This is a genomic window from Variovorax sp. OAS795, from assembly GCF_040546685.1.
Classification (GTDB): domain Bacteria; phylum Pseudomonadota; class Gammaproteobacteria; order Burkholderiales; family Burkholderiaceae_C; genus Variovorax.
In genome coordinates this window covers 5,143,980-5,198,885 of the sequence record NZ_JBEPOH010000001.1, presented here as the reverse complement: position 1 = coordinate 5,198,885, position 54,906 = coordinate 5,143,980, and the positions used below count along the sequence as shown (strand labels likewise).

Genomic DNA, 54,906 nt, shown 5'->3' with positions numbered 1-54,906 from the left:
CTGGTCATCACCTCGGGCGACAAGCGCGTCGACGAAAAAAAGGTCGATGCGCTGGTCGGCAAGACCGGCCGCGCCGACGCCGAATTCGTCAAGGCGCGCACCGGCTTCACCATCGGCGGCGTGTCGCCGGTGGCGCATGCCACGCCGCCGGTGGTGCTGATCGACCGCGAGCTGTTCCGCTTCGAAGAGATCTGGGCCGCCGCGGGCCATCCGCATGCGGTGTTCCAGCTGCGTCCGCAAGACCTCGAGAAGCTCACCGGCGCGCCCGTGGCGGACGTGGTGTGAATTTCGACGACGCGCAAACGCTGGCCGAACGGGCCGCTGCCGTGCAGCGCGCGGCCGGTGACGCCGTGCCTTCGCCCTGCACCTCGGTCTGCCGCATGGACCGGCTGAGCGGCTTCTGCGAAGGATGCCTGCGCACCATCCCCGAGATCGCGGGCTGGAGCAAGATGGAAGACGAGGCGCGGCGCGGCGTGTGGCACGCGATAGAGTTGCGCGCACGCGCCGGCATCTGGCGCATCCCCGAGGAATCAGGAGACACGCACGCATGAAGCACATCGACTTCTACCTGGACTTCATCTCGCCTTACGCGCACCTGGCCTTCGAGCACATTCCCGAGGCGCTCGAAGGCCTGAGCTACAGCGTGGCCTACAAACCCGTGCTGCTCGGCGCGATCCTCAAGCACCACGGCCAGCTCGGCCCGGCCGAGATCCCGGCCAAGCGCAGCTGGACCTACCGGCATGTGCTGTGGCTCGGCCATGCCAACGGCATCGAGATCGAGATGCCGGCCTCCCACCCCTACAACCCGCTTCCGCACCTGCGGCTGGCGCTCGCGACCTCGGACGACGGCAGCATCAGCCGCCACGTGGCCGAGGCGATCTTCCGCCATGTGTGGCGCGGCGGCCAGGAAGCGGGCGATGCCACGCGCCTGGCTGCGCTCGCCACGCAGCTGGCGCCCAGGCGCGACATGAACGGGGACGAGAACAAGGCGCTGCTCAAGCGCAATACCGACGAGGCGCTGCAGCTCGGCGTCTTCGGAACCCCGGCCTGCGTGGTCGACGGCCGTCTGTTCTGGGGCTTCGACGGCCTGGCGATGCTGCGCGGCTATCTCGGCGGCGATGCGTGGTTCGAGGGGCCGCAATGGGCCGGCGCGGACCAGCGGCCGTCCATGCTGCGAAGCAGCAAAAACGGATGAACCCGCCGATTTCTTACAAGCTGAAACGAGTCCCGCGGGTTTCACCTTAATTCGTAAGCGTCGGTTCAGTTTCGCGAAAGGCTCGGGTCAGTCGCGGCTCCAAGAATGCGTCACGGTCCCGAATGCCGGGGCCGAACGAACGCATACACAGGAGACGACGCATATGGCAGCAACACTGGATTCGAGGGGGATGCCGCACCCGGCCCCCCGGCCCATGTCCGCGGAGGAAAAGAAGGTCATCTTCGCTTCCTCCCTTGGCACGGTGTTCGAGTGGTACGACTTCTACCTCTACGGATCGCTCGCCGCGATCATCGCGAAACAGTTCTTCAGCGGCCTCGATGCGGGCGCCGCTTTCATCTTCGCGCTCTTGGCATTTGCCGCCGGCTTCCTGGTGCGGCCGTTCGGCGCCATCGTGTTCGGCCGGCTCGGCGACATGATCGGGCGCAAGTACACCTTCCTGGTCACGATCCTGATCATGGGCCTGTCGACCTTCATCGTCGGCCTGTTGCCGAGCTACGCCACCATCGGCGTCGCGGCGCCGGTGATCCTGATCGCATTGCGCATGCTGCAGGGCCTCGCGCTCGGCGGCGAGTACGGCGGTGCCGCCACCTACGTGGCCGAGCATTCGCCGCACGGCAAGCGCGGCGCCTACACCTCGTGGATCCAGACCACTGCCACGCTCGGGCTGTTCCTGAGCCTGCTGGTGATCCTGGGCGTGCGCACCTGGCTCGGCGAACAGGCGTTCGGCGAGTGGGGCTGGCGCGTGCCGTTCCTTGTTTCCATCGCGCTTCTCGGCATCTCGGTGTGGATCCGCCTGTCGCTGAGCGAATCGCCCGCATTCCAGAAGATGAAGGCCGAGGGCAAGACCTCGAAGGCGCCGCTGTCCGAGTCGTTCGGCGAGTGGAAGAACCTGAAGATCGTGATCCTGGCGCTGGTCGGCCTCACGGCAGGCCAGGCCGTGGTCTGGTATTCGGGCCAGTTCTACGCGCTGTTCTTCCTGACGCAACAGCTCAAGGTCGATGCGACCACCGCCAACCTGATGATCGCCGCGGCGCTCCTGCTCGGCACGCCGTTCTTCGTGGTCTTCGGCACGCTGTCCGACAAGATCGGCCGCAAGCCGATCATCATGGCCGGCTGCCTGCTGGCCGTGGTCACCTACTTCCCGGTCTTCAAGATGCTGACCGAGGCCGCCAACCCCGACCTGGCCAAGGCGCAGGCCACGGCCGGCGTCACGGTGACGGCGGACCCGGCCACCTGCTCGTTCCAGGGCAACCCCGTGGCCCGCGAGATCGACTTCCGCAGCTCGTGCGACATCGCCAAGCGCTACCTCGTGCAGAACTCGGTGAGCTATGAGAACGTGGCCGGCGCGCCCGGTTCGAAGGCCGTCGTGAAGATCGGCACCAAGGCAATCGAGGCACCGGTCGGCAATGTCGTGAACCTCAAGTTCGACGAAAACTCCGCCAAGGAAATCGCCGCCTTCAAGAAGGGCGTGGCCGAAGACCTGAAGGTTGCAGGCTATCCGCCCAAGGCCGACCCGGCGAAGATCAACAAGGTGCTGACGATTCTCCTGCTGTTCTGGCTGGTGCTGCTGGTGACCATGGTCTACGGCCCGATCGCGGCCATGCTGGTCGAGCTCTTCCCGACGCGCATCCGCTACACGTCGATGAGCCTGCCGTACCACATCGGCAACGGCTGGTTCGGCGGCCTGCTGCCGACCACCGCCTTCGCCATCGTGGCCTCGACCGGCAACATGTACAACGGCCTCTGGTACCCGATCATCATCGCCGGCATCACGCTGGTGGTGGGTACGCTGTTCATCCGCGAGACCAAGGACGTCGACATCTACGCGAACGACTGATCGAAGGCCTGGAGGAGGCGGCGGGAGCCGCTCCTCCGTTCAACAAAGGGGCTTCATGCCGTCCGGCATGAGGCCCTTTTCTTGAACTCTCGCATCCTCACATCTTCAGGAGACATACCCCATGTGGAAACTCGTTGTCGGCTTCATCGTCTTCGCCGCCGTTGCTCTTTTCGTCATCTCCAAGGGCGGAGACAAGATCGACATGTCGGGCGAGAAGCACGGCGTCGACGCGGCGCACGAGCCAGCGCCGGCCGCCGCGCCCAAGTAAGCGGGCCAAGCGCAGCGCAGCGCGGCAGCGCTAGCGCTTGAAGCGGCCGTCGCTGATGATCGCCAGGTCGGCGAAATCGATGCCCGAATGGTCCTGCGGCGAATAGCTCACCTCCAGGCCGCCGAGATCGTAGGCGCGCATGCTGTCCAGCGCCGCAAGCACCTTGGCGCGCGTGGGCCGGGGTCCGGCGCGGCGCAGCGCCTCCACCAGCACCTTGGCCGCGGCAAAGCCCTCGAGGGCGGCCGGTGAGAGTTCAGCCTGGCCCTTGGCCTGTGCCAGCGCCAGCGCCTCCTTCACCATCGGGTAGCTGATGGAGCGCTCGTTCGGGAACACCTGCGTCACGATCACGCCCTTGCTCGCTTCACCCAGCTGCTTGATGAAGCCCGACGAGGCATTGTTCGACAAGGTGACGACCTGTGCGAACGAACCCGAGGCACGCAGCGCCTTGATGCCCTCGACCACCGCCGTGCCCGAGCCGATCCACAGCACCGCCTGGGCATTGGCCTCCTTGATGGTCGGCACGATGGCCTTGTAGTCGGGCTTTTCGCGGTCGGCGGGCACGGTGACCACGGGTTTGGCCTGTGCCTTGGCGAAGCCGGTCATGGCTCCTTCGAGCGCGTCCTGGCCGAAGGAGTCGGTCACGTACACCACCGCGATGCGCGCGATCCCGGTGGTCAGCAGGTGCTGGACCGCCTTCTCGGCTTCGCGCTGGTAGGTGGCGCGCACGTTGAACACATGCTTTTGCACCGGCTTGTGCAGCGCCATGGCGCCGGTCGAGGGGCCGACCAGGGCCACGTCGTACTTGTCCAGCCAGGGAATGATGGCTTGCGAGTGCGGCGTGCCGCGGCTCATGAAGAGCGCCGCCACCTTCTTGTCTTCGATCAGCACGCGGGCGTTCTCGCTCGCGCGCTTGACGTCGAAGCCGTCGTCCATGCGCAGCACTTCGATCTTTTCGCCGTGGATGCCGCCTTGCGCGTTCACGGCGTCGATCACCAGCTGGGAGCCGGCGATGGTTTCATTGACGCCCGCGGCCACCGAGCCGGTGATGCCGGCCGTCTGGCCGATGAGGATCTGGGCCGGCGCGGCCGTGGCGGCGAGCGACAGCAGGGCGGCGCAAAGCACGTGCAGCTTTTTCATGAATGACTTCCGGAGATCAGGGATTGGATGTATGCAAAGGTGCTATTTGTTACATAAAGTGTCTGGAGCCGAATCCGTACAAACCCCTGCGATGCCGCAGACCATGTGAAGCACTGCACGATTGCGTCACCAAGCTCTCCCTAGAATGTTTGCCCCACCCCCCAAGGCACTCATGACACAGGGCTCCATCCGGATTCGCGGCGCGCGCCAGCACAACCTCCAGAACCTCGACCTCGACATCCGCACCGGCGAGATGACGGTGGTCACCGGGCCCAGCGGCTCGGGCAAATCGAGCCTCGTGTTCGACACCCTGTACGCCGAAGGCCAGCGGCGCTACGTGGAGACCTTCTCCGCCTATGCGCGCCAGTTCCTGGACCGCATGGACAAGCCCGCCGTGGACAAGGTGGAGGGCGTGCCGCCCGCCATCGCCATCGACCAGACCAACCCGGTGCGCTCCTCGCGCTCCACGGTCGGCACCATGACCGAGCTGAACGACCACCTGAAGCTGCTCTACGCACGCGCGGCCCAGCTGTTCGATCGCGAGACCGCGCTGCTGGTGCGCCACGATTCGCCCGACAGCATCTATGCGCAGATTGCCGAGCGGGCGGCTGCAGCGGGCGATCCGCGGCTGGTGGTGACCTTTCCTGTCGAACTGCCGGCGGGAACCTCGGCGGAAGAAGTCACGCAGTGGCTGTCGGCCAGCGGCTTCACGCGGGTGCAGTCGGAGCGCGAAGTCGCCACGCCCACGGGGCCGCGCAAGGTGCTCGACGTGGTGGCCGACCGTTTCCGCATCTCGAGCGCCGAGCGTTCGCGCGTGGTCGAAGCCATCGAGGTCGCCTTGAAGCGGGGCAGTGGTCGCGTCACCGTGCACGCCACTGGCGCCGAGGAAAACGCGTCGACCGACGTGTGGAAGTTCTCCACCGGCCTGCACTGCCCCGAGAGCGACATCCGCTACATCGACCCGATCCCGTCGATGTTCTCGTTCAACTCGGCCGTCGGCGCCTGCGACACCTGCCGCGGCTTCGGCCGCGTGATCGGCGTCGACCTGGGGCTGGTGATTCCGAACGACAAGCTCACCTTGCGCGCCGGCGCGATCAAGACCATCCAGACGCCGGCGTGGAAGGAGGCGCAGGACGACCTCATGCGCCACGCCGAAGCGGCAGGCATCCCGCGCGACACGCCGTGGAACAAGCTCACCGACGAGCAGAAGCACTGGGTGATCGAGGGCACGCCCAACTACAAGGAGGGCAACTGGAACAAGCAGTGGTACGGGGTGCGCCGCTTCTTCGGCTACCTGGAGAGCAAGGCCTACAAGATGCACATCCGCGTGCTGCTGTCCAAGTACCGCAGCTACACGCCTTGCCCGGTCTGCAGCGGTGCGCGCCTGAAGCTCGACAGCCTGCTCTGGCGCATCGGCAGCAAGGAAGACGCCGACGCGGTGCTCGATCCCGCCAAGCGCTTCATGCCGACCGGTGTGAAGTGGACGCGCGCGCAGCTCGAAGCGCTGCCCGGGCTCTGCCTGCACGACCTGATGCTGCTGCCGATCGAGCGGCTGCGCAGGTTCTTTGACCGTATGACTCCCTCCCCCTCTGGGGGAGGGCAGGGGTGGGGGCAAGCGGCCTCCGTAAAAGCTGTGGCGGTGGCGGAGGCCGCGAGCCCCCATCCCCACCTTCCCCCAGAGGGGGAAGGAGCAAGAAGCGGGGAAGCGCAGGCTCTCAAGCTCCTCTTCGAAGAAATCACCACCCGCCTGCGCTATCTGCACGACGTCGGCATCGGCTACCTCACGCTCGACCGCCAGAGCCGCACGCTTTCGGGCGGCGAGGTGCAGCGCATCAACCTCACGACGGCGCTCGGCACCTCGCTGGTCAACACGCTGTTCGTGCTCGACGAGCCCAGCATTGGGCTGCACCCGCGCGACATGAACCGCATCACCGAGGCCATGCTGCGGCTGCGCGATGCGGGCAACACGCTGGTGGTGGTCGAGCACGATCCGGCCGTGATGCTCGCGGCCGACCGGGTGATCGACATGGGCCCCGGTCCCGGAATCCGCGGCGGCCAGATCGTCTTCGATGGCACCACCGACCAGCTGCGCGATGCCGACACGCTGACCGGCCAATACCTCGGCGGCCGAAAGAAGATCGGCATGGGTTTCAAGCGGCTCGTGAGCGAGAACACGCACCGGCTCATCCTGGAGGGCGTGCGCGAGCACAACCTGCGCAACATCACGGTCGACTTTCCGCTCGCGCGCCTGGTGTGCGTGACCGGCGTGAGCGGCTCGGGCAAGTCGACGCTGATCCAGGACGTGCTGGCGCCCGCGCTCATGCGCCACTTCGGCAAGGCCACCGAGACGCCGGGCGCACACGACCGCATGCTGGGTGCCGATCACCTCGGCGACGTGGTCTTCGTCGACCAGTCGCCCATCGGCAAGACCGCGCGTTCCAACCCCGCGAGCTATGTGGGGGCATGGGACGCGATCCGCGAGATCTTCGCCACCGCGGCGCTGTCGCGCCAGCGCGGCTACACCGCGAGCAAGTTCAGCTTCAACTCGGGCGACGGACGCTGCCCGACCTGCGGCGGCTCGGGCTTCGAGCACGTGGAGATGCAGTTCCTCTCGGATGTGTACCTGCGCTGCCCCGATTGCGACGGCAAGCGCTACCGGCCCGAAATCCTCGAAGTGAGGGTCGAGCGCAAGGGCAAGGGCTACAACGTGGCCGACGTGCTCGACCTCACCGTGGCCGAGGCGGCTGCGGTGTTCGAGGCCGACCGCGATGTGCTGCGCGTGCTGCAGCCCATTTCCGACGTGGGGCTCGACTACGTGAAGCTCGGCCAGCCGGTACCCACCCTGAGCGGCGGCGAGGCCCAGCGCCTCAAGCTCGCGGGCTTCCTGGCAGAAGCCGCCAAGAGCGCGACGGCAAGCAGGCAGTCGGTGGCGCGCAAGGGCACGCTGTTCCTGTTCGACGAGCCGACCACCGGGCTGCACTTCGACGACATCGCACGCCTGATGCGCGCGCTGCGCAAGCTGCTCGAAGCGGGCCATTCGCTGATCGTGATCGAGCACAACCTCGACGTGATCCGCGCCAGCGACTGGTGCATCGACCTCGGACCCGAAGGCGGCGAGGGCGGCGGCATGGTGGTGGCCGAAGGCACGCCCGAGCAGCTGCGCGAGAACCGCGCCTCGCTCACCGGCGCGGCGCTGGCCGACTACGAGCTGGCCATCGGGCCCGAGGCCTACAAGGTGGCCGAGCGCGCGGCGCGGCGCTACATTGCCAACGCCAAGACCGCGCCTGGCGGCAACGCGATCGAGATCGTGAATGCGCGCGAGCACAACCTGAAGAATCTCAGCGTGAACATCCCGCGCGGCAAGTTCAGCGTGGTGACGGGCGTCAGCGGGTCGGGCAAGTCGACGCTGGCCTTCGACATCCTGTTCAACGAGGGACAGCGCCGCTACCTCGAATCGCTCAACGCCTATGCCCGCAGCATCGTGCAGCCCGCGGGCCGGCCCGAGGTCGATGCGGTGTACGGCATTCCGCCCACCGTGGCCATCGAGCAGCGCCTGTCGCGCGGCGGCCGCAAGAGCACGGTGGGCACCACCACCGAGGTGTGGCACTTCCTGCGGCTCCTGTACGTGAAGCTGGGCATCCAGCATTGCACGCACGACGGCGCGGCCGTCCAGCCGCAGACGCCCGACAGCATCGCGGCGCAGCTGATGCGCAACTTCAAGGGCCAGCACATCGGCCTGCTCGCGCCGCTGGTGAGCAACCGCAAGGGCGTCTACACCGAGCTGGCCGACTGGGCGCGGCCGCGCGGCTTCACGCACCTGCGCGTGGACGGCGAGTTCTTGCCGACCACGGGATTCCCGCGCCTGGACCGCTTCAAGGAACACAGCATCGAGTTGCCGGTCGCCAGCCTCGACGTGCTGCCTTCGGAGGAAACCCCACTTCGCGAGGCGCTGACCAAGGCGCTCGAACATGGCAAGGGCGTGGTGCACGTGCTGAGCCAGCTCGACGGCCTCAAGGCCGCGATGATGGCGGGCGTGTCGGCGCACGGCATCGGCCGCGTGAACGTGTTCTCCACGCTGCGCGCCTGCCCGGTCTGCAGCACCAGCTACGCCGAACTCGACCCGCGCCTGTTCAGCTACAACAGCAAGCACGGCTGGTGTCCCGACTGCGTGGGCACGGGCGTCAAGCTCAGCAAGGACCAGCGCAAAGTCTTCGACGACTCGATCCGCGACGATGACAGCAAGGGCCGCGAGCAGACCTTTGCGGAGCCCGAGGTCGAAGACCTGGCCGACGTGGCCTGCCCCACCTGCGAAGGCACGCGGCTCAATGCCACGGCGCGCGCGGTGAGCTTCGGCGCCTCGCGGGCCGACGGCCTCGGCGGCATCGGCATCACCGAGCTCGCGCGCATGAGCGTGACCGAGGTGCGGCAGTGGTTCGAAGGGCTGGCGCTCACCGGGCGCGAAGCCGAGATCGCGCGCGACCTGGTGCCGGAGATCAAGAGCCGGCTCGAATTTCTCGAAGAGGTGGGCCTCGGCTACCTCACGCTGGACCGCGGCGCGCCGACGCTGAGCGGCGGCGAGGCGCAGCGCATCCGCCTGGCCGCGCAGCTCGGCAGCAACCTGCAGGGCGTGTGCTACGTGCTCGACGAGCCGACCATCGGCCTGCATGCGCGCGACAACCAGATCCTGCTCGACGCGCTGCACAAGCTCGGCGACAAGGGCAACACGCTGGTGGTGGTGGAGCACGACGAGGACACCATCCGCCGCGCCGACCACATCATCGACATCGGTCCCAGCGCCGGCAAGCGGGGCGGGCGCCTCGTGGCCGAAGGCTCGGTGGCCGACATCCAGGCGGCGGGCGATTCGCAGACCGGCCGCTACCTGCGCGATGCGATCAGGCACCCGCTGCAGGCGCGCCGCCTGATTCCTTCGCCCGACCCCCAGGCGGAAGACAGCGGCAACTGGCTCACCGTGCATGGCGCCGACCTGCACAACCTGCAGGGCGTGACCGCCACGCTGCCGCTGCACCGCCTGGTGGTGGTCACCGGCGTGAGCGGCTCGGGCAAGTCGACGCTCGCGCGCGACGTGCTGCTGGCCAGCGTGCAGGCGGTCGTGATCCAGCGCATGACCAAGGCCGGCCGCGACGCCGACGCCGCGGGCAAGCGCCCGGCGTGGTCGGGTTGCGCGCGGGTCGAGGGCTACGAAACCATCGACCGCGTGCTCGAAGTCGACCAGACCCCCATCGGCAAGACGCCGCGCAGCTGCCCCGCCACCTACATCGGCTTCTGGGACACCATCCGCAAGCTGTTTGCCGACACGCTCGAAGCCAAGGCGCGCGGCTATGGCCCGGCGCGCTTCAGCTTCAACACCGGCGAAGGGCGCTGCGCGGGCTGCGACGGCGCCGGCGTGCGCACCATCGAGATGAGCTTCCTGCCCGACGTGAAGGTGCCCTGCGAGGTGTGCCACGGCGCGCGCTTCAATCCCGAGACGCTGGCCGTGAGCTGGCGCGGCAAGAGCATCGGCGAGGTGCTGCAGATGGAGGTGGACGAGGCGGTGGAATTCTTTGCCGCCATGCCCAACATCAGCCATCCGCTGCAATTGCTCAAGGACGTGGGCCTGGGCTACCTCACGCTGGGCCAGCCATCGCCCACCCTGTCGGGCGGCGAGGCGCAGCGCATCAAGCTGGTGACCGAGCTCAGCAAGGTGCGCGACGACATCACGCGCCGCGGCCAGAAGGCGCCGCACACGCTCTACGTGCTCGACGAGCCGACCGTGGGCCTGCACATGGCCGACGTCGAGAAGCTGATCCACGTGCTGCACCGGCTCGTGAACGGCGGCCACAGCGTGGTGGTGATCGAGCACGACCTGGACCTGATCGCCGAGGCCGACTGGATCATCGACCTGGGCCCCGAAGGCGGCAATGCCGGCGGGCGCATCGTCGCGGCGGCGCCGCCAGAGGAGGTGGTACGCCTGGGGACGCACACGGGCGTCGCCCTGGCGCCGGTACTGGCACGTTGATGCAGGCAGGCGCACAATGGCCCGGACCCCTGGCGCAGGCGCATCCTGGATCAGCCATGGTGGAGTGAATGGACCGATGAAGGGGTGAGCGCCGTGCCGGGCTACGCAAGGAGCCATGTCATGACCCGCTTCATCGATGTTCACAGCCTGGTTCGCCTGGTGGACGAAACCGGCGTTCCGGAATTCCTCAAGGCCCTGGCCGATGCGCTGCGCGACGATTTCATGCGCTGGCGCGAGTTCGACAAGAAAGCGCGCGTGGCCAGCCACTCGCATCTTGGCGTGATCGAGCTCATGCCGGTGGCCGACGATGGCGCCTATGCCTTCAAGTACGTCAACGGGCATCCGCACAACACCGACGTCGGGCTGCCGACCGTCATGGCCTTCGGCGTGCTGGCCGAGGTCGACACGGGGTACCCCGTGCTGCTGTCGGAGCTCACGCTCACCACCGCGCTGCGCACCGCCGCCACCTCGGCCATGGCGGCGCAGGCCCTGGCACGCCCGGGTTCGCGCAGCCTGGCGCTGATCGGCAACGGGTCGCAGAGCGAGTTCCAGGCCCTGGCGTTCCATGCGCTGCTGGGCATCGAGGAGGTGCGCGTGTTCGACATCGACCCGCGCGCCACCGACAAGCTGGTGCGCCATCTTTCCGCCTGCACGCCGCTCGACGTGGTGCGCGCATCCTCGATCGCCGAGGCGGTGCGCGGTGCGGACATCGTCACCACCGTCACGGCGCACCAGGGCCATGCCACGGTGCTTGCGCCCGGGATGATCGAGCCGGGCATGCACATCAATGCCGTGGGCGGCGATTCGCCCGGCAAGACCGAGCTGCACCCCGACGTGCTGCGCCTGGCGCGCGTGTTCGTGGAGTACGAGCCGCAGACCCGCGTCGAGGGTGAGATCCAACAGCTGCCGGCTGGTTTTCCGGTGCACGAGCTCTGGGAAGTGCTGCTCGGCAAGGTGCCCGGACGCGAGAGCGCGGACCAGGTCACCGTGTTCGATTCGGTCGGCTTCGCGCTGGAGGACTACACGGCGCTGCGCTACATCCACCAGCTCGCCATCGAGCGCGGCATCGGCCAGCAGATTGCGCTCGTGCCCGAGCTGGACGACCCGAAGGACCTGTTCGGCCTGACCGCCTCCGGCCGGCGCCGGGCGGTGCTGCGGCGTGCGGCATGATGACGGCATGCTCACCATCTACAACGACCGGCACGCATTGCACCAGGGCAAAGTCGAGATGTTCCGCGGCGAACTGGTGCCGTGCTTCGAGGTGCCCGCGCGCGTCGACCATGTGAAGCTCGAGTTGGAGCGCCGCGGCCTCGGTCCGGTGCAGTCGCCCGATGCCTTCGAAGAGGCGCTGCTGGCCAGGGTGCATGCACCGCGCTACCTGGACTTCATCGCGCACGCGTGGAACGAATGGGTCGCACTCGATCCGGCCAACGTGTCGCGCGACGCGCTGCCTTCGTACTGGCCCGTGCGCGGCATGCGCACCGATGTGCTGCCCCGAAGCTTTCCCGCACGCATGGGCCTGTTCGCGTTCGACGCGGGCACGCCGCTGATGGCCGGCAGCTGGGCCGCGGCGCGCCACGGCGCGGCCTGTGCGTGGACCGCGGCGCAGCGCGTCATCGGCGGCGAGCGCGCGGCCTTTGCGCTCACGCGGCCGCCCGGGCACCATGCAGGCGCCGACTTTTTCGGCGGCTATTGCTTCATCAACAACGCTGCGGTGGCCGCACAGGCGCTGCGCGATGCGGGGGTGGAACGGGTGGCGGTGCTCGACGTGGACTACCACCACGGCAACGGCACCCAGGCCATCTTCTACGAGCGCAGCGATGTGCACTTTGCGAGCCTGCATGGGGACCCGATGACCGACTACCCGTACTACCTCGGCCATGCCGACGAGCGCGGCGCGGGGGCCGGGCTCGGCTTCAATCACAACCTGCCGTTGGCGCGCGGCACCGACTTTGCAGCGTGGCGCGCGGCGCTGGAGGCGGCGCTCGGCGGCATCGCCGCGGTGGGCGCGGGGGCGCTGGTCGTATCGCTCGGCGTCGACACTTTCGAAGGCGACCCGGTCGCGGGCTTCCGCCTCCAGAGCGGCGACTACCTGCGCATGGGCGAAGACCTGGCGCGCGCCGGCCTGCCCACGGTCTTCGTGTTCGAGGGCGGCTACGCGGTGGCCGAGGTGGGTGTCAACGCGGTCAATGTGCTGGAAGGTTTTCGATCGGTCGGCGGCTGAAGCGCAGATGAGCCGCACCGTGGAGCCGCCTGCGCGACACGAGTCGGGTGAGCACCGATTGCCTCGAGGGAAGGGCCAAGGCCCAATGCGCGTTTTCCCCCCCGTTTCTGGAGCCATCCATGTCCCGCCGATCCATTCTTTGTGCCGCCACGCTCGCCGCTTGCGGGCTCCTTTCGCCATTCGCGGCGCTCGCGCAGGCCTTTCCTTCGAAGCCGATCAAGCTGGTCATCGCTTTCCCCGCGGGCGGCCCCACCGACATCACGATGCGCCAGCTTGCCGACAACGCGAGCAAGATCATCGGCCAGCCCGTGATCGTCGACAACAAGCCCGGCGCCGGCGGCACGCTGCCGGCGCAGGCGCTGCAAACGTCGCAGCCCGACGGCTACACCATCGCTCAGATTCCGCTCGGCGTGTTCCGCCTCGGCTACACCACCAAGATCAACTGGGACCCGCTCAAGGACATCACCTACGTCATCAACGTGACGGGCTACGCCTTCGGCATCGTGGTGCCGGCCAGCAGTCCCTTCAAGACCTGGGCCGACTTCGTTGCCTATGCCAAGGCCAACCCCGGCAAGCTCACCTACGGCTCCACCGGCACGCTGACCAGCCCGCACCTGACGACCGAAATCATTGCCCAGAAGGCCGGCATCGAGTTGCAGCACGTGCCCTACAAGGGCAGTGCCGACCTGATGCTCGCGGTGGTCAGCGGCCAGCTCATGGCCGCCGCCGACAGCACCGGCTTCGCACCGCAGGTCGAGGCCGGCAAACTGCGCGTGCTGAACACCTGGGGCGAGAAGCGCCTGGCCAAGTTCCCCGATGCACCCACGCTGAAGGAACTGGGCTACGACACCGTGCAGAACTCGCCGTTCGGAATCGGCGCCCCCCGCGGTACGCCGCCCGAGGTGGTGAAGAAGCTGCACGACGCGTTCAAGCAGGCCATGGAAGAGCCGAGCTACGTGGCGTCGCTCGGCCGCTACGACATGCTGCCCAACTACATGAGCTCCGAAACCTACACCAGGTTTGCACAGGACACCTTCCTGCGCGAGAAGGCGCTGATCGAGAAGCTGGGGCTGGCGAAGCCGAACTGACGATGGAGGGCGCGCTGCCGGTCACCGCGGGATGCGGCTTGACAGGATGGCGCGCGCCGCTTCGGCAAAGCCCGCGCCGCGCTCGCCCTCGGTCACGTAGCGCGGCAGGTGCTCCAATTGGGGCACGAAGCGCGCCACGTTCGCCACGCCGATGCTGTGGGCGAAGCTGCGGAACATCAGCTGGTCGTTGGTGGAGTCGCCCACGTAGGCCCAGCGGTCGATCTCGGCGTCGAGCCTGCGGCCCCAGAGCTCTCGCACGATCCAGCGCGCACCCTCGAGCTTGTCGTTGTCGCCGTACCAGCCGTTGATGTGGATGCTGCTCACGGTGGCGTGCATGCCTTCGCTGCGCATCAGCGCGACGACGCTTGCGATGGTGTCTTCGCTCAACCGGGTGAACTCGCTGTGGTCGATGGCGATGTCGGTCTCCCGGCCCGGCGAGTCGGTGGCGCGCCGCGCGCCCGGAATCTCTCGCTCGATGCGCGCCAGCACCTGCTGCATCCGGTTGAAATTGGCGGCGCGTGTCGCCGCATCCTGCTGGTAGCGCTTCTGCAGCGTGCCGCCGGGCAGCGGCAGCAGGGCGACGGCACCGTTCTCCGCGACGATCGAATCCACCGGCCAGGCAGTGACGAAGGGCACGCTCCAACCCACGGGGCGGCCGGTGATCGCCACGACGTGAAGGCCGGCGGCCTTCAGGTGGGCGAGGGCGTCCAGCGCATCGGGGGTGATGGCGCCTTCGGTGGTGAGCGTGTCGTCGATGTCGGTGAAGACGCCGATGAGATTGTTGCGCGCAGTCGCCGCCCATTGCGGCAGCGGCAGCAGATGGGTGGGCGACGAGGGCAGCGGATCCGGCTGGCGCATGCCTCGCTCAGCCGGCACTCTGCAGCGCCAACCCCGCGTGCTCGCGCAGCGGATGGAAATGGATCTTCGGAAAGCGCTCCTGCGCCAGACGCACGTCGTAGGGCGAAGTGCACAGGAAGGCGAGCGTGTCGGCCGCGTCCTTGGCCATGCGCTGCGGGTAGGCGTTGACGAACTCGCGCAGCTCGGCCGGCGAATCGGCCGTGATCCATCGTGCGCCGGTGTACTGGCAGGCTTCGAGCCCGCACATCGGCGTCGTACTCGGCCTTCAGCCGGTGCTGGACCACTTCGAACTGCAGCTGCCCCACGGCGCCCAGCAACATGGGCCCGCCGATCTCGGGGCGGAACACCTGGATCGCGCCTTCCTCGCCAAGCTGCGCGAGGCCTTGCTGCAGTTGCTTGGTGCGCAGCGGGTTCTTCAGGATCACGGTCATGAAAAGCTCGGGCGCGAAGAAGGGCAGGCCGGTGAACTGCAGGCTCGCACCGTCGGTGATGGTGTCGCCGAGCTGCACGCCGCCATGCGTGGTGAAGCCCACGATGTCGCCCGCATAGGCCTCTTCGACCGCCTCGCGGCGCTGGCTCATGAAGGTGACCACGCTGGTGGGCCGCAGCTCCTTGGAGGTGCGCTGCACCTTGAGCTTCATGCCCGGCGTGTACTTGCCCGAGGCCATGCGCACGAAGGCGATGCGGTCGCGGTGGTTGGCGTCCATGTTGGCCTGCACCTTGAAGACCACGCCCGCAAAATCCTTGTCCTCGGGCCGGATCTCCTTGACCACCGGCTGGCGGTTGACCATGGTGGTGCTGGTGCGCGACTGTGGCGAGGGCGCAAGGTCGACCAGCGCCTCGAGCACTTCCATCACGCCGAAGTTGTTCACGCCGGAGCCGAAGAACACCGGCGTCTGCTTGCCGGCCAGGAAAGCCTCGCGGTCCCAGGTGGGCGAGGCGCCGGTGGCCAGCTCCATGCTGTCCATGGCGGCGTCGAAATCGGCGCCGAAGCGTTGGGTGAGCGTGTCGCGCCCGGTCAGCGGAATCGTCTCGAAGTCCTGCGGCAGCCGCTCGCTGCCCGACTCGAACACCGTCATCGCCTGGGTGCGCAGGTTCATGATGCCGCGGAAGCTCTTGCCCTGGCCCACGGGCCAGGTCATCGGCACGCAGGGCATGCCGAGCTCGCGCTCCACCTCGTCCAGGATGTCGAGCGGCTCGCGCACTTCGCGGTCCATCTTGTTGACGAAGGTGATGATGGGGCGTGTCGCGCTGCCGGCAGACCTCGATCAGCCGGCGCGTCTGCGCCTCGACACCGTTGGCCGCATCGATCACCATCAGCGCCGAGTCCACGGCGGTGAGAACGCGGTAGGTGTCTTCCGAGAAGTCCTTGTGGCCGGGCGTGTCGAGCAGGTTGATCACGTGGTCGCGGTACAGCATCTGCATGACGGACGAGGCCACCGAAATGCCGCGCTGCTTCTCGATCTCCATCCAGTCTGAGGTGGCATGGCGCGAGGCCTTGCGCGCCTTCACCGAGCCCGCGATCTGGATCGCGCCGGAGAAAAGCAGCAGCTTCTCGGTCAGCGTGGTCTTGCCGGCGTCAGGGTGGGAAATGATCGCGAAGGTGCGGCGGCGGCGGGTTTCGGCAAGAAAAGACAAGGTGGGCAATCTGCAGGGGAATGCCCGATTTTAGAAGGGCGGTCCCGGGCCGCCCGCCCGGACCGCCGAAAACGCCCTACTTGCGCTTGAGCATCTTGGTCACTTCGTCCACATTCGCCTGGATGCGCTGGCGTACCAGCTCGAAGGCATCGGCCTGCGATTTGGCCGCAAGGTTCGCGAGTTCCTTGATGTCGTCGATGGCACGCTGGAACGACTGGCGGCCGAGTTCGTCGAGCTTGGCGAGATTGGCCTTGGGGTCCTTGCCCGGCATTTCCTTGGCGGCCGTCTGCCATTCGGCAATGGCGCTCTTGATCATCTCGGTCTGGCGCTGCACCACGGTCTGCAGCCCCTGGTAGGACTTTTCATTCGCCTGCATCAGCGCCTGGAGGTCCTTCTGGCCGCTCTCGAGCAGCTTGCTCGCGCCGCCGGTCAGGTTGAGCTCCTGCAGGCGGTCGGTCATGGCCTTGAGGTTCTTCATCGGATTGAGCATGTCGGCGGCACTGGGGGCCTCCGCCCTGGTGCTGCTGCTGTCGTCGTTGCTGCTGCTGGCAGTGGTTTTATTCGCGGCGGCTTTCTTGGCAGTGGCCATGGTGCGGTATCTCCTGTGTCGGGGTGGACGGGGGGAATGACGAGGACCGGCCGGACGGCGAAGTCCCTCGCCACGATACGCCGCACCGGCTCGGCCGCGGTGCCCCGGGCGGCAAATTCGCCTGCGGGATTTCCCTTGGACTACATCGGCGGCGCGAAGCCGTTGCGCCCGGCCGTGACGCGCAGCGCCGTGGGCGTGCCGTTCTTTTCCTGCGCATTGACCAGCACCTTGGCGCCGGGGACCAGCAGGGACTCGTTGCCCGGGCGGAAGGTCACGACCGGCACGTCGGGCGGCACGATGACGGTCTTTTCCCCGCCTTTGTAGGTCAGCCGGAGCTGCTGTCCGCCGCGTACCGACTTCGGGGCCGCGGCCAGGTCGGCGACGGTGGCGTTGGTCATGGTGCTCTGCGGCAGCAGGTCCCAGGGGCGGTGGCCTTCGCCGGTGCCGCGCGCAGCCTCCGGGAACACCACCACTTCGAGCGCCTTCTGCGTGCCGTCGGCCTGCGGCATGGCGGCGGTACCGATGAAGCTGCCCTGCCTGATGTCGGACAGCTTGATCGGGTACACCTCCGACACCGCCATGTCGGCCGGCCGCGCCAGGCTGACCACCTCGCCGCCGCGGTCCTGCACCACGAGGGTCTTCGCATCGACGCGGACGATGGTGCCGCGGATCCGCACCGGATCGGAGGCGGCCTGCGCCAAGGCGAGGACCGGCGCGCCGGCGCCAAGAAAGAGGGCCGAGGCCAGCAGGACGGGGGAGATTCTGGAACGCATGGGTGAAATTCCGTTGTTGGGAGCAAATCAATGTACGCCCCGGCGCCCAAACGTGCTTTCCGGCATGTGGGATATCCCGGCGTTTGGCTCGCCTTGCCTGCCCGTCTACAATCCGCCGTTCCGAGGAGCGTTGCAGCGCCATCAGGCGTGAGGCTCGGACCACATCGCAACCACGCTCACCCGCTGTTCTCGCGGTGAGTCTTTTCCCCCGAACGCAGTGGCACCTTTCAAACTAGCTTTGTTGGAGTTCTCATGAGCGCTGTTCTCAAGCCCACCCCCGTTTCCTCCGCCGACCAGGCCATTGCCGACCTGTCGCTGGCCGCCTGGGGCCGCAAGGAAATCCGCATTGCGGAAACCGAGATGCCCGGCCTGATGGCCATCCGCGAGGAGTTCTCGAAGGCGCAGCCGCTCAAGGGCGCGCGCATCACGGGCTCGCTGCACATGACGATCCAGACCGCCGTGCTGATCGAGACGCTGCAGGCGCTCGGCGCCACCGTGCGCTGGGCCTCGTGCAACATCTTCTCGACGCAGGACCACGCCGCCGCCGCCATTGCCGCCGCCGGCACGCCGGTGTTCGCGATCAAGGGCGAGTCGCTGAAGGACTACTGGGACTACACCCACGCCATCTTCGACTTCGCGCCCAAGGGCTCGAAGGGCGAAGGCCCGAACATGATCCTGGACGACGGCGGCGATGCCACGCTGCTGATGCACCTGGGCCAGCGCGCCGAAAAGGACTTGGGCGTGCTCGCCAACCCGACCAGCGAGGAAGAACGCATCCTCTACGCGGCCATCAAGGCCAAGCTGGCGGTCGATTCGACCTGGTACACCCGCAAGTCGGCCGAGATCATCGGCGTGACCGAGGAAACGACCACCGGCGTGCACCGCCTGAACGAGATGAGCGCCAAGGGCACGCTGCTGTTCCGCGCCATCAACGTGAACGACTCGGTCACCAAGAGCAAGTTCGACAACCTCTACGGCTGCCGTGAATCGCTGGTGGACGGCATCAAGCGCGCCACCGACGTGATGATTGCCGGCAAGGTGGCCTGCGTGGCCGGCTACGGCGACGTGGGCAAGGGCTCGGCCCAGGCGCTGCGTGCACTCAGCGCCCAGGTATGGGTCACCGAGATCGACCCCATCAATGCGCTGCAGGCCGCAATGGAAGGCTACAAGGTCGTCACCATGGAATATGCCGCCGACAAGGCCGACATCTTCGTGACCACCACCGGCAACAAGGACGTGATCCGCCACGAGCACATGGCCGCCATGAAGGACCAGGCCATCGTCTGCAACATCGGCCACTTCGACAACGAGATCGACGTCGCGTCGATCGAGAAGTACGAGTGGGAAGAGATCAAGCCGCAGGTCGACCACATCAAGTTCCCCGACGGCAAGAAGATCATCCTGCTGGCCAAGGGCCGCCTCGTGAACCTGGGCTGCGGCACGGGCCACCCGAGCTTCGTGATGTCGTCGTCGTTCGCGAACCAGACCATCGCCCAGATCGAGCTCTTCACCAAGCCCGACGCCTACCAGGCCGGCAAGGTCTACGTGCTGCCCAAGCACCTGGACGAGAAGGTGGCGCGCCTGCACCTGAAGAAGGTCGGCGCCATGCTGACCGAGCTGACCGACGAGCAGGCCGCCTACATCGGCGTCGACAAGGCAGGTCCGTACAAGGCCGACACGTACCGCTACTGAATGCGCGCCGATCAATTGCTGGTCGAACGCGGCATGGCCGCGTCACGCTCGCAGGCCGTGCGGCTGATTGCCGGCGGCATGCGCTGGCGCGATGCCGGCAGCGCGGACGCGTGGCGCCCGGTCGTGAAGAATCGCGACGAGGTGCCCGAGTCCGCCGAGCTCGAGCTCGACGACGCGGCCGAGGCGCGCTATGTCTCGCGCGGCGGGCTCAAGCTCGAAGGCGCGCTGGCGGCGAGCGGCGTGGACCCGTCCGGCAAGTTGTGCCTGGACGTCGGCCAGTCGACCGGCGGCTTCACCGACTGCCTGCTGCAAAGCGGTGCGGCCAAGGTGGTGGGCGTCGATGTCGGCCACGGGCAGCTGCATGCGCGGCTGCGCGAGGACGAGCGCGTGGTCGCCATCGAGGGCGTCAATGCGCGGGCCTTGTCGCCGGACGACCTCCGGGAAGAAGGCGAAGTGGTCGAAGAGCCTTCCGAGCTGCGCTTCGACCTCATCGTCGGCGACCTGTCGTTCATCTCGCTCACGCTGGTGCTGCCTGCGGTGGTGCCGTTCCTGGCCGATGACGGCCAGATGCTGATGCTGGTCAAGCCGCAGTTCGAGCTGCAGCCGGGGCAGGTCGGCAAGGGCGGCATCGTGCGCGACGCGTCGATGTATGCGGTGGTCGAAAAGCGCTTGCGCGATGCCTGCGAGGCGCTCGAACTGCGCGTGCTGGCGTGGTTCGACAGCCCCATTGCCGGCGGCGACGGCAACCGCGAGTTTTTCATTCACGCCGTGCGCGCCGATCGCGCGGACGGCTCCTGAGGAGACGCAGGTGCGCCTTCCACTGAGTTTCGAATTCTTCCCGACCAAGACGCCGGAAGGCGCGGTCAAGCTGCGCGCGGTGCGCCAGCAGCTGTATGCGCGCAAGCCCGAGTTCTGCTCGGTCACCTACGGCGCGGGCGGCTCCACGCACCAGGGCACTTTCGGTGCGGTGCGCGAGATCCTGTCCGAAGGCGTGGACGCCGCGAGCCACTTCTCCTGCATCGGCGCCACGCGCGCCACGGTGCGCGAGCAGCTGGCCGAGCTCAAGGCCATGGGCGTGAAGCGGCTGGTGGCCTTGCGCGGCGACCTGCCGAGCGGCTACGGCATGGGCGGCGAATTCCTGTATGCGAGCGATCTCGTCGCCTTCATCCGCGAAGAGACCGGGCGCGACTTCCACATCGAGGTGGCCTGCTACCCCGAGGTGCATCCGCAGGCGCGCTCGCCCGAAGCCGACATGCAGGCCTTCGCGGCCAAGGTGAAGGCCGGGGCCGATTCTGCGATCACGCAGTATTTCTTCAGCCCCGAGGCCTACTTCCGCTTCGTGGACGAGGCCCGCAAGCGCGGGATCGACACGCCCATCGTGCCCGGCATCATGCCGATCACCAGCTCGACCCAGCTCATGCGCTTCTCGGATGCCTGCGGGGCCGAGATCCCGCGCTGGATCCGGCTGCGGCTGCAGGGCTTCGGCGACGACACCGCATCCATCAAGGACTTCGGCCTGGACGTGGTGACCGACCTGTGCGCGCGCCTTCGCGACGGTGGCGCACCGGCGCTGCATTTCTACACGATGAACCAGTCGACGGCGACGCTGGCTGTACTGGAGCGCCTCGGTTGAAGGGGGCGCGCCCAGGCGCAGGAAGCCCGATGCGCGCGGCGTTTCGCGTCTTGCTCGTGGCTGCAACCTGCGTCCTGGCTGGCTGTGCCATGCCTCCGGCAACCGAGGGCGGGCCGCCGGACAAGGAGGACGCGAAGCTCCTGCCCCTGGCGCGCCAGCTGGCTGTTCCGCCGGGCGCGCCGGCCCGGTCGAACGTGCCGTCGGTGCGTTACGACCTGGCGGTGTCGGGCACCGGTGAACTGGGGCCCGACGACGGCGTGCCGGGCGATGGCCCCCGCGAGATCTTCGAGCGCGGCGGCGCCTCCTGGTATGGCATCCCGTTCCACCAGCGCAAGACCGCAAGCGGCGAGCGCTTCGACATGATGGCGCTGACGGCGGCCCACAAGACGCTGCCGTTCAATACCCGGGTCTGCGTGCGGAGCCTGGTCAACGGCAGCGAGGTGCTGGTGCGCATCACCGACCGCGGGCCCTATGCGCAGGGCCGCATCATCGACCTGAGCCGTGCCGCGGCCGAGCGCATCGGGCTCATCGGGCTCGGCATCAAGCAAGTGGCCTTGACGATCGTCGACCACGAGGGCATGCGCTGCGGCGGTGCCGAGGTCGAGGTGGCCGAGGCGCCTGCGCCGGCCCCTGCGGCGCCCAAGGCCGCTGCGCCGCAGCGGCGCCGCCGCTAGGGCGACAAGGCGCGCAAGCCTAGCCGCCGGCGTCGAGCGAAAACGCGGCGTGGCGGTCCTGGGCCAGCCGCTCCACCAGCTGGGGCAGCGCGGCAGCCAGCAGCGGCTTCAGCGTGTAGGGCGGATTGATCAGGAACATGCCGCTGGCCGGCAGCCCCGGGCGCTGGGTTTCGCCCGACTCCTTGGTGATCAGCTTGCTCGACTTGACCGTGAGCGTGGCGTGCAGCCAGGGCTTGCCGGCCTTGGTGGCCAGGGTCTTGAGCCGGCGCGGCAGGTCGTGTGCCTCGGGCCGGGGAATGATCGGGTACCAGATGGCATAGGTGCCGGTCGCGAAGCGCTTGAGCGCCTCGGCCGCGAAATCGAGCACGCGGCCGTAGTCGCTCTTGATCTCGTAGCTCGGGTCCATGAGCACCAGCGCGCGGCGCGACGGCGGCGGCAGGAACTTGGTGGCGCTGCCGAAGCCGTCTTCCCGCAGCACCGCGATCTGCCTGCCGGCCTCGAGCTGCGCGATGTTGGCGTCCAGCGTGCGGGCATCGGTGGGGTGCAGCTCGAACAGCTTGAGCTTGTCGTGGTCGCGCAGCAGGTGCTGCACGATGAAGGGCGAGCCGGGGTAGATGCGGGCGCCGCCCTTGGGATTGAAGTCGTGGATCACGCTCAGGTAGCGCGCAATGGCGTCGGCCAAGGGGGCTTCGGCTTCGGGCGCCGCTTTTTTCGAAGCCGTCTTTGCCGCTGGCGCAGGCGCAGCCGGCGCCTTTTTTTCGTCCGACAGCAGGCGCAGCACACCCTCGGCCGCTTCGCCGCTCGTGCCGGCGTAGTCGCCGTCGAGCCGGTACAGGCCCGCGCCGGCGTGGGTGTCGACGACGGTCAGCGCTGCTTCTTTTTCGAGCAGGTGGTCGAGGGTGGCAATCAGCACCGTGTGCTTGAGCACGTCGGCGTGGTTGCCGGCATGGAACGCGTGGCGGTAACTGAACATGGAAAGAGCCTGAAAGAGTGAAAAGGGGAGCGCTAGACTCGCCTGCTACATTAAATTACAAACGAACAACGAGGGGCAGCAATGCGAGGAGCCGGATGGCGATTTTGGGGCCTGTGCGTCGGTGCGGGTGTTTTGTCTATTTTGACGGGCTGCGCCTCGGTCACGCATGGGACGACTCAGAACGTGAAGATCGAGACCCTGTCGCCCGCCGGCAAGCTCGTCGACGGGGCGCGGTGCAGGATTTCGAACGACCGCAACGATGCGGAGGTGCGCTCCGGCCAGACCCTGTCGGTGCGCCGCTCGGGCGAGAACCTCGGCATCGAATGCACCCAGGCCGGCCAGCCGCCTGCCCGCGGCCAGGCGATCTCGCGCGCCAACATCGGCATGGTCGGCAACGTGATGATCGGCGGCGTGGTCGGTGCGGCGATCGACGCCGGCACCGGGGCGGGGTTCAACTACCCGAGCTGGATCCAATTGACTTTCGGCGAGGTGCGCAGCTTCGACCGCAGCGCGCAGAGCGGTGACCAGGCAACGGCCGGCATGAAGATCGGGACGACCGAGATGGAGGCCGCGCCAGCGCCGAAGAGCGCCGTCGCGGTGGTGCCGGCGCCTGCACCTGCGCCGGCAGCGGTGCCTCCTCCCGTGTCAGTCGCGCGCGCGGCCCCGGCCGCTCCGGCACCGGCGCTTGCAGCGCCATCGCCGTCCGCTGCGCCCGACGCCCGGGTTTCGATGGACGACCTGCGCGGCTTGCTGCCTGCCAAGCCATGAAGGCGGGATCGATGAACCCCGCGCCGTGGCTGCGCCCCGCGGCCGCCTTCCTGGCGATCGCCTCGGCCGCCGGCAGCGCCGCCGCGCTGGAGCCCGACGTCCTGTTCGCCAAGCTGTCGGACAGCGTCTGGGCGGTGCGCACCTTCGACGCACAGGAGCGCCCGTTGCGCGCCGGCAGCGCCGTGGTGATCGCGCCCGGTCGCCTCGTCACCAATTGCCACGTGCTGGCCAAGGCCAGCAATTTCGTGGTCAAGCGAGACAACGTCACCTACGGCGCCACGCTCGAATACCCGGATCCGGCACGCGACCTGTGCCAGATCAGGGTCGCGAACTTCACGGCGCCGCCGGTGACGCTGGCGCCCGCCGGCGGTGCGCGCGTCGGCCAGCGCGTGTACGCCATCGGCAATCCGCGTGGGCTGGAAAACACCCTGGGCGAAGGCCTCCTGTCCGGCCTGCGCGGCGGCGACGGCGAGGCGCGCCTGCTGCAGACCACGGCCGCGGTCACCCCGGGGTCGAGTGGTGGCGGGCTGTTCGACAGCGACGGCCGCCTGCTGGGCATCACCACCTTCGCCGCCCGCGATGGCGGGAGCCTGAATTTCGCGATTCCGGCCGAGTTCCTGGCGGAGTTGCCGGCCCGCGCCCAGGCGCAGCTGGCGGCGCGTGCCCGTGAACCCGAAGGCGGCGCCCGCCGCAGCGCCGACCTGGGGGGCATCGGGCTGAACGAGCCGCTGCGCGTCGGCGACGCGCTCGAATACGTGCGCACCGACCGTCTGACCGGCAACCGGACGCCGGTGGTCTACAGGTTGGAGCGGGTTGCCGGCGACGAGCTGTCGTTCAACGCCGGGAGCAGGGTCGAGAAGGCCAACGGGCAGGTGGTGTCCATCACGTCGCCGATCGGGGGCGTGTTCGACAGCGCGTCGCCGCCGGGCGGCTGGGCACCGAAGGACGAGATCCGGTCCGGCATGCGCTGGCACCTCGACTATGTGACGACCACCGGCGATCGGCTGCGGCATGAACTCGACGCCACCGTGGGCGCTGAACACACGACCCGCGTGGACGGCGTGGAACTCAACGTGCTGCGCATCAGCTACCAAGGCTGGATCTACGCCTCCTATGGCACGGGCGCCTCCCTCGTTGGCACACCATTCAACGTTGCCGCCCTGTACAGCCCCGAACTGAGGCGCATCGTCAAGTTCGAGGCCACGCACCGGCGCGCCAGTGCCAGCATCACGAACGAGAGCCTGGAACTGGTCCGCATCCAGCGCTGAGGGCTTGCGAAGCCCGGGGATTGGCTGTTTGGCCAATTCTTCATATAATCGCGGGCTTCGCAGCGTTTTTGTAGCCCCGCGGCGAAGGCACTCACCCGTCATGCGGGCGCGTGAAACCCACCTAAGAGATTCCCGTCAGAGGAACGCCGACCGTGGAAAAGGGCTCGCCAAACCCTCTTTTCAAGAGAAAAACTCATGACCAAAACGTTCAGCGCCAAGCCCGCTGACGTGACGCACGAGTGGTTTGTGATTGACGCGACCGACAAGGTCCTCGGACGAGTAGCCAGCGAAGTTGCTCTCCGTTTGCGCGGCAAACACAAGGCCATTTACACGCCTCACGTCGATACCGGTGACTTCATCGTCATCATCAACGCCGCGCAACTGCGCGTCACCGGCGCCAAGTCGATCGACAAGGTGTACTACCGTCACTCGGGCTATCCCGGCGGTATCACGGCGACCAACTTCCGCGACATGCAATCCAAGCACCCGGGCCGCGCCCTGGAAAAGGCTGTCAAGGGCATGCTGCCCAAGGGCCCGCTCGGCTACGCGATGATCAAGAAACTCAAGGTGTACGGTGGCGCTGAGCACCCGCATACCGCCCAACAGCCCAAAGTGCTGGAACTGTAAGGAGCCTTGAGAATGATTGGTGAATGGAACAATGGAACCGGCCGTCGCAAATCGAGCGTCGCCCGTGTTTTCCTGAAAAAGGGCTCGGGCAAGATCACGGTCAACGGCAAGGACATCCAAGAGTTCTTCGGCCGCGAAACCTCGATCATGATCGCGAAGCAACCCCTGGTGCTGACCAACAACACCGAAACGTTCGACGTCATGGTCAACGTGGCTGGTGGCGGTGAGTCCGGCCAGGCCGGCGCAACGCGCCACGGCATCACGCGTGCGCTGATCGACTACGATGCAAGCCTCAAGCCGGTGCTGAGCCAGGCTGGCTTCGTGACCCGCGATGCGCGCGAGGTCGAGCGTAAGAAGGTCGGCCTGCACTCCGCACGCCGCCGCAAGCAGTTCAGCAAGCGCTGATCCTGTTCGCTACGCACAAGAGCCGCCTTCGGGCGGCTTTTTCATTGCAGCACCTTGGCGCGGGCGTGTTCGACCCCACTTGCTTTGGGTGCTCGCTGCCGCCGGCCAGCCGAGAATGCGGCATTGCAGTAGCATTGGTCTATTGGCCGCATGTCCGGCCCTCAAGGAGTTACCCCACATGAGCGCCGTTGCCGAAAACATCCAGACCCAGATGCCCGAACCGATCGTCTTCACCGACAGCGCGGCCGCCAAGGTGGCCGACCTGATCGCGGAAGAAGGCAATCCCGACCTCAAGCTGCGCGTGTTCGTGCAGGGCGGCGGATGCTCGGGCTTCCAGTACGGCTTCACTTTCGACGAGATCACGAACGAAGACGACACCACGATGACCAAGAACGGTGTGTCGCTGCTGATCGATGCCATGAGCTACCAGTACCTCGTCGGCGCCGAGATCGACTACAAGGAAGACCTGCAAGGCGCCCAGTTCGTGATCAAGAACCCGAACGCCACCAGTACCTGCGGTTGCGGGTCCAGCTTCTCGGCCTGAGTCTGTAGAAATCCAATGCTTCCACCGGCATTCGTTGCCTGAAAAGAAGCCCTGAAGCCGCCCTCGAGGCGGCTTTTTGTTGCCTGCCGTTTTGCCCCTCGTCGATCCCATGACATCCGTTGCAACCGCCGTGGACCCGGCCCGCAAGAGCCTGCTCTGGCTCGTGGCGGTCGGCTTCTTCATGCAGACGCTGGATGCCACGATCATCAACACGGCGCTGCCCGCCATGGCGGCGAGCCTGGGCGAGAGCCCGCTGCGCATGCAGTCGGTGGTGGTGGCCTATGCGCTCACCATGGCGATGCTGATCCCCGCATCGGGCTGGATCGCCGACAGGTTCGGCACGCGGCGCGTGTTCTTCTCGGCCATCCTGCTGTTCGTGGCGGGATCGGTTTTATGCGCGATGTCGGTCGGCGTTGGGCAGCTGGTGGCCGCACGCGTGGTGCAAGGCCTGGGCGGCGCCTTGCTGCTGCCTGTGGGGCGCCTGGCGCTGCTGCGCACGGTACCGCGCGGCGAGTTCCTGCAGGCGATGAGCTTCGTCGCCATCCCGGGCCTCATCGGGCCGCTGCTCGGACCGACGCTGGGCGGATGGCTGGTGCAATACGCGTCATGGCACTGGATCTTTCTCATCAACGTGCCCGTGGGGCTGGCAGGGTGCCTCGCCACGCTGCGGTTCATGCCCGACCTGCGCGGCGCGGTCCGCCGGCGCTTCGACGCGGGCGGCTACGCCATGCTGGCCTTCGGCATGGTGGCCATCTCGCTCGCCCTGGACGGCGTTTCCGGCTCGGGCCTGCGCCATGTGAGCGTGCTGGTCCTGCTGGTGTTCGGCTTCGCGAGCGTGGTGGGGTATTGGCTGCATGCCGCGCGACGCCCGGAACCGCTGTTCGCGCCCTCGCTCTTCGGCGTGCCGACGCTCAGCATCGGCCTGCTCGGCAACCTGTTCTCGCGGCTCGGGAGCAGCTGCATGCCCTTTCTCGTCCCGCTGCTGCTGCAGGTGTCGCTGGGCTATTCGCCGGTTCGCGCCGGGCTCATGATGCTGCCGATCGCCTTGGCCGGCATGGCCATGAAGCGCTTCGCGACGCCGCTGATCACCCGCCATGGCTACCGCAAGGTGCTGGTGGTCAACACCGTGCTGGTGGGGCTCACGATGGCCACATTCGGGCTGACGGCGCCGGACCAACCACTCGCGCTGCACCTGCTGCAATTGCTGGCATTCGGCGCGGTCAACTCGCTCCAGTTCACCGCGATGAACACCATCACCCTGAAGGACCTGGACGGCAGCATGGCCAGCAGCGGCAACAGCCTGCTGTCGATGGTGCAGATGCTTGCGATGAGCCTGGGCGTGGCCGTGGCCAGCGCTGTGCTGGCAGGCTACAACGGCGTCTTCGGGCTGGAAACGGCGAAGCAGACGCTCGATGCGTTCCAGGCGACTTTTGCGAGCATGGGGCTGGTCACGATCGCTTCGGCCCTGATCTTCTGGCATCTGCCGGCCGAGGTGCGCGCCGCGCATCCGGCGCAGCCGGAAGTCTCCGGGCAGGGCTGATCCAGCGACGGGTCCCGCTCAGGCCGGGTAGAGCGCCCCGAGCACGCGGGCACCGCTTGCGCCCGTGACGCTGGCCAGGTTGCCCGCCTCGCGGCGCACCATGCGGCGTGCCAGCCAGGCAAAGGCCGCGGCTTCGACCTGTTGGGGCGGCAGTCCATGCTTCGTGGAGGCGTCCACCTGGACGCCCGGCAAGTGCGCGCGCAGGCGGGCCAGCAGGTGGTCGTTCAAGGCGCCGCCGCCGCAGACGATCAGCAGTTTGCTGTCTTTTCCGTAGCGCAAGAGATCGGCTGCGCAAACGCTGGCCGTGAATTCCGTCAAGGTGGCTTGCACGTCGGCCGGGGCGGCGTTCGCGCCGGCGCCGAGCGAGGCGGCAAGCCAGCCCGGGTTGAACAGGTCGCGCCCCGTGCTCTTGGGCGGGACCTTCGCAAAGTAGGGGTCGGCCTTGAGACGGGCGAGCAGCTCGGGCAGGACCTGTCCCGTGGCCGCCCACTGGCCGCCCCGATCGAAGGGCTGGCCGGTGTGAAGCTGGCACCAGTGGTCCATCAGGGCATTGCCCGGTCCGCAGTCGAATCCGAGCACCGCCGGATCTTGCGCTGCATCGGCCGCCGGCAGCAGGCTCAGGTTTGAAATGCCGCCGATGTTCAGGACCGCGACCGACTGGCCCGGAAGCGCGAACAATGACCGGTGAAAGGCCGGCACCAAGGGGGCCCCCTGGCCGCCGGCCGCGAGGTCGCGGCTGCGGAAGTCTGCGACCACGTCGATGCCGGCCAGCTCGGCCAGCAGCGAAGGGTTGTTGATCTGCAGCGTGTAGCCCACGCCGTCGAACTCCGACGGGCGGTGGCGCACCGTCTGGCCATGCGCGCCCACGGCGATCACGTGGGCGGCGGGCGTGGCGCTGTCGGCCAGCAAGTGGCCGACCACGCCGGCATAGATGCGCGCCAGGCCGTTGCCGGCCAGGGCGGCTCGATGCAGTTCATTGTCGCCAGGCGTGTTCAACGCCAGCAGTTCGGCTCTCAACGCGTCGGGAAACGAGGCAGTGGCGTAGGCCCGCACAGCCATGCGGCCGCCGGAGAATTCGGCCAGCACGCCATCGACACCGTCGAGCGACGTGCCGGACATCAGCCCGATGAACAGTTCGGCGTCGGCCATCGGCGGCATCGAACGGGGAGTGAGCGGTGCGGCGCGCGGTGTGCTGGCTGCTGCCGCTCGGCCGCGGGAACTCAGTCCGCGCTGGCCTGGATGACCGAGAACGCCGCAGCCAGTTCGGTGCGGGCGCCCACGGCGATGCGTTCGAACGCCGGGCGCAGGGCGGCGGTGATCGGTGCGCCGCCTTCCTGGGCGATGGAGGTGGGGTCCTGGTATTCGCCGTTCACGCGGAACTCGAAGTGCAGGTGAGGGCCCGTGGCCCAGCCGGTGGAGCCCACCGCGCCGACCGTCTGGCCCTGGCTGACGCTGTCGCCCGCCTTGACATCGACGCGGCTGAGGTGTGCGTAGGCCGTCTGCTGGTTGTTGCGGTGCTTGATGATGACGATGTTGCCGTAGCCGTTCTGCGTGCCGGCGAAATCGACCGTGCCGTCGCCGACGCTGCGCACCGCGGTGCCGGTGGGCGCCGCGAAGTCGATGCCGTTGTGCTGGCGCCAGCTGTTGAGGATCGGGTGCATGCGCATCGCGAAGCCGCTCGACACGCGCGAGAACTCGACCGGCGAGCTCAGGTAGGCCTTGCGCAGGCTGTCGCCGTTCGGTCGGTAGTAGCTGCCCTTTTGCTGGCCCGGTGGCTGGAACCACACCGCCTGGTGCACCTTGCCGCCGCTCTCGAACTCGGCCGAGAGCACGCGGCCGCTGCGCAGCGCCTGGCCATCGGCTTCGAAGGTTTCGTAGACCACGGCAAAGCGGTCGCCCTTGCGCAGCGAGCGCACGTCGACGTCGCCGGCGAAGATGTCGGCCAGCTGGCTGGCGACCGCGTCGGGAATGCGCGCGTCATCGGTGGCTGCAAAGAGCGACGTGCGGATGGTGCCGCTGGCCAGGCGCGAGCCCGGTGTCAGGGTGTCGCGTTCGGTGAGTGCGACAAAGCCGGCCGGCGTGCGCTCGATGACGAAGCGCTTGAAACCGCCGTCGCCGTCGGGAATCCAGCGGGCGCTGAGCTTCTTGAGCTCGTTTTGCTGCGTGGCTTCGGCCGTGACCGTGCGCCCGGCGCGCGCAAACAGCGCGTTGCGGGCTTCACCGCTGCCGCGCACGAAGGCGGTGGCGGCGGGGTCGGAGATGCCCAGGCGCTTCAGCAGGGCTTCGGCCGTGTCGCTGGACCGGGTGATGTCGGTGCGAAACAGCGTGAAGCTGAAGTTCTCGAGCGATTCGCTCTGTTCCGCGAACGACAGCGGAGCCGTCGCTTCGAGGACTTGTTGGACCGGGAGGTCGGACGCATCGGGGCCCAGGGAGGCCACCGCCAGGGTTCCGGCGCTCAGCAGTGCCGCCGCGATGGCCGCGGTGATCTGCTTGGGGTAGGTCCGGAACGTATAGGCCACGCGAGAAGCAAGGAGCTCCTCGGCGGCGAGAATGCCGTTGATCAAACTTTGAATTCCAGCTCAGGTTCTGCGAATCCGCGCTGCAAAGCCCGGGACGTTGGGGGCGGCAGGGCGGTGCGGAAAAAAGCGCCGCTTAGAATCCGGCGCTTGAAAGTCGGGCTGAGTATAGCTTCGGCGACCTGGAAATCAGCCAAAAAGCCTATGAATCCCGCATCTGTTACATCCAATGGCCTGTCCGATAGTGTAAGACTAGCGCTTGAAATATCCCTCCGCGGGGCCGACGAGCTGCTGCCGCAGGACGAGTGGGTGCGCAAGCTGCAGCGCTCCGAAACCATGGGTACCCCGCTGCGCATCAAATTGGGGCTCGACCCCACGGCCCCCGATATCCACATTGGCCATACGGTTGTTCTGAACAAGATGCGGCAGCTGCAGGACCTCGGCCACAAGGTCATCTTCCTGATCGGCGACTTCACGACGACCATCGGCGACCCGTCGGGCCGCAACAGCACCCGCCCGCCCCTGACCCGGGAGCAGATCGAGGCCAACGCCCAGACCTACTACCGGCAGGCCAGCCTCGTGCTGGACCCGGAGAAGACCGAGATCCGCTACAACTCCGAGTGGAGCGACCCCCTGGGCGCTCGCGGGATGATCCAGCTGGCCGCCAAGTACACGGTGGCACGCATGATGGAGCGCGACGACTTCAGCAAGCGCTTCAAGGCCGGCCAATCGATCTCGGTGCACGAATTCCTCTACCCGCTGATGCAGGGCTACGATTCCGTGGCCTTGAAGAGCGACCTCGAACTCGGCGGAACCGACCAGAAGTTCAACCTGCTCGTCGGACGGCATCTGCAGCAGGAGTACGGGCAAGAGCCGCAGTGCATCCTGACCATGCCGCTGCTGGAGGGGCTCGACGGCGTCGAGAAGATGTCCAAGAGCAAGAACAACTACATCGGCATCAGCGAAGACGCCAACACCATGTTCGCCAAGGTGCTGTCGATCTCCGACGAACTGATGTGGCGCTGGTACACGCTGCTGAGCTTCCAGTCGCTGGCGCAGATCGAGGCGCTCAAGGCCGAGATCGCAGCCGGACGCAATCCCAAGGACGCGAAGGTGGCCCTGGCCAAGGAAATCACCGCGCGCTTCCACAGCACGGCCGCGGCCGACGCGGCGGAGCAGGATTTCATCCATCGCAGCAAGGGCGGCGTGCCGGACGAGATTCCCGAGGTGTCGCTGGAGGGCGCGCCGCTGGGCATTGCGCAACTGCTCAAGCAAGCCGGGCTGGCGCCCTCGGCCTCCGAAGGCAACCGGCTGATCGACGGTGGCGGCGTGCGCGTCGATTCCGTGGTGATCAGCGACAAGGCGCTCAAGCTGCCCGCCGGCCGCTACGTGGTGCAGGTCGGCAAGCGCAAGTTCGCGCGCGTGTCACTCGGCTGACGCGGGCCGCAGGGGCAAAACGCCACCTGCGGCGGTCCTTACCGGACCTCGATGGTGACGCGCCGGTTGCGTGGCTCGTCCACCTCGTCGGCGGTCGGCACGGCGGGTTCGCGTTCGCCCCGGCCCACGGCTTCGATGCGCTTCGAAGGAAACTGCCGCTCCACGAACAACTGGACCACTTGCTGCGCGCGCCGCCGGGAGAGCATGTCGTTCTGTTCGAGCGCGCCCTTGGTGTCGGTGTGGCCCGTCACCACGATGTCGCTGCCGCTGCGGGTCTGCGCCGCAATCAGGGCCTCGTTCATCACTTGCTGCGACGCTGGCGTGAGCGTGGTGTTGCCAAGGTCGAAATACACCGTGTAGCGCTGGGGCGCGGGCGGCCGCATATCGAACAGGATCTTGTTCTCGGACTGCACCTTCGCGGGGTCGGCCTGGTCGACCATCGGGGCCCCTGAAGCACCGGCCGGCGCGGTCGCACGCTGGTAGGGCCTGGAGAGGATCTCTTCGCCATCCTTGACGCGCACGGTCACCGCAGAAGGCTTGCCGTCCGCTTGCGGCAGCAGCACCACGCGGGTGCCCGGCGCCGAACACGCGACAAGGGATCCCGTGATCAGGACGGCAAGGAAGGGGAGCGCGCGGACTTGCAACCCGCTCATGGCTGGCCGTCGGCCTGCACGATGAAATCGGTGCCGCGGATGCCGATGGTGGCGGTCTGCGTTTCCACGCGGATCGCATCGGGGTTCGTCTTGCCGATCAGCCCGGTGATCATCCGCATGGACCCGCGCAACAGCGAAACAAGCAGGCCACCTTCCTGCGTCGTGGAATTGAAGTGGAACTCCTTCAGATCCAGGCGGGAAGACGGGCCGATCATCAAGGTGGTGTCGTCCCGCAAGACCACGGAGGCGGAAGAATCGGGCCCGGTCACGATGCGGTCGACCGCCGCCAGCGCATCGCCGGCGCTGGCGTTGCGGCTGGTTCCTGCGGCGCTGAGCAATTGCACGCTGCCGCGCACCGATTTGAGAAAGCCCGCCTGGAGTTCGGCCGCCGGTGTGGCTGCTGCGGCACTCGAGGCACCCTGCGCCTGGGCCAGTGCCGCTGAGGCACAAACGGCGAGCCCTGCCAGGACGCTCAAGAATTTTTTCATCACTTCACCTCTGCGAATGTCTCGCGGTGAGACAAATATTAATCGAGCGCGTTACACGTTCAGCCTACCCCGGATAATCCGATCGTGAGATGCGGCTTTTGCCTCATTTTTTCTGTTTGCGCCGATCTTTGAATGACATTCACGCCCAAGACACTGCTTCGCGTTTCCATTGTCGTTGCGCTTGTCACGATCCTGCTCAAGGGACTCGCGGGCTACGTCACCCACTCCATGGGCTTGATCGCGGATGCCATGGAGTCGTTCGTCAACCTGGCCAGCGCCATGTTCGCGCTGGCGATGGTGACCATCGCGGCGCGGCCGGCCGACGAGGACCATCCCTACGGCCACCACAAGGCCGAATACTTCTCGTCAGGTTTCGAAGGCATCCTGATCGTGGGCGCCGCGGCGGCCATTGTCTGGGTCTCGGTGCAGCGGCTGCTGTCGCCTGAGCCCCTGGAGCAGCTGGGCTGGGGGCTGGGCCTTTCCATCGTCAGTTCGGGGTTCAATGCGGCCTTGGCCTTCGCGCTGTTCCGCGCGGCGCGAACGCACCGTTCGATCGCGCTGGAAGCCGATGCGCGGCATCTCATGACGGATGTCTGGACCTCGGCCGGCGTGGTGGTCGGCATCGTGGCCGTGCACTTCAGCGGATGGCTCTGGCTCGATCCGCTGCTCGCCATCGGCGTGGCGCTCAACATCGTGCGCGAAGGCGTCAAGCTGGTGTGGCGATCTTCCCAAGGCCTGATGGACGAGGCCCTCGATGCGGAGAGCATCGCTGCGCTGCGCACCACGCTCGACCAGTTCGCCGCGCGCCGGCCCGAAGGTGCGCGCGTGCGCTTCGACGATATGGTGACCCGCCGCGCGGGCCAGCGCCGCTTTGCCGACCTGCACATGCATGTCCCGGGCGACTGGACCCTGCAGCACGCGGCGGCCCTGCGCGACGAACTGGAACAGGCGCTGATGGATGCCGTGCCCGGCCTGCGCGTGACCATCCAGCTGCTGCCCCTGGGCATGGAGGCCCGCGCCAACCAGATGGAGGAACAGGCATGAAGGCCGTGGTGCAGCGCGTGTCGAGTGCGCGTGTCGACATTGCCGGCCGGACCGTGGGCGCCATCGATTCAGGCCTGCTGGTCCTGCTCTGCGCCGAGCGCGGCGACGTGGACGCGCTGGCCGACCGCATGCTCGCGAAGCTGCTGAAGCTGCGCATCTTTTCAGACGATGCAGGCAAGATGAACCGCAGCGTGCAGGACATCGGCGGCGGCCTGCTCGTCGTGAGCCAGTTCACGCTGGCGGCCGACGTGAGCGGCGGCAACCGCCCCAGCTTCACGCAGGCCGCGGCGCCGGACGAAGGGCGACGTCTCTACGACTACTTCGTGGGCAAGGCCCGCGCTGCGCACCCGGTGGTGTCTACGGGGGAGTTCGGTGCCGACATGCAGGTGCACCTGGTCAACGACGGGCCCGTGACCATTCCGCTGCAAATGGTGGCCTAGCGCCGCCGTCGGTCAGTTGCGCTCGAGCACGGCTTCCCAGAGCACCTTCGGCTCGTCGTAGCGGTGCACCGTGAGCTCCTCGAGGTGCAGCATGCGCCAGCCGTCGGCAAAGAGCCGCTCCACCGCGCCACGGTCGAAGAAGCGCTTGGGCATGCCGTTCACCCGATAGAAGGAATCCTCCCCCTCCGCGGGCGGGCCGCTGGCGCCGTGGCGCCAGTCGTTGACCGAATTGAACCGGCAGAGCAGCAGGCCACCCGGGCGAAGCACGCCATGGATCCGTCTTGCCAGCGCGAGTGTCTCGTCCCAGGCGAAGTAGTGCAGCGACAGGCTCGCGACCACCACGCCCACGCTGCCTTCCGCGTCCCCCGCGGGCAGCGGAAAAGGCGGATCGCGGAAATCGCCGCAATGGAACACCGCGCCCTCCGGCACCCGCGCCCGCGCGGCCGCCACCGATTCGGCCGACAGTTCGATGCCGACCACATGCAGTCCCGCGCCGGCGAGCACCGCGCTGTCGGGGCCCGTGCCGCAGCCCAGTTCGAGCACGGGCGCGGTGCCCGCGCGTTCGGCGACCAGCGCCAGCCAGCGCGCAAGCCACGGATCTGTGTTTGTCGTGCCGGGTGCGGCAGCCGAGGTCATCTATCGGCCGTACGGGTTGCGGATGCCAAGTCCGGCCAGTATCTCGATTTCGCGCGCTTCCATTTCCTCGGCGTCGGCTTCGCCGGTCTCGTGGTCCCAGCCTTGCGCATGCAGCGTGCCGTGCACCAGCAGGTGGGCGTAATGCGCGGCCAGCGTCTTGCGCTGTTCTTTCGCCTCGCTGGCGACCACGGGTGCGCACAGCACCAGGTCGGCCATCACCATCGGGCTCTGCGCATAGTCGAAGGTCAGCACGTTGGTGGCGTAGTCCTTGCCGCGGAATTCGCGGTTCAGGCGCTGGCCTTCCTCGGCATCGACGATGCGCACGGTGATCTCGCCGTCCAACTCCAGCGCGTGGCGGATCCAGCGCGCGACGCTGTGGCGCGGCAGCGCGGCGCGGTGCCGTTCGATGCCCTTGAAGCGCGGCGCGAATTGCAAGGAGAGCGAAAGCTGGGCCAACGCCATGTCAATGCGCTCCCGCGCGCTTGCGCTGGCCGTCGTAGGCGTCGACGATCTTGGCGACCAGCGGATGCCGCACCACGTCGGCGCTGGTGAAGTGCGTGATCGCGATGCCGCTCACGCGCCTGAGCACGCGCTCGGCGTCGATCAGCCCGCTCAACTGCTGCTTGGGCAGATCGATCTGGCTCACGTCGCCCGTCACCACCGCCTTGGCGCCGAAGCCGATGCGCGTCAGGAACATCTTCATCTGCTCCACGGTGGTGTTCTGCGCCTCGTCCAGGATGACGAAGGCATTGTTCAGGGTGCGTCCGCGCATGAAGGCCAGCGGCGCAATCTCGAGCGCATTGCGCTCGAAGGCCTTCTGCACCTTCTCGTAGCCCATGAGGTCGTAGAGCGCGTCGTACAGCGGGCGCAGGTAGGGATCGACCTTTTGCGTCAGGTCGCCGGGCAGGAAGCCCAGGCGCTCGCCCGCTTCCACCGCCGGCCGCGTGAGCACGATGCGCTGCACCGCGGCGCGCTCCAGCGCATCGACGGCGCAGGCCACGGCGAGATAGGTCTTGCCGGTGCCGGCCGGTCCGATGCCGAAGGTGATGTCGTGCTTGGCGATGTTGTCCAGGTACAGCGCCTGCGTGGGCGTGCGCGCGCGCAGGTCGGCGCGCCGCGTGACCAGCATCGCCGCATCCTCGTCGCCGTCGATCATCGAGCCGTCGCCCGCCAGCGTGAGCTGCACCACGGCGGGATCGATCGAACGCTGGGCAATTTCGTACAGGGCCTGCAGCACGTCCATGGCACGCTGCGCCGGGGCCTTGGGCCCCTCGACCTTGAACTGCTCGTGGCGGTGCGCGATCTTCACGCCCAGCGCCTCTTCGATGCGGCGCAGGTGCGCGTCCAGCGGTCCGCACAAGTGGCCGAGGCGCGAATTGTTCAGTGGGGTAAAGGTGTGTCGCAGAATCACGCCGGACATTTCAAGGAAAAAGGGCACCCATGATAGGCAAACTCACCGGCATCCTCGCCGAGCGCAACCCGCCGCAGGTGGTGGTGGACTGCAACGGCGTCGGCTACGAGGTCGATGTGCCGATGAGCACGTTCTACAACCTGCCCGGCACCGGGGAGCGCGTTTCGCTGCTCACGCACTTCGTGGTGCGCGAGGACGCGCAGATTCTCTACGGTTTCGGCACCGCCGAGGAGCGTGCGGCTTTTCGGCAACTCATCAAGATCACCGGCGTGGGCCCCCGCACCGCGCTCGGCCTGCTCTCCGGCATGAGCGTGGGCGAGCTGGCGCAGGCGATCACCACGCAGGAGCTCGGCCGCCTCGTGAAGATCCCGGGCATCGGCAAGAAGACCGCCGAGCGCCTGCTGCTGGAGCTCAAGGGCAAGCTGGGCGCCGACATCGGCCTGCCCGCGCATGCGGCATCCGATGCGCAGGCTGACATCCTGCAGGCGCTGGTCGCGCTCGGCTACAGCGACAAGGAAGCCGCGCTCGCGCTCAAGGCGCTGCCCAAGGATGCGACGGTGAGCGAGGGCATCAAGCTGGCGCTGAAGGCGCTGGCGAAGTAGGCCGTGACAGGCAAGGGACCGAGGGCATGCCCAACTGCGACTTCTACGCCACGAAGGAAGACCACGACAGCCTGCTCTCTTGGCTGTTCGCCGAAGAAAGCTGCGACGTCTACGAACTCGCGTCCGACTTCGAGCAACCGCTGAGATGTTTCCGCTCGGCGGCCGAAGTGCTGGCGCAGTTCGATCGCAGCTATCCCAACGGCAGGAGGTGGCATGCCGTGCATCTGCAGCTGTATGTGCGCGGCGCGGGCCCCGCCTTCGTACCGCGCCGCGTAAGCCTGAACCCGCAGGCTTGCGGTGGTGCCACATTCCGCTACAACGCCGATGGCTGGGGCCTGGTGCAGCTGTACCTGGGCTCGGCCTCCGCGGGCGATGCGCGACTGGAAAACTCGCACACCAACCACAACTCGATGAAGCGCGCACAGGCGTGGTCGGACACCGTGGACGTTCTCGGCGGGGTCGAGGCCTGGGACTTCGGCAGGATCACGTCCTTCTCGTCCCGCCTCAATCGCGAAATCCGAAAACGCGGTGTTGCCAAGATTGGCAGCCAGGCCGTCTTGCCTGGTGCGCTGAAGCTGTGGGACGTCGGCGTGGCCATGGGACCATACAAGCCCGGCGAGTACACGCTCCAGAGAACGGATACGTAGCGCCTGCGGCGGTACTCAAGGATAGAGCTTCTCGCCCTTGGCCAGCATTTCCACGAATCGCCCGATACGCCGCGCCCGGGTTTCGGGCTTCTTCGCACCCTGCGTGCGGAACAGCACCGCATAGCGGTTGCGCGAATCGAGCTTGGCGAAGAAGGCAGCGGCCTTGGGGTTCGCGTCGAGGGCGGCCTGCAAGTCGGGCGGCACGGTGGCAACGCTCTGGGCGTCGTAAGCCGCCTCCCAGCGGCCGTCGGCGCGGGCGCGCTCGACCTCGGCCAGGCCGGCAGGCTGCATGCGGCCTTCTTCGATCAGCTTCAGTGCCTTGTCCCGGTTGATCTTCGACCAGGTGCTGCGCGCGGTTCGCGGCGTGAAGCGCTGCAGGAAGTGCCGCTCGTCTTCGGACTTGCGCTGGCCGTCGATCCAGCCGTAGCACAGCGCAACTTCGAGCGCTTCCGCGTGGGTGACCGACGCAATGCCGCTGTCCTTCTTCGCCATTCGCAGCCACACACCCGCCGCGGCGGCATGGTGCCGGTTGAGCCACCGTTCCCATGAAGCGGCGGTGGTGCATTCGACGGGTGTGTCGTGCGCGACGCGCTCGACAGCCTTTGCTGGCGTGGCACGCGTGTTCACGGCACCCACCAGTAGCGCAGCGCATGGAAATAGATCGGTGCCGCGAAGATCACCGAATCGAGCCGGTCGAGCATGCCGCCGTGGCCTTCGATCATCGAACCCCAGTCCTTCACCCCGCGGTCGCGCTTGATGGCCGACATCACGAGCCCGCCGAAGAAACCCATGAGGCAGATCGTGAGCGCCATCAGCGCGGCCTGCCAGGGGTTGAACGGCGTGGCCCAGTAGAGCGCGGCGCCCAGTGCGGTGGCGCTGGCCACGCCGCCGACGAGGCCTTCCCAGGTCTTGGAGGGCGAGAGCTCGGGCGCCACCTTGCGCCGGCCGAAGAGCTTGCCCCACACGTACTGCAGCACGTCGCTGCCCTGCACCACGATCACGAGGAAGGCGATCAGCAGCAGGTTGCGGCCCTCGAAGCCGGGGATCTGCAGCGTGAGCAGCGCGGGCACGTGGCTGATGCAGAACACGCAGATCATCAGGCCCCACTGGATCTTCGAGGTGCGTTCAAGAAAGCGCTGCGTGTCGCCGCCCACGGCCGCCAGGATCGGCAGCACCAGAAAGGCATAGACAGGAATGAAGATCGAATAGAGGCCGTACCAGTCGATCCACACCAGAAAATACTGGACCGGCAGCCCGATGTAGAAAGCCGCCGCAATCGCATGGTGGTCGCCGCGCCGGGTGTAGGCCAGGCTGATGAACTCGCGCAGCGCGTAGAAGGAGATCAGGTAGAACAGCACGATCACGCCGCCTTTGCCGAACGCGAAGGCAACGCCGATCACAGCCACCATCACCCACCACGCGTTCACGCGCGCGTTGAGGTTGTCGACCACGGTGTTGGGCTGGCCTTGCGCCACGCGCCACTTGAGCAGCGCGCCAATGGCCGAGGCAAGAATCAGCACGCCGGCAACACCGCCGAACAATTGCAGCGTGGTCTGGGTCGAGGGCAACATGTTCATGGCGTGGCGGCTGCCTTTTCTTGTTCCGGCACGCGGTCGTACTCGGGGCGCAGGTCGAGCATGGCGGCACGTGCGCGTGCAATGAAGCTGGCCTTGTCTTCGCCTTCGGCCAGCCGGATGGGCGTGCCGAAGCGCACCGTGCAGGCGAGCGGGATCGGCACCAGCGTGCCCTTGGGCAGCACGCGCTTGAGGTTCTCGATCCACACCGGCACCAGCCGCACGTTGGGGCAGGCGCGCGCCAGGTGAAAGAGGCCGCTCTTGAGCGGCAGCAGGATCTCGTCGCCGGTGTTGCGCGTGCCCTCGGGGAACATGATGAGGGAGTCGCCGCCTTCCAGCGCCTCCTTCATCTGGTCGACCGGGTTGCCGCCCTGGCCCGATCCGTCGCGCCGGATCATCAGCGCGTTGAACACGTCCGCGCCGATGAACTGGCGCACCTTGGAAGCCATCCAGTAGTCCTGCCCGGCCACCGGCCGCGTCAGCGCGCGCAGGTCGGGCGGAAGCGTCGCCCACAGCAGCACGAAGTCGCCGTGGCTCGTGTGGTTGGCAAAATACAGCGTCTGCTCGGCCTTGGGCGTGGTGCCGCTCCAGATGGCGCGAACGCCCGTCAGGAGGCCGGCCGCGCCGATGATCAGCTTGCCCGCCACCACGGCGAGCGCGCGGCGCAGCACCGTGCTTTCGGGGCGCTGGTCTTTTTCGTCGTCGTTGATTTCTTCGGTCACGGCAGGTCCTGTGTCATCAAGGCAAGGAGGAACATCGCACTCTGGCAGGCGACGACGATGGCATGGCGCTGCATGAGCTGCCGGGTGCCTTGCACGCGGTCGGCGAGCGGCCGGGAAGCCGCGGGTGGCTGCGCATCGCGCAGGCCGAGCCGCTCGAGCGCGCTGTCCAGCGCATCGAGCGATGCGATGGGGCCGCTTGCCACGTCGGCGAACAGCGCCTGGTCGAGCCGCAGCCTGAAAGCGAAATAGCGTTCGAGCGCACCGAGCACCACCACCGCGCCAAAGCTCATGGCGGCGGTGGCGGAGAGCGATCGCATGGTGAGCGCGAGCACCAGCGCCGCGATGCACATCAACGCGAAGCCCCACGCCGCCAGCACCGTGGCCGCGCGCAGCAGCCCGGCAAGGGCCGCGCAGGTGGCGCGCTCGTTGTCAGTCATGGGGCGGCCCTGCTGGCGCAGCGGTGCCCAGCGGCTCGAGCGAAACCCGCCAGGCCGGGCGCAGCACGATCTGCGGCCGGGCGAGGCGCACCGCGTCCTCGGCTTGCGCCATGCCGCCTGCCGCGCCGTAGCGCCCCAGCCATGCGATCGACGCCGCGGCGCTGCGCGAAAAGCCCAGGGCGCAGCAGACCCATACCGGCGCGCCTTCGGTGTTGCGGCGCTGTGCTTCGATGACGGCCGCCGCCCGTTGCAGCCGCACGGTCGGCGGTACCGTCAGGTCGAGCACCGGCACGCAGCGCGCATGCGGCACACCGGCGGGCACCTGCAGTTCGGCACACAGGCTCACGAGCCGGGGCTTGCCGGCCGCGATCCATTCGGCCTTCGTCGGCAGGCGTCCGAGTCGAAGGCCAGGCACGACTTCGACCGACGCTGGCAGCTTGCGTGTCCAGAGCCATGCATTGACCGCTGCGCCCAGGCGATAGGGCGCAAAAAGCCACCGCGCGGCCCAGCCCATTCGGCCGCGGCCGTTCATCTGGAACCCACGCGCCCCGAAACCGATGTAGCCGAGTGCCACCATCGCCAGCGAAACCGCGGGCCAGGCGAGCCACAGCCACAGGCCCGCGCCATACAGGGCGGCAGCAAGAAACAGCGCCGCCCCGGCGGCATAGAACCCCGCGAGCTTCCAGCGCTGCGCATCGCGCGTGCACTGCCAGGCCCGCGGCATCGACACCGTGCGCTCCAGCGGCCACAGCCAGACGCAGAACAGGCCCAGAAGCGCGCCAGTGGGAATGTCGATGAAGTGGTGCTGCCAGGTCGTGAGCACCGACGCGCAAATGGCAAAAGCCCACACATGCAGCACCCACCTTGCCCACGCGGCGCGCAGGAACTGCCGGTACCAGTCCCACAGGATCACCGCCAGCGCGATGTGCAGCGAAGGCGCCTGGTTGTAGGGCTGGTCGAAGCCGCGCAAGGCATCGAAGAGAAAGGCCGGTGCGCCCTCGACCGCCGGTTGGCCGAAACTGAAATGCAGCGGCCAGATGACGAAGCAGGTGCAGGCAATGAGGGTGGCGCTCACGAGCCGCAGCGCATGCCGGTCGAGCGTGTGCTTGCTGCGCGCAAGAAAGAGCGAAAGCGCGTAGAAGACGTTGATGGTCCAGTACGGAAAGATCGTCCAGGCCCAGAACGGCACCTGCCGCTCCCACGCAAAGGCCATGGACGGCACCTGCGCGCGCGTGGTGGCCCACCAGTTGGCAAGGCCGTAGGTCGCATAGAACAGCGGCCCCAGGAACACCAGCCATGCCGCGGCCCGCTTCCAGGGGCGCTGCGCCAGCCAGTGCTTCATTGCGCGACGTGCCTCGGGGTCATGCCATCCGCACCGCGAGCGAGACGGTGAAGATGCCCCACTCGTCGACGCGCTGGTCGATCTTGCGGAAGCCGGCTTCTTCCACCAGCTGGTCCATCTCGCCCTGCGTGCGGCGTCGCATCACCCAGGCTTCGCCCTGGCGATGGCTGGTGAGCGCGCGCGCGATCATCTCGAGCTGCGGATGCCAGGGCTGGCCGGTGTAGACCAGGTAGCCGCGGTCTTCCACCGCATCGCCCACGCCCGCCAGCGAACGCCGGACCATCTCGTTGTCAGGGAACAGTTCGTAGAGGCCGGACACCACGGCCAGCGTGGGGCGCGGCGTCACGGTCGCCAGGCTGATGCGGTCGAAGGCGTCGGCCTGCACGAACTGTGCGACATCTTCCAGGCCCTTCTCGGCAATGAGCGCGCGGCCGTCGCGCACGTTGATGTCGCTGTAGTCGCGCAGCAGGATGGAGCTGGCTTTCACGGGGCTCGCGGCCACCGCGTCGAGCACGTAGCGTCCATGGCCGGCCGCAATGTCCATCACGCGCACCTCGCGGTGCATTTCGGCCAGGCGTTCCATCGCGATGCGGATCAGCTCCTCGACATGGATCTTGCGCTGCCGGATGCCGCGCCAGCCGATGGAGTTCAGGTAGGTGTTGTCGATGGAGCGGCCCAGCGGCCCCTTGCCTTCAGGATGGTTGCGGTAGACATAGTCGAGCGTGCTGCCCGAATCGAAGCCGGTGGCGTGGCCCAGGGCGACGCCGCTCGACAGCTTGCCGCCGAGGCGCAGGCCGGCGCGCGTCATGGCCCAGTAGGCGCCGCGCGGCGACAGTGGCGCGAGCGGCTCGGCCAGTGCGCGCGACTCGTCGGCGGTGTTGCCGTGCAGGTGCGCCGCACGCAGGTCGACCGGCGCGGTCGGCTGGTCGAACAGCTGCAGGATGAAGGCCCGAATCGCCTGGACCGCGGGCGCGCGGTCTTTTTCGCCCAGGGTGTCGTGGAAGAAGCCCGGCAGCTCCAGCTTGGTCTTGACGGCGCTGCCCAGCCGCTCGAAGAACTGGTGCTGCGGCTTGTGGTGCACCACCCAGTCCGCGCCCGAGACCAGCAGCTGCACAGGCAGCGTGATGGCGTTGGCATCGGCCACCACGCGGTCGGCCGCTTCATAGAGGCCGAGCAGGATGTTCACGGCGATCGGCCGCGAGATCAGCGGATCGCTTTCGTAGCTCGCAATGCGCTCGGGGTCGTGCGTGAGGAACTTCGCCTTCACGTAGCTGTTGACGAAGAACAGGCCGCGCAGCTTGTGCATCAGCCCCAGCCCGGCGCGCGCAAACGGCACGTAGAGCTTGACCTTGAAGGCCGGCGAGGCCAGCGTGAGCCCGCGCACCTTGGGTGCGTAGTCGTGCGCCCAGGTGGAGACCAGCACGGCCCCCACGCTCTGTGCGATCACGTGGATGTCGTGCTCCGCCACGCCATGCGCGCCGCCGATGTGCTGCACGAAGGTCTGCACGTCGCGCACCGAGGTCGCAAAGCTCGGGCTGTAGCCGCGCTGGCCCGGCGAGCGGCCGTGGCCGCGCGCGTCCCAGGCAAAGAAGTCGAAGTCGGGCAGGTCGAGTTCGTCGACCAGGTGCGCCATGCGCGCGCCATGCTCGTGGCCGCGGTGGAACAGCACGATGGCGCCGCGCCGTGCAGCGCCAGTGGCCGGCCAGTGCCGGTAGAAGAGCGATTCGCCGTCGTGCGTGCGGAACTGCCGCTCTTGCGGGATGCGTGATTTGTCGGTGTCGGTCATTGATTCCCTGTTGCTGTTTCTCTTTGTTTGTCTGTGTGCGGTTCAAGCGGCTTCGGCCAGCGCCCGGCGGACACGGTTGGCCACCGTCCAGGCCACCAGCGCCGCAACAAGGGGCATCAGCCATGCCGTCCAGCCCGGCAGCGGCCAGCCCAGCGCCACGTAAAGGCCGAGCGCGCCGAACACGAAGGCACGGTCGCTCTTGCCGAGCGGCCCGTCGTAGCGGCGCGATGCGCCCACCGTGGGGCCCAGGGCGCCGGCGAACTCGCTCAGGCCCGCCAGCATGATGACGGTGCCGACCCAGAACGGGCTGAACGGCTGCACCAGCGCGAAAGGCAGGTACAGCGCAGCGTCGGAGACCACGTCGGTCAGCTCGTTGAGGAAGGCGCCCAGCTTGCTCTGCTGCCCGTACTCGCGCGCCAGCATGCCGTCGATGGCGTTGAACGCCATGCGCACGAACATCCAGGCCGGAACGAGCGCGAAGGCCGCGCGCGATGGCACCGCGAAGAAGAGCCAGAGCCCGAGTGCGGCCGACACTGCGCACGCGGCCACCGTGACCTGGTTGGCGGTGATGCCCATCGCGTGCAGGCGGCCGGCCAGCGGCCGCAGCAGCGCCTGGAACCGAGGCTTCAGTTCGTAGATCGACACCCTTGGCTTCCCCTCGTTCGTTATATGGCCGAAGCATTCTGCCAGTGTGGGCATTGGCTTCGCGTCCTCGCTGCCCCGCGCCGTGCGCTCGGACTAAACTTGCCGGCGCAGCCCCTCACCCCATGACCATCCAGACCGACGATTTCGCCCCCGCGCCGCCCCGCGTGGTGTCCGCCGCCCCCGCTTCCCCGCAGGAAGAGGCCATCGAGCGGGCATTGCGCCCCAAGCTGCTCGACGAATACGTCGGGCAGGCCAAGGTGCGCGAGCAGCTCGAGATCTTCATCGGCGCCGCGCGCAAGCGCAAGGAAGCGCTCGACCACGTGCTGCTCTTCGGCCCGCCGGGCCTCGGCAAGACCACGCTGTCGCACATCATTGCGGCCGAGCTGGGCGTGAACCTGCGCCAGACCTCCGGGCCGGTGCTCGAGAAGCCCAAGGACCTGGCGGCGCTCCTGACCAACCTCGAGCCGAACGACGTGCTCTTCATCGACGAGATCCACCGCCTGAGCCCGGTGGTCGAGGAAATCCTCTACCCCGCGCTGGAGGACTACCAGATCGACATCATGATCGGCGAAGGCCCCGCGGCGCGCAGCATCAAGCTCGACCTGCAGCCCTTCACGCTGGTGGGCGCCACCACCCGTGCCGGCATGCTCACCAACCCGCTGCGCGACCGCTTCGGCATCGTGGCGCGGCTGGAGTTCTACACGCCGGAAGAACTGGCGCTCATCGTGCGGCGCAGCGCCGGCCTGCTCAAGGTGGAGACCGACACCGCCGGCGGCTTCGAGATCGCGCGCCGTTCGCGCGGTACGCCCCGCATCGCCAACCGCCTGCTGCGCCGCGTGCGCGACTATGCCGAGGTGAAGGGCAACGGCCGCATCACCGAAGAGATCGCGCACAAGGCGCTCGCCATGCTCGACGTCGATCCGCAGGGCTTCGACCTGATGGACCGCAAGCTGCTCGAGGCCGTGATCCACCGCTTCGACGGCGGGCCGGTGGGCTTGGACAACGTGGCGGCCAGCATCGGCGAGGAGCCGGGCACCATCGAGGACGTGATCGAGCCCTACCTGATCCAGCAGGGCTACCTGCAGCGCACGCCGCGCGGGCGCATCGCCACGCTGGCGGCCTACCGCCATCTCGGCGTGGCACCGCCTTCGAGCCGCTCCGACGGACAGGATCTTTTCGGAGTCTGACACCCATGCACACCCATGACCTCCGTGCCTGGCAGCACGACCACCACTTCGGCGCAGGCAACGAAAAGGCCGAGCGCAGCACGCGCCTCGTGATGTGGATCACCCTCGCCGCGATGGGGATCGAGATCGGCGCGGGCTGGTGGTTCAACTCGATGGCACTGCTGGCCGACGGCTGGCACATGAGCTCGCACGCACTGGCCATCGGCCTGAGTGCCTTCGCCTATGCGGCGGCCAGGCGCTATGCGCGCGATCCTCGCTTTGCCTTCGGCACCTGGAAGATCGAGGTGCTGGGCGGCTTCGCGAGCGCACTGATGCTGCTGGGCGTTGCGGCGCTGATGGTGGTCGGCTCCATCGAACGGCTGCTCTCGCCCTCGGCCATCCACTACCGCGAAGCCGTGGCCGTGGCGGTGCTCGGGCTCGTGGTCAACCTGGTCTGCGCGCGGCTGCTGGGCTCGGCGCACCACCACGGGCATGGTCACGACCACGGCCATGCGCACTCGGCACACGATCACGGCCATTCGCACGGCCACGACCTGAACCTGCGCTCCGCCTACCTGCACGTGGTGGCCGATGCCGCGACCTCGGTGCTGGCGATCGCGGCGCTGCTCGGCGGCTGGTTCTTCGGCTGGGCCTGGCTCGACCCGGCGATGGGCATCGTCGGCGCGGTGCTGGTCGCCGTCTGGGCCAAGGGCCTGCTCAAGGAAACCGGCCGCGTGCTGCTCGACCGCGAGATGGACCATCCCGTCACGGCCGAGATCCGCGAAGGCGTGGAGACCCTGCTGGCCGATTCGGAAACCCGCGTGGCCGACCTGCACGTGTGGCGCGTGGGCCGCGAGGCGTATGCCTGCGCGCTCACGGTGGTGACGCATTCCCTCACGCTGTCGGCCGACGAGGTGCGCGCCTGTTTCTCGATGCACGAGGAGATCCGCCACTCCACGGTGGAAATCCAGCGCTGCGGACACTGAACCCGTTGCAGCGCGTTGCCCGTGCGCCACGCGTCACCGGGGTGTCACAGGATCGCCATGGCGCCGTCACGCGGCGGTGCGAGCCTACCCGTCCATGCAACGCGACGATGCTTTCCTCCGCGCATGGCGCGACACCGCGACCCGGGCCCACGAGCCGGAGGACGACGATCCGGCGCGGCCGCCCCTTCGCTTTCGCACCCTCTGGATCTCGGACCTGCACCTGGGCACGCCCGGCTGCCAGGCCCGCGCGCTGCTCGACTTCCTGAAGCACACCGAGTGCGAGACCCTGTTCCTGGCCGGTGACATCATCGACGGCTGGCAGCTCAAGCGGCACTGGTACTGGCCGCAGGCGCACAACGACGTGATCCAGAAACTGCTGCGCAAGGCGCGCAAGGGCACGCGCGTGATCTTCATCCCGGGCAACCATGACGAGTTCGCGCGCAAGTACCTGCACCACAACTTCGGCGGCATCGACGTGGCCGAGGAATGGATCCACGAGACGGCCGACGGGCGCAAGCTCTGGATCATCCACGGCGACCTGTTCGACGGCGTGATCCAGTGCGCGAAGTGGCTCGCGCACGTGGGCGATTCGCTCTATGAATTCACCCTCAAGCTCAACCGCCACCTCAATTCGCTGCGGGCCCGCATGGGGCTGCCGTACTGGTCGCTCTCCAAGTACCTCAAGGGCAAGGTCAAGCGGGCCGTGAGCTACGTGGGCGATTTCGAGAATGCCGTGGCGCGCGAGGCCCGCAAGCGCGGCGTGCAGGGCGTGGTCTGCGGCCACATCCACCATGCCGAGATGCGCGACATCGACGGCATCCTCTACTGCAACGACGGCGACTGGGTCGAAAGCCTCACGGCGCTGGCCGAGCATGCCGACGGCACGCTGGAGATCATCGATTGGGCGCGGCACATGACCGCGTCCGCCAAGGCCGGCGCGCCGCGCGAGCCCATGGCGGCCTGAGCAGGCCGCGCCTCAGCGGTCTTGCGGCGGACGCCGGGCCGGTGGGCCCAGGTACAGCTCCCGCCAGTTGTCGTATTGCCGCAGCATGCCCTTGCCCATTTCATCCATCCACAGCCACCAGGCGAGGGCAAAGTTCTCTTCGCCGGAAGGGTCCTGGAACTGGGCGGTTGAAGGGGTCGCATGCGGCGGCGGGTCCGGCAACTCGTAGTCGCCCAGGCGTTCGACGCTGGCGTGCGAGAAATTCGTATCGGGAAGGTTCAAGGTCGCTCTCCTGCGAGCGGCGCATTCTTCGGCACCCAGACAACTCCCGCAAGAATTGGAACAGGAAACCGGATCGATGCCGCATCGGGACTTCCCGAAGCGCAAAGGCTCGCCCGTGCCGTGGCGCCGGGGCCGGCTCAACGCCGCATCGTGTCGAGCAGCGTCACGGGCGGGCTGTCGTTGCCCCACGACCCGCGAATGAAGGTGAGCACCGCGGCCACGTCGGCGGCATCGAGCACCTGGCCGAAAGGCGGCATGCCGTAGGGCCGCGGATTGCCCGCGGTGGACGGCAGGTAGCCGCCGTGCGCGATCACCTGGACGAGGTTCGCCGTCTGCGCCATGTTCACGGCGCGGTTGCCGGCCAGCGGCGGAAACGCGCCCGGCGCGCCCTGGCCCTGGTCGCCGTGGCAATAGGCGCAGCGCTGGTCGTAGATCTTCTGCCCGCGTGCCATCGTGCCGGCATCGCGGCGCGCAGGCGCCAGGGAAGGATGCGCCGTGGCCTGCGCCGGCACGCCGGGCAGGTCTTTCAGGTAGCTGGCCATCGCGGCCAAGTCAGCATCGCTCAGGTACTGGGTGCTGCGAAACACCACCTCGGCCATCGGCCCCATGACCGAGGCACGGGGCGCGGTGCCGGTCTTCAGCAGCGCGACCACTTCACCCGTGGGCCAGTCGGCCACGCCCGCCTGGTGCGGGTCGGCGAGCGATGGGGCGTACCAGTTCTCCACCGCGATCAGTCCGCCGGAAAGGCCCAGGTTCGCCTGCGTGGCGCCGAGCGAGTCGCGGCTGCCGTGGCACGCAATGCAATGGCCGAGGCCGCCGACCAGGTAGGCGCCGCGATTCCATTCGGCCGGCTTGCCCGCGTTGGCCACGAAGGGCTCGGGCTTGAAGGAAAGGGCGCGCCATACTGCCAGCGCGGCCTGCGTGTCGTAGGGAAAGCGCAGCCGGTGCGCCAGGTTCGGCACCGGCGCTGCGGGCACGCTGCGCAGGTAGGCGTAGATGGCGTCCGAGTCTTCGCGCGTCACCTGCGTGAAGTTCGGGTAGGGGAAAGCGGGGTAGAGCAGCCGTCCGTCCTTGCTGCGGCCGTTGTGCATCGCGCGCCAGAAATGCGCGCTGCTCCAGCCGCCGATGCCGGCGTTTGCATCGGGCGTGAGATTGCTCGAATAGACGGTGCCGAAAGGCGTCTCGATCGGCAACCCGCCCGCGTAGGGCTGGCCGCCGCGCGTGGTGTGGCAGCCCGCGCAGTTGCCGGCCAACGCAAGATAGCGGCCGCGTTCGACCAGTTGGGGCGTGGCATCGAAGGCCGCGGCTCGTTCCGGCAGCGGGTCTTCGCCCCGCAGGTTCAGCGCGGCGATCACGGCGGCCGCGGCGCCGAGCACGAGGACCAGCGCGAGCAGCGTCCAGCCGAGGGTGCGCAGCTTTCTCATGGGCGCCTCATTTCGGCATGCCCCCGCAGGCCATCGGCAGCGGCGCAGGCAGCAATGCGGCGGGCTTCGGATCGGCCGGCATGGGCTGCACCGCGAGCCAGCTGGCCACGGCGTTGATGTCGGCGGTGGTCATGCGGCGTCCGATGTCGGCCATGCAGTCGGGCGCCAGCGCATGCCGCTCGCTGGTGAGCCAGGCACCGAGTTGCGAGGACACGTAGAGCCGCGGCAGGCCGAGCAGGCCCGGAATTGCCGGCTGCACGCCGGTGAGCGCGGCGCCGTGGCATTGCACGCAGGCCGGAATGCCGCGCGCGGCATCGCCTTCCAGCGCCAGCTGCCGGCCGCGCGCCAGCTGCGCGGGCGGAGCGTCGCTGGCGGGCGGCACCGGCGGGTAGGGCAGGTCCAGCCCCGCGAAGTACTCGGCCATTTCCATCAGGTAGGCGTCGGAGAGGTGCTGCACCATGTAGGTCATGTCGGCGTTGAAGCGCCGGCCGTCGCGAAAGCTCCGCAGCTGGTTGAACAGGTAGCCTGCGGGCTTGCCCGAAAGGCGCGGAAAGTAGCCCGCATTGGTGGTGGCGCCTTCGCGTCCGTGGCACGCGATGCAGGCGGCCACGCGCCGCTCGATGTCGCTCGCGGAACCCGCGGCGGCCGCGATTCCGTGGCCGAGCAGCGCAAGCAGCGCGATGCCTGCGAGCCGGAGGAGAGCCTTCCTCATGTGCCGGCCGCGAAACGCGCGAGCGCCAGCAGCCCCGCGATGAGCAGCAGCACGAGCACCAGCGCCACGCCGATCAGCGGCAGCACGCCGACCTGTTCCGTGCGCCGGTCGGCATCCGCGCGGCGGCCGCCCAGCCCGATGAAACTCCAGAGAACCGCGCGTACAGCGCGCATGAAATTGGACATGCACCGACTGTGCCGCATCCGGTCCAAAAAAAACAGATGCAGATTCGAGCTGAATCACCGGAGCAGATAAAGTCTCCCCCACCGAAAGAGGTGCATCCTGAAATGAAGCGCTACGAAGCCTTGGCTGCCGACATCGAGGCGTCGATCCGCCACGGCACGCTGAAGCCGGGCGACCGCCTGCCGTCGGTGCGGCATACCGGCGAGAGCCGCGGCGTGAGCCCCTCCACGGTGTTCCAGGCCTACTACCTGCTGGAGGCCCGCGGGCTGGTGCGCGCGCGGGACCGCTCGGGCTACTACGTCACCGGCGGTTCGCTGCGCGACGCGCCGCCCGAGGCCAACCTCACCTCTCGCCCGGGCGATGGCCCCAAGTCGCTCGACATGAGCGACCATGTGTTCGACATCCTCGAAGCCAGCATGTCGCGCAAGGTGATTCCGTTCGGCTCGGCCTTTCCGAGCCCGCTGCTGTTTCCGCTCGCGCGGCTGGGCCAGTTCATGGCGTCGAGCGCCAAGTCGCTCGACCCGTGGAGCACCGTGGACGATCTCACGCCCGGCAGCGCGGCGCTGCGCCGCCAGGTCGCGCTGCGCTACCTGGGCGACGGCATGCAGGTGCCGGCCGATGAGATCGTCATCACCAACGGCGCGATGGAGGCGCTCAACCTGTGCCTTGCGGCGGTCACGCGCCCTGGCGATTCGGTGATCGTCGAGTCGCCCACCTTCTATGCGGCCCTGCAGGCGCTCGAGCGCATGGGCCTGCGCGCGATCGAGGTGCCCACGCACCCCGGCGAAGGCATCGACCTGGCGGCGCTGGAGCTCGCCATCGCGGCCCACCGGCCCAAGGCCTGCTGGCTGATGACCACGTTCCAGAACCCGCTCGGCAGCCTGATGCCCGATGCGAAGAAGAAGGCGCTGGTGGAACTGCTGGCACGCCATGCACTGCCGCTGATCGAGGACGACGTGTACGCCGAGCTCTACTTCGGCGACCGGCGCCCGCCGCCGGCCAAGGCCTTCGACACGCAGGGGCTCGTGCTGCATTGCTCGTCGTTCTCCAAGTGCCTGGCGCCGGGCTACCGCATCGGATGGGCATCGGCCGGGCGCTTCACGCGCGCCGTGGCGCGGCTGAAGCTGACGACCACGCTCAGCACCTCGGTGCCCGCGCAGCTCGCGCTGGCGGCTTACCTGGAAAAGGGCGGGCTCGACAAACACCTGCGCAAGCTGCGCCAGGCGCTGGCCATGCAGCAGGCGGGGTTCGCGCAGGCGGTGGGCCATTTCTTTCCGGCGGGCACGCGGGCCACGCGGCCGCTGGGCGGCTACTTCCTGTGGGTCGAGCTGCCGGAGCGGGTGAATGCGCTCGAGATCCATCGCAAGGCGCTGGAGCTCGGCATCAGCGTGGCGCCGGGGCCGATCTTCTCGGCGACCCGCGGCTTTGCCCATTGCCTCAGGCTGAACTACGGGCACCCCTGGGACGCGCACAGCGAAAAGGCCATGCAGACGCTCGGCCGCCTGGTGGCGGAGGCGAACGGTGCCGCGCCGGACGGGCCGCCTCGCGGGACAATCGCGGCGTGACGCGCGACCTGTTTTCCGATGCCCCCGATGCGGAGCCGCCGCGCGGCAAGGAGGCCATCGGCCCCGCTTCTTTCGTGTTGCGCGGGTTCGCGCTGCCTTTCGCCGACGCGCTTCTGCCGGCGCTCGGCGAGGTCGAGCGGCGCGCCGGCTTCCGTCATCTCGTCACCCCCGGAGGCTTCACGATGTCGGTCGCCATGACCAACTGCGGACGTCTCGGCTGGATCTCGGACCGGCGCGGCTACCGCTATGGCGAGCACGATCCCGCAACGGGCGCGCAGTGGCCTGCGATGCCGGCGGTGTTCGAACGGCTCGCGCAAGCGGCGGCCGCCGAGGCGGGCTTCGAAGGCTTCCGGCCCGATGCCTGCCTGGTCAACCGCTACGAACCCGGCACGCGGCTGTCGCTGCACCAGGACAAGGACGAGCGCGACTACGCTGCGCCCATCGTGTCGGTATCGCTCGGCATGCCGGCCACCTTTCTGTTCGGAGGCCTCGCGCGCAGCGACAAGGCCGCGCGCATTCCGCTGGTGCACGGCGACGTCGTGGTGTGGGGCGGCCCCGACAGGCTGCGCTACCACGGCGTGCTGCCGCTCGAAGACCGGGCGCATGCCCTGCTGGGCAGCCGGCGCATCAATCTCACCTTTCGCAAGGCTGGCTGAAGCGCTTGCCGCGCGGCTAGCCTCTGGGGCTTGCCGGCAAGCTCTTCAGGTAGAGATGCAGCGCGCGCACGTCGGTGTCGTTGATCTCGCGCAGCGATTCGAAAGGCATCACCTTCACCGGCGTTCCGTCGGGCCGCTTGCCGGTCTTGAACAGCGCCATCAGTGCTTCCGCGTCGGGATAGCGCACCATGGCGCTGCCTTCGCCCGGCGTCAGGTTGGAGGCCGCGGGCCAGTCCGGCGGGCCACCCGGAATCTTGCCGCCGCTGAGCCTGGCGCCGTGGCAGCCGAGGCACATGTTCGCCACGTAGGCGCCGTGCTTCACCGTCACGCTTTCCGGCACCGGCTGCTCGGGCGGCAACGCATGGTCGATCTTGGCCGCCGCGTCGCGGATGAAGCCGAAGCCGTAGAGCGCCCGCACCGGCAGCGGCAGGTCGACCACCGCGCCCGTGCCGCTCGCCGGCTCCTTGGCGCGCAGGTAGGCCACGAGCGATGCGAGGTCGTCGTCGGTCCACCGGTTGTAGTCCTCGCTGGGCATGATCATGAGCGGCCGCCCGTTGCGCGCAACGCCGTGCCGGATGGCGCGCTCCCAGTCCGCCGGCGTGTAGCCCGCCACCACGCTCCCCGGGCCTGGGCTGATGTTCGGCCCCGCGATGCGCATGCCCTTGCCGTCGTCCAGGAACATGCGCCCATTGGCCGCTGCGCCGTGGCAATCGACGCAGCCGCGCGATGCATACAGGTAGCGCCCGCGCGCTAGCGCTGCGCTATCGCTCGCGCTGCGGAACGCCACGCCCTGCGACGCGACTTCGACCGTGCGCTGCATCTTGCGGGCCGCAAGCTCGTTGCCGAGCCACAGCGCCGCGGCCGCTGCGGCCGCCAGGACGGCGACCAGCACCCCGGCGCGCTTCGCCCATTTGCGGGCGGCGCTCGGGCGAGGGGGGAGAAAGACGGATCGCATGGCAAACTCTCGTTATTGCATGAGTGGATCAAAAATGAACACTGTGTTCAAAAATGGATAGTACGATCGGCTTCATGGCACCGTCCATACCACTTCCGGCTGCCCTGGCCGAAAGTCTGGTGCTGACCCGGCCCGGCCTGCTGAAGCGCGAGCGCACGCGGCTGCAACTTGTGCAGGCTGCCATCACGGTGTTCAGCGCGCGCGGCTACGCGGGCGCCACCGTGCAGGAAATAGCCGCCGTGGCCGGCATGACCACGGGTACCGTCTACAACCATTTCAAGACCAAGGAAGAAGTGGCCAGCGCCGTGGCGCTGTGGCTTGCGGACACGCTGTGCCAGCGCATTTCCGACAGCCAGCAGGGCGTGGCCGAAGGCGCCCAGCGCATGGCGATCGGCATCCAGCGCTACATCTGGCTCGCGCAGGAAAGCCCCGCTTGGGCGCTGCTGATGCTGGATGTCTCGGCGGCAGCGCCCGCGCTGGTGCTCGAGATCCAGCACTATGCGTTGGCGGACATGCGCCTTGCGATCAGGCAGAAGAGCTTTCGCGTGCCCAGCGAGGCAGCCGCCATGGACGTGTTGAGCGGCAGCGTGTCGCAGGCCATGCGCAGCGTGGCCATGGGAGGCCTGCCGGCCCATCACGGCCGCGACGTGGCAACCTGCCTGCTGCGCGCATTCGGCATGGAGGCGGGCGCCGCCAGGGACGTGGCCTGCCGTCCCCTGCCGCCGTTTCCGACGCTGGCCGATGCATCGGTCGCCCCGGCGGCGCGTGCCAGCCGGAGGAACAAGTCAAATGGATGACTTGTCCCGCTTTTCTGTGCACAACTCTGTGGGTTGTCTGAGGACCGGGCTCGCCGAACCCAGCAACGGCGCGGGTTCGCACCACATTGCCTGCGGAACGGGCACTGGCCGTTCCAGAGTGAATTAGCGGCGGAAAAAGACCTGGAAACCGCGCGACGTACAAACAAAAAAGCCTTGCAAGTCGTTGACTTGCAAGGCTTTTTGATGATGCTGGTGGCTCTTCACGGATTCGAACCGCGGACCTGTGGATTATGATTCCATCGCTCTAACCGACTGAGCTAAAGAGCCGTTCGGGCAGTTTTGCGCCGAGCCCAAAATTATAGCGCAGCCCGCAGGGCCGTTTTCAAGCCCGTCGCGTCCAAGCGTTGTCTTTTTTGCGGCACCCAACCCCGAAGCGGTCCGCCGACCGTACAACCCCGGGTGAAAATCCGCCGATGTCCGCGCTGCCCCGCGCCCCTTCCGCCAAATCCGCCCCCGGGCGCGATGCCATGCCCGACGACCAGCTGATGCTGGCCTACGCGCAGGGCGACGGCGCCGCGTTCGACGTGCTCTACGCGCGCCACGAGGGCGGGCTGTTCCGCTTCGTGAAGCGGTTGCTCGGCGCGCGGCTCGCCGCACAGGCCGACGAGGTGTTCCAGGACACCTGGGTGCGCATCATTTCCGCGCGCGACAGTTTTTCGCCGCAGGGCGCCGCCTGGCGCACCTGGGCCTTCACCATTGCACACAACCTCGCCATGGACCGGTTGCGCGTGAGCGGCCGTGAAGTGGCGCTCGACGCCCACTTCGACGACGGCGACGACGCGGTGCCCCTGCTCGACCGCGGCGTGCCCGGCGCGGCGCCCGATGCCGCCGCCCATCCATCAGCCGAAGAGCTGGCGTTCTGGCGCGCCGCGGGGCGGCGCCTGCTGGCCTGCCTGGACGAACTGCCGGCCGAACAGCGGGCCGCATTCCTGCTGCACCATGAAGACGGCCTGACCGTCGAAGCGCTCGCGGCGAGCCTGGGCATCGGCTTCGAGACCGTGCGCAGCCGCCTGCGCTATGGCCTGCAGAAATTGCGCGGCTGCATGGAACGCTACCTCTCGGTGCTGG

The 54,906-nt window shown here is 67.9% G+C and carries 55 protein-coding genes, 1 tRNA gene, 1 pseudogene and 1 riboswitch (2 of these 58 running past the window's edge); of the genes and pseudogenes, 31 read left to right on the top strand and 26 right to left on the bottom strand.

All coding sequences use genetic code 11. The annotated features are described in order from the left end of the window. The 5 genes from ABID97_RS25095 to ABID97_RS25075 form a co-directional block, all read left to right on the top strand. A protein-coding gene (locus ABID97_RS25095; protein ID WP_354401549.1) for a YbaK/EbsC family protein crosses the window boundary here: on the top strand, positions 1-285 show its 3' portion. It extends 204 nt beyond the left edge of the window; the window shows 285 of its 489 coding nt (coding positions 205-489); the start codon falls outside the window, past its left edge; the stop codon is at positions 283-285. Further along, positions 282-551 carry a DUF1289 domain-containing protein gene (locus tag ABID97_RS25090; protein ID WP_354401547.1) on the top strand — a complete coding sequence of 90 codons (270 nt, stop codon included), beginning with the start codon at positions 282-284 and terminating at the stop codon, positions 549-551. Before ABID97_RS25095 ends, ABID97_RS25090 begins: the two co-directional genes overlap by 4 nt. Next, positions 548-1,195, top strand: a complete 648-nt coding sequence (locus tag ABID97_RS25085) for a 2-hydroxychromene-2-carboxylate isomerase (RefSeq protein ID WP_354401545.1) — start codon at positions 548-550, stop codon at positions 1,193-1,195. The genes ABID97_RS25090 and ABID97_RS25085 overlap by 4 nt, the downstream gene beginning before the upstream one ends. A 163-nt stretch (positions 1,196-1,358) precedes the next feature. Further along, a complete protein-coding gene (locus ABID97_RS25080) occupies positions 1,359-3,053 on the top strand; it encodes an MFS transporter (protein WP_354401544.1) in 1,695 nt (564 codons plus the stop codon). Positions 3,054-3,174: 121 nt separating this feature from the next. Further along, entirely contained in the window at positions 3,175-3,321 is a 147-nt protein-coding gene (locus ABID97_RS25075; RefSeq protein ID WP_354401542.1) for a hypothetical protein, read from the top strand. A 30-nt stretch (positions 3,322-3,351) separates the two neighbouring features. Here ABID97_RS25075 and ABID97_RS25070 read toward each other — a convergent pair whose 3' ends face one another. Beyond that, on the bottom strand, positions 3,352-4,458 hold the full coding sequence (locus ABID97_RS25070; RefSeq protein ID WP_354401541.1) for an ABC transporter substrate-binding protein: 1,107 nt from the start codon (positions 4,456-4,458) through the stop codon (positions 3,352-3,354). Between the two features lie 172 nt (positions 4,459-4,630). Here ABID97_RS25070 and uvrA point away from each other — a divergent pair, with 172 nt between their 5' ends. The 4 genes from uvrA to ABID97_RS25050 all read left to right on the top strand — a co-directional run bounded on the left by uvrA (position 4,631) and on the right by ABID97_RS25050 (position 13,786). Continuing rightward, positions 4,631-10,474 carry an excinuclease ABC subunit UvrA gene (gene uvrA / locus ABID97_RS25065; RefSeq protein WP_354401539.1) on the top strand — a complete coding sequence of 1,948 codons (5,844 nt, stop codon included), beginning with the start codon at positions 4,631-4,633 and terminating at the stop codon, positions 10,472-10,474. A gap of 120 nt (positions 10,475-10,594) precedes the next feature. Next, on the top strand, positions 10,595-11,644 hold the full coding sequence (ocd, locus tag ABID97_RS25060) for an ornithine cyclodeaminase (RefSeq protein WP_354401538.1): 1,050 nt from the start codon (positions 10,595-10,597) through the stop codon (positions 11,642-11,644). Between the two features lie 7 nt (positions 11,645-11,651). Continuing rightward, a complete protein-coding gene (locus ABID97_RS25055) occupies positions 11,652-12,698 on the top strand; it encodes a histone deacetylase family protein (RefSeq protein WP_354401536.1) in 1,047 nt (348 codons plus the stop codon). A gap of 119 nt (positions 12,699-12,817) precedes the next feature. Further along, a complete protein-coding gene (locus tag ABID97_RS25050) occupies positions 12,818-13,786 on the top strand; it encodes a Bug family tripartite tricarboxylate transporter substrate binding protein (protein WP_354401534.1) in 969 nt (322 codons plus the stop codon). A 21-nt stretch (positions 13,787-13,807) separates the two neighbouring features. Here the strand turns inward: ABID97_RS25050 and ABID97_RS25045 are convergent, their stop codons facing one another. The 4 genes and pseudogenes from ABID97_RS25045 to ABID97_RS25030 form a co-directional block, all read right to left on the bottom strand. Further along, positions 13,808-14,644, bottom strand: coding sequence for an HAD-IIB family hydrolase (locus tag ABID97_RS25045; RefSeq protein ID WP_354401532.1), 837 nt, complete (start codon positions 14,642-14,644; stop codon positions 13,808-13,810). 7 nt (positions 14,645-14,651) lie between these two features. Continuing rightward, a pseudogene (locus ABID97_RS25040) lies at positions 14,652-16,282 on the bottom strand (peptide chain release factor 3). 76 nt (positions 16,283-16,358) lie between these two features. After that, on the bottom strand, positions 16,359-16,871 hold the full coding sequence (gene phaP / locus ABID97_RS25035; protein ID WP_354401530.1) for a TIGR01841 family phasin: 513 nt from the start codon (positions 16,869-16,871) through the stop codon (positions 16,359-16,361). Positions 16,872-17,011: 140 nt separating this feature from the next. Beyond that, the gene (locus ABID97_RS25030) at positions 17,012-17,644 is read right to left on the bottom strand and encodes a hypothetical protein (protein WP_354401528.1); all 633 of its coding nucleotides are present in this window, start codon (positions 17,642-17,644) and stop codon (positions 17,012-17,014) included. Between the two features lie 116 nt (positions 17,645-17,760). After that, positions 17,761-17,829: riboswitch (S-adenosyl-L-homocysteine riboswitch) on the top strand. A 67-nt stretch (positions 17,830-17,896) separates the two neighbouring features. Between ABID97_RS25030 and ahcY the strand changes: the two genes are divergently transcribed. From ahcY to ABID97_RS25010, 4 genes are all read left to right on the top strand, one after another. Then, positions 17,897-19,336 carry an adenosylhomocysteinase gene (gene ahcY / locus ABID97_RS25025; RefSeq protein WP_354401526.1) on the top strand — a complete coding sequence of 480 codons (1,440 nt, stop codon included), beginning with the start codon at positions 17,897-17,899 and terminating at the stop codon, positions 19,334-19,336. Further along, the gene (locus ABID97_RS25020; RefSeq protein ID WP_354401524.1) at positions 19,337-20,134 is read left to right on the top strand and encodes a TlyA family RNA methyltransferase; all 798 of its coding nucleotides are present in this window, start codon (positions 19,337-19,339) and stop codon (positions 20,132-20,134) included. It begins immediately after the preceding gene. Between the two features lie 10 nt (positions 20,135-20,144). Continuing rightward, positions 20,145-20,969, top strand: a complete 825-nt coding sequence (gene metF, locus ABID97_RS25015; RefSeq protein ID WP_354401523.1) for a methylenetetrahydrofolate reductase [NAD(P)H] — start codon at positions 20,145-20,147, stop codon at positions 20,967-20,969. A gap of 89 nt (positions 20,970-21,058) precedes the next feature. Continuing rightward, on the top strand, positions 21,059-21,643 hold the full coding sequence (locus tag ABID97_RS25010) for a septal ring lytic transglycosylase RlpA family protein (protein WP_354401522.1): 585 nt from the start codon (positions 21,059-21,061) through the stop codon (positions 21,641-21,643). Positions 21,644-21,662: 19 nt separating this feature from the next. On the opposite strand, the gene ABID97_RS25005 is transcribed toward ABID97_RS25010, so the two are convergent. Then, positions 21,663-22,616, bottom strand: coding sequence for a 23S rRNA (adenine(2030)-N(6))-methyltransferase RlmJ (locus tag ABID97_RS25005; protein ID WP_354401521.1), 954 nt, complete (start codon positions 22,614-22,616; stop codon positions 21,663-21,665). Between the two features lie 183 nt (positions 22,617-22,799). Here ABID97_RS25005 and ABID97_RS25000 point away from each other — a divergent pair, with 183 nt between their 5' ends. The 6 genes from ABID97_RS25000 (at position 22,800) to mdtD (ending at position 27,768) form a co-directional block, all read left to right on the top strand. Beyond that, a complete protein-coding gene (locus ABID97_RS25000) occupies positions 22,800-23,384 on the top strand; it encodes a hypothetical protein (protein WP_354401520.1) in 585 nt (194 codons plus the stop codon). Next, the gene (locus ABID97_RS24995; RefSeq protein ID WP_354401519.1) at positions 23,381-24,652 is read left to right on the top strand and encodes a S1C family serine protease; all 1,272 of its coding nucleotides are present in this window, start codon (positions 23,381-23,383) and stop codon (positions 24,650-24,652) included. The genes ABID97_RS25000 and ABID97_RS24995 overlap by 4 nt, the downstream gene beginning before the upstream one ends. 195 nt (positions 24,653-24,847) lie before the next feature. Continuing rightward, complete coding sequence (gene rplM / locus ABID97_RS24990; protein WP_028259766.1) at positions 24,848-25,279, top strand: 50S ribosomal protein L13; 432 nt, start codon at positions 24,848-24,850, stop codon at positions 25,277-25,279. 12 nt (positions 25,280-25,291) lie between these two features. Next, a complete protein-coding gene (rpsI, locus tag ABID97_RS24985; protein WP_354401518.1) occupies positions 25,292-25,684 on the top strand; it encodes a 30S ribosomal protein S9 in 393 nt (130 codons plus the stop codon). A gap of 178 nt (positions 25,685-25,862) precedes the next feature. After that, the gene (gene erpA, locus ABID97_RS24980) at positions 25,863-26,228 is read left to right on the top strand and encodes an iron-sulfur cluster insertion protein ErpA (protein WP_007827949.1); all 366 of its coding nucleotides are present in this window, start codon (positions 25,863-25,865) and stop codon (positions 26,226-26,228) included. Between the two features lie 109 nt (positions 26,229-26,337). Continuing rightward, positions 26,338-27,768, top strand: a complete 1,431-nt coding sequence (gene mdtD, locus ABID97_RS24975; protein WP_354401516.1) for a multidrug transporter subunit MdtD — start codon at positions 26,338-26,340, stop codon at positions 27,766-27,768. A gap of 18 nt (positions 27,769-27,786) precedes the next feature. Here the strand turns inward: mdtD and ABID97_RS24970 are convergent, their stop codons facing one another. Together ABID97_RS24970 and ABID97_RS24965 are read right to left on the bottom strand one after the other, a co-directional pair. Beyond that, positions 27,787-28,917, bottom strand: coding sequence for an anhydro-N-acetylmuramic acid kinase (locus ABID97_RS24970; protein WP_354401515.1), 1,131 nt, complete (start codon positions 28,915-28,917; stop codon positions 27,787-27,789). 71 nt (positions 28,918-28,988) lie between these two features. Beyond that, a complete protein-coding gene (locus ABID97_RS24965) occupies positions 28,989-30,332 on the bottom strand; it encodes a peptidoglycan DD-metalloendopeptidase family protein (RefSeq protein WP_354401514.1) in 1,344 nt (447 codons plus the stop codon). A gap of 156 nt (positions 30,333-30,488) precedes the next feature. Between ABID97_RS24965 and tyrS the strand changes: the two genes are divergently transcribed. After that, the gene (gene tyrS / locus ABID97_RS24960) at positions 30,489-31,721 is read left to right on the top strand and encodes a tyrosine--tRNA ligase (protein ID WP_354401513.1); all 1,233 of its coding nucleotides are present in this window, start codon (positions 30,489-30,491) and stop codon (positions 31,719-31,721) included. A 38-nt stretch (positions 31,722-31,759) separates the two neighbouring features. Here the strand turns inward: tyrS and ABID97_RS24955 are convergent, their stop codons facing one another. Beyond that, complete coding sequence (locus ABID97_RS24955; RefSeq protein ID WP_354401512.1) at positions 31,760-32,374, bottom strand: OmpA family protein; 615 nt, start codon at positions 32,372-32,374, stop codon at positions 31,760-31,762. After that, positions 32,371-32,865, bottom strand: a complete 495-nt coding sequence (locus tag ABID97_RS24950) for a FecR family protein (RefSeq protein WP_503012796.1) — start codon at positions 32,863-32,865, stop codon at positions 32,371-32,373. The genes ABID97_RS24955 and ABID97_RS24950 overlap by 4 nt, the downstream gene beginning before the upstream one ends. 129 nt (positions 32,866-32,994) lie before the next feature. On the opposite strand from ABID97_RS24950, the gene ABID97_RS24945 reads away from it, so the two are divergent. Together ABID97_RS24945 and dtd are read left to right on the top strand one after the other, a co-directional pair. After that, on the top strand, positions 32,995-33,906 hold the full coding sequence (locus ABID97_RS24945) for a cation diffusion facilitator family transporter (RefSeq protein ID WP_354401509.1): 912 nt from the start codon (positions 32,995-32,997) through the stop codon (positions 33,904-33,906). Beyond that, complete coding sequence (dtd, locus tag ABID97_RS24940; protein ID WP_354401507.1) at positions 33,903-34,346, top strand: D-aminoacyl-tRNA deacylase; 444 nt, start codon at positions 33,903-33,905, stop codon at positions 34,344-34,346. The genes ABID97_RS24945 and dtd overlap by 4 nt, the downstream gene beginning before the upstream one ends. Before the next feature lie 12 nt (positions 34,347-34,358). Here the strand turns inward: dtd and ABID97_RS24935 are convergent, their stop codons facing one another. Genes ABID97_RS24935 through ABID97_RS24925 form a run of 3 tightly spaced genes read right to left on the bottom strand, consistent with a single transcriptional unit; the run spans position 34,359 to position 36,402 of the window. Beyond that, positions 34,359-34,982, bottom strand: a complete 624-nt coding sequence (locus tag ABID97_RS24935; RefSeq protein ID WP_354401506.1) for a class I SAM-dependent methyltransferase — start codon at positions 34,980-34,982, stop codon at positions 34,359-34,361. Continuing rightward, positions 34,983-35,444 (bottom strand): rRNA maturation RNase YbeY, encoded by a 462-nt coding sequence (gene ybeY / locus ABID97_RS24930; protein ID WP_354401505.1) that lies wholly within the window; start codon positions 35,442-35,444, stop codon positions 34,983-34,985. A 1-nt stretch (position 35,445) separates the two neighbouring features. Next, on the bottom strand, positions 35,446-36,402 hold the full coding sequence (locus ABID97_RS24925) for a PhoH family protein (RefSeq protein WP_354401503.1): 957 nt from the start codon (positions 36,400-36,402) through the stop codon (positions 35,446-35,448). Positions 36,403-36,422: 20 nt separating this feature from the next. On the opposite strand from ABID97_RS24925, the gene ruvA reads away from it, so the two are divergent. Both ruvA and ABID97_RS24915 read left to right on the top strand, forming a co-directional pair. Beyond that, the gene (ruvA, locus tag ABID97_RS24920; RefSeq protein ID WP_354401502.1) at positions 36,423-36,995 is read left to right on the top strand and encodes a Holliday junction branch migration protein RuvA; all 573 of its coding nucleotides are present in this window, start codon (positions 36,423-36,425) and stop codon (positions 36,993-36,995) included. Between the two features lie 26 nt (positions 36,996-37,021). Further along, complete coding sequence (locus ABID97_RS24915) at positions 37,022-37,642, top strand: hypothetical protein (RefSeq protein WP_354401501.1); 621 nt, start codon at positions 37,022-37,024, stop codon at positions 37,640-37,642. A gap of 15 nt (positions 37,643-37,657) precedes the next feature. Here the strand turns inward: ABID97_RS24915 and ABID97_RS24910 are convergent, their stop codons facing one another. From ABID97_RS24910 to ABID97_RS24880, 7 genes are read right to left on the bottom strand one after another with little or no spacing between them, the layout of a single operon-like run. Beyond that, positions 37,658-38,278 carry a YdeI/OmpD-associated family protein gene (locus ABID97_RS24910; RefSeq protein WP_503012795.1) on the bottom strand — a complete coding sequence of 207 codons (621 nt, stop codon included), beginning with the start codon at positions 38,276-38,278 and terminating at the stop codon, positions 37,658-37,660. After that, positions 38,266-39,219 (bottom strand): phosphatidate cytidylyltransferase, encoded by a 954-nt coding sequence (locus tag ABID97_RS24905; protein WP_354401498.1) that lies wholly within the window; start codon positions 39,217-39,219, stop codon positions 38,266-38,268. Before ABID97_RS24905 ends, ABID97_RS24910 begins: the two co-directional genes overlap by 13 nt. Next, positions 39,216-39,887 carry a lysophospholipid acyltransferase family protein gene (locus ABID97_RS24900; RefSeq protein ID WP_354401852.1) on the bottom strand — a complete coding sequence of 224 codons (672 nt, stop codon included), beginning with the start codon at positions 39,885-39,887 and terminating at the stop codon, positions 39,216-39,218. Before ABID97_RS24900 ends, ABID97_RS24905 begins: the two co-directional genes overlap by 4 nt. Before the next feature lie 47 nt (positions 39,888-39,934). After that, entirely contained in the window at positions 39,935-40,375 is a 441-nt protein-coding gene (locus tag ABID97_RS24895; RefSeq protein WP_354401497.1) for a hypothetical protein, read from the bottom strand. Continuing rightward, a complete protein-coding gene (locus ABID97_RS24890; protein WP_354401496.1) occupies positions 40,368-41,717 on the bottom strand; it encodes a phosphatase PAP2/dual specificity phosphatase family protein in 1,350 nt (449 codons plus the stop codon). Before ABID97_RS24890 ends, ABID97_RS24895 begins: the two co-directional genes overlap by 8 nt. A 19-nt stretch (positions 41,718-41,736) precedes the next feature. Then, positions 41,737-43,503, bottom strand: a complete 1,767-nt coding sequence (locus tag ABID97_RS24885; RefSeq protein WP_354401495.1) for a bifunctional alpha/beta hydrolase/class I SAM-dependent methyltransferase — start codon at positions 43,501-43,503, stop codon at positions 41,737-41,739. Positions 43,504-43,545: 42 nt separating this feature from the next. Continuing rightward, positions 43,546-44,148 carry a CDP-alcohol phosphatidyltransferase family protein gene (locus ABID97_RS24880; RefSeq protein WP_354401494.1) on the bottom strand — a complete coding sequence of 201 codons (603 nt, stop codon included), beginning with the start codon at positions 44,146-44,148 and terminating at the stop codon, positions 43,546-43,548. Positions 44,149-44,270: 122 nt separating this feature from the next. Here ABID97_RS24880 and ruvB point away from each other — a divergent pair, with 122 nt between their 5' ends. The 3 genes from ruvB (at position 44,271) to ABID97_RS24865 (ending at position 47,264) form a co-directional block, all read left to right on the top strand. After that, positions 44,271-45,335, top strand: a complete 1,065-nt coding sequence (gene ruvB, locus ABID97_RS24875) for a Holliday junction branch migration DNA helicase RuvB (RefSeq protein WP_307574840.1) — start codon at positions 44,271-44,273, stop codon at positions 45,333-45,335. A gap of 5 nt (positions 45,336-45,340) precedes the next feature. Further along, the gene (dmeF, locus tag ABID97_RS24870) at positions 45,341-46,300 is read left to right on the top strand and encodes a CDF family Co(II)/Ni(II) efflux transporter DmeF (RefSeq protein ID WP_354401493.1); all 960 of its coding nucleotides are present in this window, start codon (positions 45,341-45,343) and stop codon (positions 46,298-46,300) included. A 94-nt stretch (positions 46,301-46,394) separates the two neighbouring features. Further along, entirely contained in the window at positions 46,395-47,264 is an 870-nt protein-coding gene (locus ABID97_RS24865; RefSeq protein ID WP_354401492.1) for a UDP-2,3-diacylglucosamine diphosphatase, read from the top strand. Between the two features lie 12 nt (positions 47,265-47,276). Here the strand turns inward: ABID97_RS24865 and ABID97_RS24860 are convergent, their stop codons facing one another. The 4 genes from ABID97_RS24860 to ABID97_RS24845 form a co-directional block, all read right to left on the bottom strand. Continuing rightward, positions 47,277-47,525, bottom strand: coding sequence for a hypothetical protein (locus tag ABID97_RS24860; RefSeq protein WP_354401491.1), 249 nt, complete (start codon positions 47,523-47,525; stop codon positions 47,277-47,279). A 137-nt stretch (positions 47,526-47,662) separates the two neighbouring features. Beyond that, positions 47,663-48,949, bottom strand: coding sequence for a c-type cytochrome (locus ABID97_RS24855; protein ID WP_354401489.1), 1,287 nt, complete (start codon positions 48,947-48,949; stop codon positions 47,663-47,665). A 7-nt stretch (positions 48,950-48,956) separates the two neighbouring features. After that, the gene (locus ABID97_RS24850; protein ID WP_354401487.1) at positions 48,957-49,661 is read right to left on the bottom strand and encodes a c-type cytochrome; all 705 of its coding nucleotides are present in this window, start codon (positions 49,659-49,661) and stop codon (positions 48,957-48,959) included. Further along, positions 49,658-49,834 carry a DUF2970 domain-containing protein gene (locus ABID97_RS24845; RefSeq protein WP_354401485.1) on the bottom strand — a complete coding sequence of 59 codons (177 nt, stop codon included), beginning with the start codon at positions 49,832-49,834 and terminating at the stop codon, positions 49,658-49,660. The genes ABID97_RS24850 and ABID97_RS24845 overlap by 4 nt, the downstream gene beginning before the upstream one ends. Positions 49,835-49,948: 114 nt before the next feature. Here ABID97_RS24845 and ABID97_RS24840 point away from each other — a divergent pair, with 114 nt between their 5' ends. Both ABID97_RS24840 and alkB read left to right on the top strand, forming a co-directional pair. Then, positions 49,949-51,409, top strand: coding sequence for an aminotransferase-like domain-containing protein (locus ABID97_RS24840; protein WP_354401484.1), 1,461 nt, complete (start codon positions 49,949-49,951; stop codon positions 51,407-51,409). Continuing rightward, positions 51,406-52,065, top strand: a complete 660-nt coding sequence (gene alkB / locus ABID97_RS24835) for a DNA oxidative demethylase AlkB (protein WP_354401483.1) — start codon at positions 51,406-51,408, stop codon at positions 52,063-52,065. Before ABID97_RS24840 ends, alkB begins: the two co-directional genes overlap by 4 nt. A 16-nt stretch (positions 52,066-52,081) precedes the next feature. On the opposite strand, the gene ABID97_RS24830 is transcribed toward alkB, so the two are convergent. After that, a complete protein-coding gene (locus ABID97_RS24830; protein WP_354401482.1) occupies positions 52,082-53,020 on the bottom strand; it encodes a c-type cytochrome in 939 nt (312 codons plus the stop codon). A gap of 74 nt (positions 53,021-53,094) precedes the next feature. Here ABID97_RS24830 and ABID97_RS24825 point away from each other — a divergent pair, with 74 nt between their 5' ends. Continuing rightward, the gene (locus tag ABID97_RS24825; RefSeq protein ID WP_354401480.1) at positions 53,095-53,817 is read left to right on the top strand and encodes a TetR/AcrR family transcriptional regulator; all 723 of its coding nucleotides are present in this window, start codon (positions 53,095-53,097) and stop codon (positions 53,815-53,817) included. Between the two features lie 211 nt (positions 53,818-54,028). Here the strand turns inward: ABID97_RS24825 and ABID97_RS24820 are convergent. After that, a tRNA-Met gene (locus tag ABID97_RS24820) sits at positions 54,029-54,105 on the bottom strand. A 146-nt stretch (positions 54,106-54,251) separates the two neighbouring features. Between ABID97_RS24820 and ABID97_RS24815 the strand changes: the two genes are divergently transcribed. Then, positions 54,252-54,906, top strand: the 5' portion of a protein-coding gene (locus tag ABID97_RS24815) for a sigma-70 family RNA polymerase sigma factor (protein ID WP_354401479.1). The gene runs 14 nt beyond the window's last position; 655 of the gene's 669 nt are visible here — the first part of the coding sequence; it begins with the start codon at positions 54,252-54,254; the stop codon falls past the right edge of the window.

Bases quoted from the DNA above. Each gene is read 5' to 3' on its own strand.
- ABID97_RS25085 (WP_354401545.1), top strand. From the start codon at position 548: ATGAAGCACATCGACTTCTACCTGGACTTCATCTCGCCTTACGCGCAC.
- ABID97_RS25080 (WP_354401544.1), top strand. From the start codon at position 1,359: ATGGCAGCAACACTGGATTCGAGGGGGATGCCGCACCCGGCCCCCCGG.
- ABID97_RS25075 (WP_354401542.1), top strand. From the start codon at position 3,175: ATGTGGAAACTCGTTGTCGGCTTCATCGTCTTCGCCGCCGTTGCTCTT.
- ABID97_RS25070 (WP_354401541.1), bottom strand. From the start codon at position 4,458: ATGAAAAAGCTGCACGTGCTTTGCGCCGCCCTGCTGTCGCTCGCCGCC.
- uvrA (WP_354401539.1), top strand. From the start codon at position 4,631: ATGACACAGGGCTCCATCCGGATTCGCGGCGCGCGCCAGCACAACCTC.
- ocd (WP_354401538.1), top strand. From the start codon at position 10,595: ATGACCCGCTTCATCGATGTTCACAGCCTGGTTCGCCTGGTGGACGAA.
- ABID97_RS25055 (WP_354401536.1), top strand. From the start codon at position 11,652: ATGCTCACCATCTACAACGACCGGCACGCATTGCACCAGGGCAAAGTC.
- ABID97_RS25050 (WP_354401534.1), top strand. From the start codon at position 12,818: ATGTCCCGCCGATCCATTCTTTGTGCCGCCACGCTCGCCGCTTGCGGG.
- ABID97_RS25045 (WP_354401532.1), bottom strand. From the start codon at position 14,644: ATGCGCCAGCCGGATCCGCTGCCCTCGTCGCCCACCCATCTGCTGCCG.
- phaP (WP_354401530.1), bottom strand. From the start codon at position 16,871: ATGGCCACTGCCAAGAAAGCCGCCGCGAATAAAACCACTGCCAGCAGC.
- ABID97_RS25030 (WP_354401528.1), bottom strand. From the start codon at position 17,644: ATGCGTTCCAGAATCTCCCCCGTCCTGCTGGCCTCGGCCCTCTTTCTT.
- ahcY (WP_354401526.1), top strand. From the start codon at position 17,897: ATGAGCGCTGTTCTCAAGCCCACCCCCGTTTCCTCCGCCGACCAGGCC.
- ABID97_RS25020 (WP_354401524.1), top strand. From the start codon at position 19,337: ATGCGCGCCGATCAATTGCTGGTCGAACGCGGCATGGCCGCGTCACGC.
- ABID97_RS25010 (WP_354401522.1), top strand. From the start codon at position 21,059: ATGCCTCCGGCAACCGAGGGCGGGCCGCCGGACAAGGAGGACGCGAAG.
- ABID97_RS25005 (WP_354401521.1), bottom strand. From the start codon at position 22,616: ATGTTCAGTTACCGCCACGCGTTCCATGCCGGCAACCACGCCGACGTG.
- ABID97_RS24995 (WP_354401519.1), top strand. From the start codon at position 23,381: ATGAAGGCGGGATCGATGAACCCCGCGCCGTGGCTGCGCCCCGCGGCC.
- rplM (WP_028259766.1), top strand. From the start codon at position 24,848: ATGACCAAAACGTTCAGCGCCAAGCCCGCTGACGTGACGCACGAGTGG.
- rpsI (WP_354401518.1), top strand. From the start codon at position 25,292: ATGATTGGTGAATGGAACAATGGAACCGGCCGTCGCAAATCGAGCGTC.
- erpA (WP_007827949.1), top strand. From the start codon at position 25,863: ATGAGCGCCGTTGCCGAAAACATCCAGACCCAGATGCCCGAACCGATC.
- mdtD (WP_354401516.1), top strand. From the start codon at position 26,338: ATGACATCCGTTGCAACCGCCGTGGACCCGGCCCGCAAGAGCCTGCTC.
- ABID97_RS24970 (WP_354401515.1), bottom strand. From the start codon at position 28,917: ATGGCCGACGCCGAACTGTTCATCGGGCTGATGTCCGGCACGTCGCTC.
- tyrS (WP_354401513.1), top strand. From the start codon at position 30,489: ATGAATCCCGCATCTGTTACATCCAATGGCCTGTCCGATAGTGTAAGA.
- ABID97_RS24955 (WP_354401512.1), bottom strand. From the start codon at position 32,374: ATGAGCGGGTTGCAAGTCCGCGCGCTCCCCTTCCTTGCCGTCCTGATC.
- ABID97_RS24945 (WP_354401509.1), top strand. From the start codon at position 32,995: ATGACATTCACGCCCAAGACACTGCTTCGCGTTTCCATTGTCGTTGCG.
- dtd (WP_354401507.1), top strand. From the start codon at position 33,903: ATGAAGGCCGTGGTGCAGCGCGTGTCGAGTGCGCGTGTCGACATTGCC.
- ABID97_RS24935 (WP_354401506.1), bottom strand. From the start codon at position 34,982: ATGACCTCGGCTGCCGCACCCGGCACGACAAACACAGATCCGTGGCTT.
- ybeY (WP_354401505.1), bottom strand. From the start codon at position 35,444: ATGGCGTTGGCCCAGCTTTCGCTCTCCTTGCAATTCGCGCCGCGCTTC.
- ABID97_RS24925 (WP_354401503.1), bottom strand. From the start codon at position 36,402: ATGTCCGGCGTGATTCTGCGACACACCTTTACCCCACTGAACAATTCG.
- ruvA (WP_354401502.1), top strand. From the start codon at position 36,423: ATGATAGGCAAACTCACCGGCATCCTCGCCGAGCGCAACCCGCCGCAG.
- ABID97_RS24915 (WP_354401501.1), top strand. From the start codon at position 37,022: ATGCCCAACTGCGACTTCTACGCCACGAAGGAAGACCACGACAGCCTG.
- ABID97_RS24905 (WP_354401498.1), bottom strand. From the start codon at position 39,219: ATGAACATGTTGCCCTCGACCCAGACCACGCTGCAATTGTTCGGCGGT.
- ABID97_RS24895 (WP_354401497.1), bottom strand. From the start codon at position 40,375: ATGACTGACAACGAGCGCGCCACCTGCGCGGCCCTTGCCGGGCTGCTG.
- ABID97_RS24890 (WP_354401496.1), bottom strand. From the start codon at position 41,717: ATGAAGCACTGGCTGGCGCAGCGCCCCTGGAAGCGGGCCGCGGCATGG.
- ABID97_RS24885 (WP_354401495.1), bottom strand. From the start codon at position 43,503: ATGACCGACACCGACAAATCACGCATCCCGCAAGAGCGGCAGTTCCGC.
- ruvB (WP_307574840.1), top strand. From the start codon at position 44,271: ATGACCATCCAGACCGACGATTTCGCCCCCGCGCCGCCCCGCGTGGTG.
- dmeF (WP_354401493.1), top strand. From the start codon at position 45,341: ATGCACACCCATGACCTCCGTGCCTGGCAGCACGACCACCACTTCGGC.
- ABID97_RS24865 (WP_354401492.1), top strand. From the start codon at position 46,395: ATGCAACGCGACGATGCTTTCCTCCGCGCATGGCGCGACACCGCGACC.
- ABID97_RS24855 (WP_354401489.1), bottom strand. From the start codon at position 48,949: ATGAGAAAGCTGCGCACCCTCGGCTGGACGCTGCTCGCGCTGGTCCTC.
- ABID97_RS24850 (WP_354401487.1), bottom strand. From the start codon at position 49,661: ATGAGGAAGGCTCTCCTCCGGCTCGCAGGCATCGCGCTGCTTGCGCTG.
- ABID97_RS24845 (WP_354401485.1), bottom strand. From the start codon at position 49,834: ATGCGCGCTGTACGCGCGGTTCTCTGGAGTTTCATCGGGCTGGGCGGC.
- ABID97_RS24840 (WP_354401484.1), top strand. From the start codon at position 49,949: ATGAAGCGCTACGAAGCCTTGGCTGCCGACATCGAGGCGTCGATCCGC.
- ABID97_RS24830 (WP_354401482.1), bottom strand. From the start codon at position 53,020: ATGCGATCCGTCTTTCTCCCCCCTCGCCCGAGCGCCGCCCGCAAATGG.
- ABID97_RS24825 (WP_354401480.1), top strand. From the start codon at position 53,095: ATGGCACCGTCCATACCACTTCCGGCTGCCCTGGCCGAAAGTCTGGTG.